This is a genomic window from Neorhizobium turbinariae (genome assembly GCF_023223505.1).
In the GTDB taxonomy this organism is placed as follows: domain Bacteria; phylum Pseudomonadota; class Alphaproteobacteria; order Rhizobiales; family Rhizobiaceae; genus Neorhizobium; species Neorhizobium turbinariae.
In genome coordinates, this window is record NZ_JALPRY010000018.1 from 170,373 (window position 1) to 226,312 (window position 55,940).

The window sequence follows — 55,940 nt, forward strand, 5'->3', positions numbered from 1 at the left end:
GTTGCACCCGTCACCAATGCCTTGCGGCCGGTCAAATCAAACATCGGATCTTTCCTTTCTTCAGCCGAGGATGGCGGCAAGCGCCGCATCGATATCGGCCGGCGTGTTGACGGCAATGCCGGAAATATTCTTGTCGATGCGGCGGGCAAGGCCTGTCAGCACTTTGCCGGAACCGATCTCGTAAAGGGTGGTGATGCCGTTCTGGCCGAACCACTCCACCGTTTCGCGCCAGCGCACCTGTCCCGTCACCTGCGTCACGAGCAGCTGGACGATCTCGTCGGCATCGTAAACCGGAGCGGCGCGCACATTGGCGACCACCGGTACGACCGGGTTCTTCTTGTCGACCTTGCCCAGCGCATGGCGCATGGCGTCAGCCGCCGGCGCCATCAGATCGCTGTGGAAAGGCGCGGACACCGGCAGCATGATGGCACGCTTGGCACCCTTTTCCGTGGCGAGTGCCGCAGCCTTCTCGACCGCAGCCTTGGAACCGGAAATGACGATCTGGCCGCCACCGTTGTCGTTGGCGATCTGGCAGACGCCATCGGCGCGTGCTTCGGTGCAGACAGCATCGACATCGCCATGATCCAGGCCGATGATTGCCGCCATGGCGCCCTGCCCCACCGGCACCGCCGATTGCATGGCATCGCCACGAATGCGCAGCAGGCGCGCCGTATCGGCGAGCGAAAAAGTGCCTGCTGCACAGAGCGCGGAATATTCGCCGAGCGAATGTCCGGCGACATAGGCCACCTTGTCGGCGAGGTTGAGACCACGCGCCTCCAGCACCCGGATCGCCGCCATCGACACCGCCATCAGAGCCGGCTGTGCGTTTGCGGTCAGGGTCAGTGTTTCTTCCGGGCCATTCCACATGATATCGGAAAGCTTCTGGCCCAGCGCCTCGTCGACTTCCTCGAAAACGGCACGCGCTTCAGGAAAAGCCTCGGCGAGATCCTTGCCCATGCCGACGGCCTGGCTGCCCTGTCCGGGAAATGTGAATGCGATGTTTGATGGAGCACCCATGCGGACGGTTCCTTCCCTGATGATTTTGCCCTCCATTCACATTTGAAAGCGCGGAGTCAAGGGCGCAACCGTCCGCCGGGCCTATCACGAGCCGGAGACGAGGCCGACCAGTTCGTTGATGCAGAGCACGATGAAGAGCGCCGCGGAAAGGCCAAGCAGCCCGTTCGACAGCCAGCTGCTGCGCCATTCCTTGGGCACCCGCGCCGAGTTCAGGAGCCAGATCAGCGTGATGGCGAGGAACGGCATGAAGAAGGCGCCGAGCGCACCATAGATGATGACGAGCGTGAACGGCCGCCCGAACCACAGCAGCGTCATCGGCGGGATGGTGAGCCAGAACAGGTAGAACTTGAAGGCCGCGCTCTTTTCCAAGCCCACTCGCGAGCCCGTCCCGCCCTTGATGTGGACGCGGATGAAGTCTGCAAACAGCAACGAGACGCCGTGCCAGACGCCGAGGATGGAGGAGACAGCGGTCGCAAAGAAACCGATCAGGAAAACGATGGAGACGACCGGGCCGAAGCGTTCACGCAGCACCTTGTCGAGGTCGAGCAGGCCACGATCACCCGAGGAGAGTGCGATCTGGGCGGTGTAGAGCATTTCTGCGCCGATGATCAGCATGGCGATCACGAAGATGCCGGTGATGATGTAGGACACGCGGTTGTCGAGCCGCATGACGCCCATCCATTCGGGCGTTCGCCAGCCCTTGGCATTCACCCAGTAGCCGTAGGAGGCCATGGTGATCGTGCCGCCGACGCCGCCGATCAGGCCAAGCGTATAAACGACGGATCCATCCGGAATGGTCGGGATGAGGCCCGCCAGCGCCTGGCCGACATTCGGCACGACGATGAGCGCCACGCCGACCACGACGACGAACATGATGCCGATGCACACCTTCATCGCGTTCTCGAACATCTCGTAGCGGTTCAACGCAACGAAGGTGGCGCAAAGCACGCCGGAGAGGATCGCCCAGATCCACAGCGGCACCGCGGGAAATAGGGCGGCCAGAGGCAGCGCCGTCGCACTCATGGCGGTCGCGCCATACACGAAGCCCCAGATGATGATGTAGATGCCGAAATACCAGCTCGTCCAGCGGCCGAGCGATTTCCAGCCTTCAAGCATGGTCGAGCCGGTCGCGAGGTGATAACGGGCCGAGCCCTCCGCAAGCGCGATCTTGACGATACAGCCAATCACGGCGGCCCAGAGCAGCGCATAACCGAAGCGCGAACCGGCGATCAGGGTTGCGACAAGGTCACCAGCACCGACGCCGGTGGCGGCCGCAACGATGCCTGGACCTATCAGCTTCCAGCGCCCGCTTGTGGGCGGCACCCCGGCATCCGGCGCATTGCCCTCACCAACTTGCGTAGCATCAGTCATAAAAGGAACCTCTAAATTACCAACTTTCGGCCGCTCTTTGGACCCATTGCCTTCAAGATGCAACCAACACGGAAAGTTCCCGCCGCGATCACGGATCTGTGGGAAACCGTTCAGGACGTTGAGGTCTGAATCGCCGCCACCGGCCCTTGCATACGCGGCATTCCCCATTAAAACGTGCGGCGGATTTTAAGGACGGGACCATTTTCCATGAAATACAAGACACTCGGCCGCACGGACATGTCCGTTTCGGAGATCTGCCTCGGCACCATGACCTGGGGCACGCAGAACACGGAAGCGGAAGCCCATGAGCAGATGGACTACGCCTTCGAGAACGGCGTGAACTTCTTTGACACGGCAGAGCTTTACCCGACGACGCCAGCCGGCGCGGAGACCTATGGCCGGACCGAGGAATATATCGGCACCTGGATCGCCAGGAACGCTGCCAAGCGCAAGGACCTGATCCTTGCCTCGAAGGTCGCCGGCAGCGGTCGCGCCTACATTCGCGGCGGCACGGAGATTTCCGCCTCAAGCATCCGCGAAGCAGTGGATGCGAGCCTGAAGCGCCTCCAGACCGACTATCTCGACCTTTACCAGGTGCACTGGCCGAACCGCGGCACCTATCATTTCCGCGGCTCCTGGACCTATGACCCGTCCAAGCAGGATCGCCAGAAGGCAGCCGCCGATATCGCCGAAATCCTCGAGACGCTTGACGAGGTGGTGAAGGCCGGCAAGGTCCGCGCCGTCGGCCTTTCCAACGAAAGCACCTGGGGCACGCTGAAATACCTGCGCCTGTCGGAAGACAAGGGCCTGCCGCGGATCGCCTCGATCCAGAACGAGTACAACCTGCTTTACCGCCAGTTCGACCTCGACCTCGCCGAATTGTCGCATCACGAAGACGTCGGCCTGCTTGCCTATTCACCGCTCGCCGCCGGCATCCTGACCGGCAAGTACCAGGATGGCGCCCGGCCGCAAGGAACCCGCGCCACCATCAACACCGACCTTGGCGGCCGCCTGACGCCGTACCAGGAGCCGGCTGTGAAGGCATATATCGAGGTTGCGGCCAAGCATGGCCTGGATCTCGCACAGATGGCGCTCGCCTTCTGCCTGACGCGGCCCTTCATGACCTCGGTCATCATCGGCGCCACCTCGATGGAGCAGTTGAAAACCGATATCGGCAGCGCCGACCTCACCCTCTCAGACGAGGTCATGAACGATATCGCCGAGGTCTATCGGCGATATCCGATGGTGCTTTGATCTAGCCAGCTGCCGGCGGCGCAGGCGTCGCCGGCGGGGGAACGGCAGCGGCCCCACCGGCAGGCTGGGGGAACGACGACCCATCAACCGGGAGCCCCGAGAGCCGAACGATGGCCGGAAGGCCCCAGCTCACATTCCCAGCCTGCCCCGCATCCCGGTTGATTTGCAGGTTTTGGTCCAAGGCTTGAAGGAGCGGATCGCGATCCGGCGTCCAAGCGGGCTCCATGTTTAAGAACGACAAGGGGTCCCCCTTCAACAGCCCGGCGAACGTGGCGGCAACAAGGATCGAGCCGAGCAACCCGAGTCGCTCGCCATTGCTACCCACAGCTTCAGTCGACTGCGCTTCTCGCAAGATGTAGAACCAAAGGGCTTCATCCTCCTGCTGTTGGATTGGTAGGTGGTCGATTCCGAGCTTCCTCGCTACCGCGCTCGCAGCCGGAAGCTGCATGCGCACACCGCGAACCAGATTTCGTGCAGCAAGGACATTGAGAATCGCAGTGGGACTGCTCGGATTGACCGGATCCTCGGGCATGCGTCGCAGCGCTTCGACCAGCAGCGGATCGAAGGCGCGTGCGACTTGCGGGAAGTCAGGACCAAAAGATGAATCCATCTGAAGGAACCAGTCCCATTGAATCACGCGGTTACTCGTCAGCGGATTTCCACCCCGAAGGTCGCCCTTTGTGTTCGGGTTCGCCACGTCGAATGTCGGAAATCCGTTGTTCGGTCCGACGCCATTTCCAATGTTCGTCTGATACCCGCCGCGCACCAGCGTGTGACCGAAACGGTAAGCGGCCACGGAGAACTCGACCGGCATGAAGGGGTTGACCTTCCAGTCGAAGACGTCGTCGTAGCCAACCTGCCAGACCTTGATCAAGCCGGCCCCAGATTCCAGCCGTAACGCCGCCTTGTGGACATCGTCGCGGCAGATCCGGCGCACATAGTCATTCCAGACCACCCACTGATACAGCCAGCGCAGGGTTTTGCGCGCGGTTTCGAACGGGTTCTTGGCGCCTTGTTTCCGTGCCTCGTCAACCAGGGCGTTGTGGGCCAGCAGGAAGGCAAGATGTACTTGCGCTACGATGATATTCTCATCGTTGCGAGGGTCGCCGATCAATGCCGTTCCACGATGCCGGGGCAGATCGCGGAAGTTCGTGCCCTGGATTTGGTCGATCCTGAACTTTCCTGTTCCCGCCTCGTAGAGAAAAGGCTGATCCTTCGTTCCGGCGCCATAGAGGCTGTCGAGATCAAGCCGCGGCGTACGGAAGTTGTGTAATCGGTTTGGATCTACCTCGGATTCGCTCAGTGGCGTCACGTCATGGGTGATGTCGTGGTCCACCAACTGCCCGAAGTACACGTAGCCTGAGGGTAGGCTGATATCCCTGCCGCCAGCCCCAGTAGCATCGACCATGTTCTGCGCGACAAAATTCATGAAATGATTTTGCAGTGCCTGCGCCGTACCGATCCCGCCAGTTGCCGGTTGAGGAATGTCCGGGACCCAAGGCTCAAGTTCCGGGAAGAGCCGCCCAAACCCGCCCTGGTAGAAGCGCGATCTGGGAGCGACTACGTCCAGTATTATCTCACCATGCTGCATTTTCCCCTCCTCTGGTGTAATTTATTTCACCTTAACCATAGGCTGCTTTCGGCTCGCTTGCAACATTAGGTAGCATTGCCGCACACGCTCTCGCGCATTCGTCCGTCAGGCCTTGCCTTCTGCGGAAAAACCCGTATAAGGCGCGCTGTTCGAAACACCCGGTCTCTCTGGCTGGTGGCTGAACGGAGGGCAGGCTTCCTTCAACAAGATGCCGCATGGGCCACAGGGCCCAAGCCTCCCGTGTCTCCGCTCTCGACCGTCTCGATACAACACTTTTCTTGCCTGGGGCCCACGGGGTTCCCGTTCAGGAGCAGTCGTTGAGGCTTAGCCGCCGAGGTCCGGGTTAGACAACCGCAAGAAAAGGCAAAGCTTACATGGCTCTTTACGAACACGTATTCCTTGCCCGGCAGGATATGTCCGCTCAGCAGGTTGATGCCCTCGTCGAACAGTACAAGGGCGTCATCGAAGCTAACGGCGGCAAGGTCGGGCGCATCGAAAACTGGGGCCTCAAGTCCCTCACCTACCGCATCAAGAAGAACCGCAAGGCCCACTACGCCCTGATGGACATCGATGCACCGGCAGCTGCCGTGCATGAGATGGAACGCCAGATGCGCATCAACGAAGACGTTCTTCGCTACATGACGCTCGCCGTCGAGAAGCACGAAGAAGGCCCGTCGGCAATGATGCAGAAGCGCGACCGCGACGACCGTCCGCGCCGCGATGGCGACGACCGTGGCCCGCGCCGCGAATTCGGCGACCGTCCGCGTCGTGAAGGCGAGTTCCAGCGCGCTCCGCGTCCGGATCGCGCTCCTCGCGAAGACCGCGCGTAACTAGAGCCTCAAGGAGAAAACACAATGGCTGACGTATCCTCGTCTCCGGCACGCCGCCCCTTCCACCGCCGTCGCAAGACCTGCCCCTTCTCGGGCGCAAACGCACCGCGGATCGACTACAAGGACGTTCGTCTCCTGCAGCGCTACATTTCTGAGCGCGGCAAGATCGTTCCGTCCCGCATCACGGCCGTTTCCCAGAAGAAGCAGCGCGAACTCGCCCAGGCGATCAAGCGCGCCCGCTTCCTCGGCCTGCTGCCTTACGTTCTTTCGTAAGTGATACTGGAGCAACTGATCCAAAGTCAGTTGCTCCAACTCCCTTCCGCGTTGGGCGCGGATCGGCAACCGTCAAACCCCATGTTGGGGATGAAGTCGCTGAGACCCCGATTCAGCAACCATCCTCTAACTGCTTGAACAAGCAGGACAGCGAGACCCGTGAAGACCAAGACCCAGACAGTTCTGCCCACCGGCATCCTCGCCGGCATTGCTGCCACCGTGCTGACGCTCGGTGCCTATGCGCAGATGCAGTCTTTTCTTGCCGTCATCCTTTACGCAGCCTCCGCGCTTCCTGTCCTGATCGCCGGCCTCGGCTGGGGCAATCGTGCTGCGGCCATCGCCGTGGTCGCCGCCGCCATCCTGGGCGCCGTGCTTGCCTCCCCTTATTTCGCCGCCGTCATGGCGATCTCGACTCTGGCGCCCGCCGGCTGGCTTTCGCATCTGGCAAATCTCGCCCGCCCTGCGTCGGAACTCGGCGGTCCTGATGACCTGATGGCCTGGTATCCGATCTCGGACATCCTGCTGCATCTGTGCGCGGTCATCACCGCTTCGCTCGTCATCCTCGGTGTCATGATCGGTTACGGCCCGGAACTGATCGACGAGACCTTCAGCCGCATCGCCGAGGCGATGCGCGCCCAGCAACCGGACGCCACGATCGATGCCGCCGCCATGACGCAGCTGAAGACAGCCTTCGTCACACTGGTGCCGATGACCCAGGGCGCCATGTGGGTAATGCTGCTGTTTGCAGTCTTCTACCTCGCAGTCCGCATGGTTTCCCGCTCCGGCCGCGCCGTTCGCCCGCGCGAGGATATGCCGTCTGCGCTGCGCATGAACCGCCATGCCATCTTCGTTTTCCTCGGCGGCATCGTATTGATGTTCATCGACGGCGTTCCGGCCATGATCGGCGCCACCATCTGCGGCACCTTCGGCGCGGGCTTCCTGCTTGCCGGGTTCGCATCCTTGCATTTCCGCAGCCAGGGCAAGGACTGGCGCCTGCCGGTGCTCGTTCTCTGCTACCTGGCGGCGACCCTTGTTCTGCCGGCGATGATCATTCTCGTGCTCGGCCTGGCGGACACCCGGCGGACCATTGCGCTGACGCCGCTGAAATCCTCACCCAATCCCGATGAAACCAAGATTGACTGATCGAAAGGAACCTCGTCATGGAAGTCATTCTGCTTGAACGCGTGCCGAAGCTCGGCCAGATGGGCGAAACCGTAAAGGTTCGCGACGGCTTTGCTCGTAACTTCCTGCTCCCGCAGGGCAAGGCGCTGCGCGCCAACGAAGCCAACAAGAAGCGCTTCGAAAACGAGCGCTCGACGCTCGAAGCTCGTAACCTCGAGCGCAAGGGCGAAGCCCAGAAGGTTGCTGAAGGCCTCGACGGCAAGACCTTCGTCATGGTTCGCGCTGCCGGCGAAACCGGCCAGCTCTACGGCTCTGTTGCTGCCCGCGACATCGTCGAAGCCCTGGCTGCCGAAGGCTTCAACATCGGCCGCAACCAAGTAGACCTGAACCACCCGATCAAGGAAATCGGCCTGCACAAGGTTACCCTGCACCTGCATTCGGAAGTCGAAATCACCGTTGAACTCAACGTTGCCCGTTCGCCGGAAGAAGCAGAGCGCCAGGCCAAGGGCGAAAGCCTCACCTCGGTTGACGCCATCTACGGCGTTGACGAAGACGCTCTTCGTCCGGAAGACTTCTTCGATCCGGACGCTGACCGGGAATTCGAAGACGAAGAATAAGCCATTTCACCTTGGCATAGAGAAGCGTCCGGCCCGAAAGGTCCGGGCGCTTTTTCGTCTCTTTTGCGCTAGAATAAGAAGCGGAACAGCGAGTCGCGCCGCAATGGCGTCAACCGGATTTCCGGTTTCATTGAGCTTTTTCTGGCGCCGGTGCCCAGGCTCTGTGGATAGCTGTGGAGATCGCTTTTGCGGTATCATCCGGCACGCTGAACCCCTAAACCGGACGCTTGACCGAAGGACGGATAGACGACCATGAATGACCCTATGCGGAAGCTTGCCAACATCCAGCCGGCCGAGCCGCATTACCGTGAAGCCCCCAACAACATCGAGGCCGAACAGGCGCTTCTCGGCGCGATCCTGGTCAATAACGACGCCTATTACCGCGTCTCCGACTTCCTGAAGCCAACCCATTTCTACGAGCCCCTGCACCGCAAGATCTTCGAGGTCGCGGGCGACATCATCCGCATGGGCAAGACCGCCCATCCGGTTACGGTCAAGACCTTCATCACCACGCCGGAAAAGGTGGGCGACCTGACGCTTGCGCAATATCTCGCGCGTCTTGCCGCCGAAGCCGTGTCGATCATCAACGCGGAAGATTATGGCCGGGCGATCTATGACCTTGCGCTGCGCCGCGCGCTGATCCAGATCGGCGAGGACGTCGTCAACATCGCCTATGATGCGCCGCTCGACATGCCGCCGCAGACGCAGATCGAAGACACCGAGCGTCGCCTGTTCGAGCTAGCTGAGACCGGCCGTTATGACGGCGGCTTCCAGTCGTTCAACGATGCGGTGGCGCTTGCCATCGACATGGCGGGGGCTGCCTTCGAGCGTGACGGGCATCTGTCCGGCATCTCCACCGGCATCGCCTCGCTTGACGCCAAGATGGGCGGCCTGCAGCGCTCCGACTTGATCGTGCTTGCCGGTCGTCCGGGCATGGGTAAGACCTCGCTTGCCACCAACATCGCCTACAATATCGCCGCGGCCTACGAGCCGGAATACCTGCCGGACGGAACACCGAAGGCGAAGAACGGCGGCGTCGTCGGTTTCTATTCGCTCGAAATGTCGGCGGAACAGCTGGCAACCCGTATCATCTCCGAGCAGACCGAGGTTTCCTCCTCCAAGATCCGTCGCGGCGACATCACCGAGGCCGATTTCGAGAAGCTCGTCGCCTGCTCCCAGATGATGCAGAAGGTGCCGCTCTTCATCGACCAGACCGGTGGTATCTCGATCGCCCAACTTTCCGCACGCGCCCGCCGCCTGAAGCGCCAGCGCGGCCTCGATGTTTTGGTGGTGGACTATATCCAGCTCATGACTGGCTCCGGCAAGGGCGGTGAAAACCGCGTGCAGGAAATCACCCAGATCACCACCGGCCTGAAGGCACTCGGCAAGGAACTGAACGTGCCGATCATCGCGCTGTCGCAGCTGTCGCGCCAGGTCGAAAGCCGCGACGACAAGCGCCCGCAGCTCTCCGACCTTCGTGAATCCGGTTCGATCGAGCAGGACGCCGACGTGGTGCTCTTCGTGTTCCGCGAAGAATATTACGTGAAGAACATGGAGCCGCGCGACATTTCCGATCCGAAATATCCGGAATGGGAAGCGCATATGGACAAGGTGAAGGGCACGGCGGACGTCATCATCGCCAAGCAGCGCCACGGACCGACCGGCACCGTCAAGCTCGCCTTCCAGTCCGAGTTCACCCGCTTTGCGGATCTCGCCGACCCGAGCTTTACCCAATACGAAGAACACTGAATCAAGAAGGCCCGCCATATCACACGGCGGGCCTTCTTTGTATCGAGCTTGAAGCGGCCTCAGTTCGAGCGGCAGCGGCCTGTGCGCGTCGTTTCCTTGTCGCCATCGTCATAGGCGATGCTGATCTTTTCGCCGGCGAGCGAGGTGATCTTGCCGGCATACCAGTCGCCGGCGCCCTTGTAGTTGCACTCGACCTTCATGCCGATCATCCAGTCATAGGGACGAACTGCGTTGATGCCGACGGTTTCGCGATCGCCGTCGTCGTAACGGATGGTAATCTTGCCGCCGCCGATGCTTTCGATCACGCCGGGAAACCAATATCCGGCGCCCTTGTAGTTACCGAGCACCCAGTCTCCCTTCGTCTGCGCTGCTGCAGTAGACACGCCAAGTGCGCAAAGGCCTGCAGCCAGGCCCAGTACCAGAAACGTCTCACTGATTTCCCCCAGAGGTTTCGCTGTCGGAATGACAGACCGAGTCCATCCAAAGATTGGACTTGGCAATGCTTATGCTACACACATGAACCGCGCATTAATACTTTTACTATCCAAGAATAATTTCCCGGCATGCAGTGACTTGGCGCATCTGCACTTCCTGCGTTGCCTCGCCCCAAAAGCCTGTGCACCCGCCTTCAAAATGCACCTCAGGTCTTCCTACACTCGGCGAAATCACTAAGGATGCAGACCTCTTAAAGCTTGCGAGTTTCCCATGCCTGACACTGCCAATCCCGATTCAATCGACCTGGATGAACTGATCGACGAATTCGATACTGCCCCTGCCCGCCTGACAATCGATCTTGGCGCGCTTGCCGACAACTGGCGCGAGATGGCGCGCAGTTCAGGCAGCGCACGTACGGCAGCCGTAGTGAAGGCAGACGCCTATGGCCTGGGGCTAGAGGATTGCGGCACGGTGCTTTACAAGGCCGGCGCGCGCGACTTCTTCGTCGCCGTCGTCCAGGAAGGTGTCACGTTGCGCACCTATGCGCCCGATGCCCGCATCTATGTGCTCTCCGGCGTCTGGCCGGGCCAGGAAGCGCTCTTCTACGAGCACGGCCTCGTGCCGGTTCTGGCTTCGGAAGAACAGCTTGCCTTCTGGATGTCGGTGACGGCCGAGCATGGCGACCATCCTTGCGCGCTGCAGATCGATACCGGCTTCAACCGCCTGGGACTTGGCCTCGATGAAGCGATCGCCTTTGCCGACGACGTTTCGCGCCCGGCAAGCTTCTCGCCGGTTCTGGTGCTCTCGCATCTGCAGAGCGGCGACACCCCGAACTCGCCCGCCAACGAGCAGCAGTTGCAGGCCTTCCGGCGCGTCGCCGAAGCCTTCGAGGGCATCGAGTGCAGCCTGTCGGCATCGGCCGGCATCTTCCTCGGGCCCGACTACCATTTCGACCTGACCCGCCCCGGCATTGCCGTTTATGGCGGCGAAGCAGTCAACGGCGTCCCGAATCCGATGAAACCGGTCGCGACCGCCGAAGCGCGCATCATCCAGATCCGTGACGCGAAACAAGGCGAGACCGTCAGCTATGGCGGGACGCATCGCCTCACCCGCGACAGCCGGCTTGCCATCGTTTCCGCCGGTTATGCGGACGGCTACATGCGCGCCCTTTCCGGTTCGGGTGTGCCGCTGCGCCAGACGCAAGGCGAAGGCGCGTTCGGCTTCATCGCCGGGCATAAGGTGCCGGTCGTTGGCCGCATCACCATGGACCTGACGATTTTCGACGTCACAGACGTTCCGCAGAACGCCATCGCTGCGGGTGACTATATCGAGCTGTTCGGGCACAACATCCCGCTCGATGACGTCGCGCGCGCCGGCGGTACGATCGGCTACGAACTCCTGACCAGCCTCGGACTGCGTTACGAGCGCCGCTACATCTACCCGGACGACTAGGCCGCAGTCTTGCCCTTCAGTCGGTTTCACGATACAAGCGCGTTCTCTATTTGTTCGCACGAGCGCGAACCTTCTGTACGGCGGCGGTAATTCTACATGGCGAAACCCAAGACCCAATTCGTGTGCCAGAACTGCGGCACGGTGCATAGCCGCTGGGCCGGCAAATGCGATGGCTGCGGCGAGTGGAACACGATCGTCGAAGAAGACCCGATGGGTGGCATCGGAGCCGGTCCCGGCAAGGTGCCGAAGAAGGGCCGGGCCGTGGCGCTGACCACCCTCTCCGGCGAAACGGAAGAAGCACCGCGCATCCATACCGGCATCTCCGAACTTGACCGGGCAACCGGCGGCGGTTTCGTGCGCGGTTCCGCCGTTCTCGTCGGCGGTGACCCGGGCATCGGCAAATCGACGCTGCTGATGCAGGCGGCGGCGGCTCTTGCGCGTCGCGGCCACCGGATCATCTATGTCTCGGGTGAAGAGGCCGTCGCGCAGGTGCGGCTTCGTGCCCAGCGGCTGGGTGCTGCCGATTCCGACGTGCTGCTCGCCGCCGAAACCAATGTCGAGGACATCCTCGCCACCATTTCCGACGGCAAGCGGCCGGACCTCGTCATCATCGACTCGATCCAGACGCTGTGGAGCGATACCGCCGATTCGGCGCCCGGCACCGTGACGCAGGTGCGCACCGGCGTGCAGGCGATGATCCGCTTTGCCAAGCAGACGGGTGCCGCCATGGTGCTTGTTGGCCATGTCACGAAGGAAGGCCAGATTGCCGGCCCGCGCGTCGTCGAGCACATGGTCGATGCAGTGCTTTATTTCGAAGGCGACCGCGGCCACCATTACCGCATCCTGCGCACCGTCAAGAACCGTTTCGGACCGACGGACGAGATCGGCGTCTTCGAAATGTCCGACAAAGGACTTCGCGAAGTTTCCAACCCGTCTGAACTCTTCCTTGGCGAGCGCAATGCCAAGTCCCCCGGTGCTGCCGTCTTTGCCGGCATGGAAGGCACGCGCCCGGTTCTCGTCGAAGTGCAGGCGCTCGTGGCGCCCACCTCGCTCGGCACGCCGCGACGCGCCGTGGTTGGATGGGATTCGTCACGCCTCTCGATGATCCTTGCCGTGCTTGAGGCCCATTGCGGCGTGCGGCTCGGCCAGCACGACGTTTATCTCAATGTTGCAGGGGGTTATCGCATCTCGGAGCCGGCTGCCGATCTGGCTGTCGCCTCGGCGCTTGTCTCCTCGCTTGCGGGCCTGGCGCTCCCGGCCGATCGCGTCTATTTCGGCGAAATCAGCCTGTCCGGAGCCGTCCGCCCGGTGTCGCAGACGGCGCAACGACTGAAGGAAGCCGAGAAACTCGGCTTTGCCGGCGCCATGCTGCCGGCTACCTCGAGCGAAATCCCCAAGGGCGGCAACGGACAGTGGATCGCCATCGAGGATCTGCCTGATCTCGTGTCGCGCATCGCCGGCTCGCGTAAGAATTTGGGACAAACCGACCGCGAAGATGATTGATCTTCCGTAAATTCGGCGGCTGATGTATGACGGCTGCCGTAGAGGCGGTCGCGTATCCTGCTTGGCTTTGATCCGACACCGGGTTCGAGCCAGCCGGCATGCGCAGATTCAGGAATCTCGAGTGCTCACCATGCGTCCGTCCGGACGCTCGGCGCTCTGGTGTGGAGTAGTTCGTTTATGCCCATTACTTTATTCGACGGCATCGTTATCGGCGTAACGTTGTTTTCCGCCGTGCTCGCCATGGTACGCGGTTTCTCTCGTGAAGTGCTGTCGATCGCAAGCTGGGTCGGCTCGGTTGCCGCAGCCTACTATCTCTACCCGCTGCTGCTTCCCTACGCCAAGAACTACACCAGCGATGATCGCATCGCGCTTGCCGCTTCCGCCGGCATCATCTTCCTGCTGGCGCTGATCATCATCTCCTTCGTCACCTCGCGCATTGCGGACTTCATCATCGACAGCCGCATCGGCGCGCTGGACCGCACGCTGGGCTTCCTGTTTGGCGCTGCCCGCGGCCTGCTCCTTCTCGTCGTCGCTGTAGCCTTCTGGAACTGGCTTGTGGACGCCCGTTCGCAGCCGGAATGGGTCACGCAGGCAAAATCCAAGCCCTTCCTCGATACGCTGGTCGCGCGCCTTGAAGCCGTGCTGCCGGAAGACATCGAGCCGCAGATCCGCGCCCGCATCCTCGGCCGCGATGCAGCACCTGCCGAAGGTGCCGCTGGCCAGGATCAACCACCGGCTGAAGACGCGCCGCAGACCAACCGGCCGACAAATAATTGACTCTATCTTGCGCTTGATGCAGCGCAAAACGTCACCATCTGTGCTATCAATCGCACTCAGGTGAAAATTCAGGCTGGCTTCCGGGAAATCCCTCCCCGGCCGGCCTTTCCATTTTCCGAAGCGGACACGTTGTCCAGAAGGATCAGGGCCGAGATGATTGAACCGGTTTCAGCGGCATTGGAAGACAATGGCGTCTCAAACAGTCTGAATGAGTGGGATCTTGATACGCTGCGCGAAGAATGTGGCGTCTTCGGCATCCTAGGGCATCCGGACGCATCGACGCTCACGGCGCTTGGCCTTCACGCGCTCCAGCATCGCGGCCAGGAAGCCGCCGGCATCGTTTCCTTCGACGGGTTGCGCTTCCATTCGGAACGCCGCATGGGCCTCGTCGGGGACCACTACACGGATCCGGCAACACTTGCGAAGCTTCCGGGCTCCATCGCCATCGGCCATGTCCGTTATTCCACCACCGGCGAAGTTGCGCTGCGCAACGTCCAGCCGCTGTTTGCCGAACTTGAAGTCGGCGGCATCGCGATTGCACATAACGGCAACTTCACCAACGGCCTGACGCTGCGGCGCCAGTTGATTGCCGGCGGCGCCATCTGTCAGTCGACCTCCGATACGGAAGTTGTCCTGCACCTCATCGCCCGCTCCCGCTACACCTCCACGGCCGACCGCTTCATCGACGCGATCCGGCAGATGGAAGGCGGCTATTCCATGCTGGCCATGACCCGCACCAAGCTGATCGCGGCGCGCGATCCCACCGGCATCCGGCCGCTGGTGATGGGCGAACTCGACGGCAAGCCGATCTTTGCGTCCGAAACCTGCGCACTCGACATCATCGGCGCCAAGTTCATCCGTGACGTCGAAAACGGCGAAGTCATCATCTGCGAGATCCAGCCGGACGGTTCGGTGTCGATCGATGCCCGCAAGGCGGGCAATGGCCAGCCGGAACGCCTCTGCCTCTTCGAGTATGTCTATTTCGCCCGCCCCGACTCGATCGTCGGCGGTCGCAGCGTCTATGTCGCGCGCAAGAACATGGGCATCAACCTCGCCAAGGAAAGCCCGGTCGACGCCGATGTCGTGGTGCCCGTGCCGGATGGTGGCACGCCGGCAGCTCTCGGCTTTGCGCAGGAAAGCGGCATCCCGTTCGAATACGGCATCATCCGCAACCACTATGTGGGCCGAACCTTCATCGAGCCGACGCAGCAGATCCGCGCCTTCGGCGTCAAGCTGAAGCACTCTGCCAATCGTGCGATGATCGAGGGCAAGCGCGTTGTGCTGGTCGATGATTCGATCGTGCGCGGCACAACCTCGCTCAAGATCGTCCAGATGATCCGTGATGCCGGCGCCAAGGAAGTGCATTTCCGCGTGGCAAGCCCGATGATCTACTATCCGGACTTCTACGGCATCGACACGCCGGACCGCGACAAACTGATCGCCAACCAGTACGACAGCCTCGAAGCGATGTGCCGTTACATTGGCGCAGACTCGCTGGAGTTCCTGTCGATCAACGGCCTCTACCGCGCCGTCGGCGGCGAAGAGCGCAATGCGATCCGCCCGCAGTTCACCGACCACTACTTCACCGGTGAATACCCGACCCGCCTCCTCGACAAGGATGGCGAGACCATGGGCCGAAAGGTATCGGTGCTCGCCAGCAACGGCTGATCGCCTCCCCGTTTGCAATCTGGGGCAAACCCTTTAGAAGGCTGCGCAAACGCAGCCTTCTTTTTTGGGTGCGAGATGGGGTTTTGAGCTGATGGACATGAATCTGAACGGCAGGATCGCACTGGTGACGGGCGCCTCGCGCGGCATCGGTTATTTTACGGCACTGGCTCTCGCCAAGGCTGGCGCGCATGTAATCGCCACCGCCCGCACCGTCGGCGGCTTGGAAGAGCTCGATGACGCCATCAAGGCTGCCGGCGGCACTGCCACGCTCGTGCCATTCGACCTCACCGACCTGCCGGCGATCGACCGGCTCGGCGCCTCGATCTTCGAACGCTGGGGCAAGCTCGACATCCTTGTTGCCAATGCCGGCATCCTCGGCGTCATCTCGCCGCTTGCCCATATCGAAGCCAAGGTCTTCGACAAGGTGATGCTCACCAACGTCACGGCGATGTGGCGCCTCATCCGCTCCGTTGAGCCGCTGCTGACGAAGTCCGATGCCGGCCGCGCCCTGCTCCTGTCATCGGGCGTCACCAACAACCCACGCGCCTTCTGGGGTGCCTATGCGATGTCAAAGGCGGCGGTCGAGACCATGGGACGCATCTGGGCATCCGAGACCGAACACACGCCGCTCAAGGTAAACCTCGTCAACCCGGGCGCCACCCGCACCGCCATGCGTGCCCAAGCCGTCCCGGGCGAAGACCCGGATACGCTGCCGCACCCGTCCGCAGTCGCCGAAAAGATGCTGTTCCTCGCATCGCCGGAGATGACCGAAAGCGGCCGCCTGTTTTCCGTGCGCGAAAACCGTTTCATGGACTTCCGCACGCCGGAGTAAATCTTTCCCTCGCCGCCTTTGTGCGCCTTCGTTCCGGCCCTTGCCGCACTTGACCAAAGCTGCGGCGCGCGCCATAAACTTCGGCCATGAAGACGGCGATTTCCATCTGCGGGATCATTATTCGCTAGCGCATCCGCTGGCCCGGCCGTTTTCGTCTCTCGAAAAGCCTTGAAGACAAACGACCCGGCCAAGCCGGACGTATGGCATGCGAGACTTTGGGAGAATTTCGGATGAGCGTTCCGCTCAAGTTCTACAACACGCTGACGCGCCAGAAGACGGTATTCGAGCCGATCGATCCCGATAACGTGCGCATGTATGTCTGCGGCCCGACGGTCTATGACTACGCCCATATCGGCAATGCGCGACCGGCGATCGTCTTCGACGTGCTCTACCGGCTGCTGCGCCATGTCTATGGCGCCGACCACGTCACCTATGCCCGCAACATCACCGACGTCGACGACAAGATCAACGCCCGGGCGCTGCGCGATCATCCCGGCCTGCCGCTCAACGAGGCGATCCGCCAGGTCACCGAGAAGACCGAGACGCAGTACCATCAGGATATTGCCGCGCTCGGCTGCCTGCCGCCGAATGTCGAGCCCCGCGCCACCGACAACATCCCGCAGATGATCGAGATCATCGAAACGCTGATCGCCCGCAACCACGCCTATGTGGCGCAAGGCGAAGTCCTGTTCGATACGAAATCGATGCAGGACTACGGCCAGCTTTCCAAGCGGCCGCTCGACGAGCAGCAGGCCGGCGCCCGCATCGCCGTTGACGCCCACAAGAAGAACCCCGGCGACTTCGTGCTCTGGAAGCTTTCCTCCGAAAACGAGCCGGGCTGGGAGAGCCCCTGGGGCCGCGGCCGCCCCGGCTGGCATATCGAGTGCTCGGCCATGAGCCAGCGTTACCTCGGCGAGGTCTTCGACATCCACGGTGGCGGGCTCGACCTGATCTTCCCGCACCACGAAAACGAGATCGCCCAGTCCCGCTGCGCCCACGGCACGCAAGTCATGGCCAATCTGTGGATGCACAACGGCTTCGTGCAAGTCGAAGGCCGCAAGATGTCGAAGTCCGACGGCAACTTCATCACCATCAACGAACTCCTGGCGACGAAGACCTTCGGCGGGCGGAGCTGGCCGGGCGAAGTGCTGCGGCTTGCGATGCTGATGACGCACTACCGCGAGCCGATCGACTTTTCGGTCAAGCGGCTGGAAGAGGCCGAGCGGCTGCTTGCCAAGTGGCCGGCGGCCGAACCCGGCAAGGCCGAACCCTGCCCGATCGTGATGGAAGCACTCGCCGACGACCTGAACACGGTTGCCGCGGTGCAGCGGTTGCATGCGCTGGCGCAGGAAGCCAACGGCGACAGCTCGATAATACCGATGTTCGCGGCCAGTGCCGCGCTTCTCGGTGTCCTGCCAAAGAAGGCGGAGATCGACGAGGCAGTTGCCTCGGCCGTCGATGCGCTCGTCGCCATGCGGCTTGAGATGCTGAAAGCGAAGAACTTCGCGGAGGCCGACAAGATCCGCAACGAACTCGGCGAAAAGGGCATCCAGCTGAAGGATGGCAAGGACCCGGCCACGGGAGAGCGCGTGACAACCTGGGAGATGAAACGCTAACCTCCGGATCGCGCTCCGGGAATGGGGGAGGAAGAAGGATGATCGATCACTTAGGCATCACGGTTTCGGATTTCGATCGCGCCAAGGCTTTCTACGACGCGGCCTTTGCGCCGCTCGGTGCGTCGCTCCTCTACATGGTGCCGGCCGAATACACGAACGGCGCAAAGGTCGGCGGGTATGGCCGCGACCGCCCCGTCTACTGGCTGCACGAGGGTGCAGTTCCCGCCGGCCACCGCCAGCATGTCGCCTTCACAGCCGGCAATCGCGCCGAGGTCGATGCCTTCTACGCAGCCGCAATTGCTGCCGGCGGAACTGATAACGGTCCTCCCGGGCTTCGCCCGCACTACCATCCGAACTATTATGGCGCCTTCGTGTTTGACCCCGACGGAAACAATATCGAAGCCGTCTGCCATGCGCCGGAAGGACAGGAATGATGAGTGACGCGGTGTTTACCGGGGGCTGCCAATGCGGGGCGATCCGCTTCAAGGTGAGCGGCGAGGTCGGAATCGCTTCGATCTGCCATTGTCGCATGTGCCAGAAGGCCTTCGGCAACTACTTCGCGGCCCTTGTCGACACGCGCGAGGCCGAACTCGTCTGGACCCGCGGCGAGCTGAAGCACTTCCACTCTTCCAACCACGTTCGGCGCGGCTTTTGCGGCTCGTGCGGAACACCGATGACCTACGAAGCCGATGATGGCGTGGCGGTTGCCGCCGGGGCATTCGACGATCCGTCGCAACTGCGGCCCGTCGTCCAGTTCGGCATCGAGGGCAAGCTGCCCTTCGTCGACCGGCTCCATGAACTGCCGGGGCGCCATACGATGGACGACATCGCCGCCGCCCCCTTCCTCAGCGACATCATCTCCTATCAGCATCCAGACCATGACACGAAGGTCTGGCCACCCCAGCGGGGCGAGCCGGAGCCGGATAACAAGGAGGGTAAAGCATGACGACTGCCTTGCGAACAGGCGGCTGCCAGTGCGGCGCCGTGCGTTTCCGCATTCATGGCGAGCTTGGGCGCGCCTCGATCTGCCATTGCCGCATGTGCCAGAAAGCCTTTGGCGGCTTTTTCGGCCCGCTGGTCGCTGCGCCGAACGATGGCGTCGAATGGACCCGCGGCGCACCGCGCTATTTCCAGTCCTCGGTCAATATTTCGCGCGGCTTCTGCGAGAAGTGCGGCACGCCCCTCACCTATCGCTATCCCGGAGGGCTGGAGCTCGCGATCGGCGCGTTCGACAATCGCGACGATCTCGCCCCGAAGATCCAGGTGAACTTTGCTTCGCATATACCGTGGGTGACGGAGATCTTCGACGCGCCGATCCGCGACGCGGAGGAAGATGTTTCCCAGCAGGAGCGGATCATCTCGTTCCAGCATCCCGACCACGATACCGAAAACTGGCCTGAAAAGGGGCTCCACCTGTGACCGAAGTTCTTCGTACGCCTTATCCCGAGATCGAGCCTTACGAGAGCGGGCATCTCGATGTCGGCGATGGGCACTTGATCTATTGGGAACGGGTCGGCACGAAGGGCGCAAAGCCCGCCGTCTTCCTGCATGGCGGTCCGGGCGGCGGCTGCAATCCGTCGCAGCGGCGGATGTTTGATCCGGCGCTTTACGACGTGCTGCTGTTTGACCAACGAGGCTGCGGCCGCTCCACGCCGCATGCGAGCCTCGAGGCCAATACCACTTGGCATCTGGTGGCCGATATCGAGCGCCTGCGCGAGATGATCGGCGTCGAGAAATGGCAGGTCTTCGGCGGCTCCTGGGGCTCGACGCTGGCACTCGCTTATGCCGAAACCCATCCGGAGCGGGTCACCGAACTCCTGGTGCGTGGCGTCTACACGGTGACGCGGCCGGAGCTCGACTGGTACTACCAGTTCGGCGTGTCCGAGATGTTTCCCGACAAGTGGGAAGCCTTTGTCGCGCCGATCCCGGAAAACGAACGCCACGAGATGATGGCCGCCTACCACCGCCGTCTGACGGGGCCGGACAAGGCAGAGCAGATCCGCTGCGCCAAGGCCTGGAGCGTCTGGGAAGGCTCGACCATCACGCTGCTGCCGAGCCCGGCGCTCGCCTCCAGCCACGATGACGACCATTTCGCGCTCGCCTTCTCGCGCATCGAGAACCATTACTTCATGAACGCCGGCTGGCTGGAAGACGGTCAGTTGCTGCGCGATGCGGTGAAGCTCAAGGGCATCCCGGGCGTCATCGTCCATGGCCGCTACGACATGCCGTGCCCGCTCCGCTACGCCTGGCAGCTTTCCAAGGTCTGGACCGATGCCGAGTTCCACATCATCGAGGGTGCAGGCCACGCGCTGTCGGAGCCGGGCATCTCCGATGCGCTGATCCGCGCGACGGACCGGTTCGCGGGGAAAAGTTGAACGGAGCCTCGTGAGGCCCCTCTGCCGGCCTCCGCTCCGGTTTGAAAAAGCATAAACTCGCTCCAGGAGGAGCACGCATGACACGCGAACGCATCTATCTCTTCGACACGACCCTGCGGGACGGTCAGCAGACGCCAGGCGTCGACTTTTCGGTCGAAGACAAGATCGCCATCTCTAACCTCCTGGACGAATTTGGCTTCGACTATGTCGAGGGTGGTTATCCGGGCGCCAACCCGACAGACACCGCCTTCTTCTCCAGGAAGCGCACCGAGCGCGCCTCCTTCGTCGCCTTCGGCATGACCAAGCGTGCCGGCATTTCCGCCTCCAACGATCCGGGCCTTTCCACCCTGCTGCAGGCGCAGAGCGATGCAGTCTGTTTCGTTGCCAAGAGCTGGGACTATCATGTCCGCGTCGCGCTCGGCTGTTCGAACGACGAGAATCTGGAGTCGATCCGCGACAGCGTCCAGGCCGCCCGCGGCGCTTCCAGGGAAGCAATGGTTGATTGCGAGCATTTCTTCGATGGCTACAAGGCCAATCCGGACTACGCGCTGGCCTGTGCCAGGACCGCCTATGACGCCGGCGCCCGCTGGATTGTGCTGTGCGACACCAATGGCGGCACCCAGCCGCATGAAGTGCGCGAGATCGTTGCGGCCGTCATCGCCGCAGGCATCCCCGGCACTGCACTCGGCATCCACGCCCATGACGACACGGGACAAGCCGTTGCCAACTCGCTGGCGGCCATTGAAGCCGGCTGCCGGCAGATCCAGGGCACGCTCAACGGCATCGGCGAGCGCTGCGGCAATGCCAATCTGGTGACGCTGATCGGCACGCTTTGCCTCAAGGACGTTTATGCCTCCCGCTTCGAGACGGCGATCGATCCGGAGCGTCTGTCGCGGCTTTCCAGCCTCAGCCATGCCTTCGACGAGCTTCTGAACCGCTCGCCGAACCACCAGGCGCCTTATGTCGGCGCGTCGGCCTTCGCCACCAAGGCAGGCATCCACGCCTCGGCACTGCTGAAGGACCCGAAGACCTACGAGCATGTGGCGCCGGAAAGCGTCGGCAACTTCCGCAAGGTGATGGTGTCGGACCAGGGCGGAAAGTCGAACTTCATCAACGCGCTGAAGCGCCGCGGCATCGAAGTCGCCAAGGACGATCCGAAGCTCGATACGCTGATCTCGATCGTCAAGGAACGCGAGGCTTCCGGTTATGCCTATGAGGGCGCGGATGCGAGCTTCGAGCTCCTTGCCCGCCGCACGCTCGGTACCATTCCGGAATTCTTCTCGATCGAAGGGTTCCGCGTGATGATCGAGCGCCGCTTCGACAGCCTCGGCCGCATCAAGATCGTGTCCGAAGCGGTGGTGAAGATCGTCGTTGATGGCGAGACGCATATGTCGGTGGCCGAAGGCGATGGTCCGGTGAACGCGCTCGACAAGGCGCTGCGCAAGGATTTCGGCAAGTACCAGCACGAGATCGACGACCTGATGCTCGCCGACTTCAAGGTGCGCATCCTCAATGGCGGTACCGAAGCCATCACCCGCGTCCTGATCGAATCGACCGATTCCAGCGGCGTGCGCTGGTGGACGGTGGGCGTCTCGGAAAACATCATCGACGCGTCCTTCCAGGCGCTGATGGACTCGGTCATCTACAAGCTGATGAAGAACCGCGAACTCGCCGGCAAGATCGCCGCCGAATAGCACTTCCGCAGCCGGCCTGCTTCCAAGCATTCCCGTGCAAGCCCTCGGCGGGGGGTAATCCGCCGTCGCGATGCCGGATCGGCGTGCTCGCGACAGTCATGGATCCTTCACCGAAATGAATTGGTTCACCCCGGATGCATCCGCTACGGGTTAGCGCACCGAGAACACAATCACGGAAACACCCGACATGTCTGCCCAGCCCGACACCCCCGTCGCAAAGAACGAGGACACGCCACGCGGCTTCGTGCTCGGCATGATGGCCTATGGCCTGTGGGGATTCCTGCCGCTCTACCTCAAGTCGATCGCGCACATCCCGGCGCTCGAGGTCCTGGCGCACCGGGCAATCTGGTCGGTTCCGGTGGCGGGCGTCGTGCTTCTCATCCTGCGCCGTTTCGGTGACCTGAAGCGCGCCATCCAGACCCCCCGCATGCTCGGCATGGCCTGCCTTACGGCCTTCATCATCATGGTGAACTGGGGCATCTATGTCTGGGCCGTTGCGACCGATCGGGCTCTGGATGCCGCCCTCGGCTATTTCCTCAACCCGCTGTTCAGCATCTTCCTCGCCGCCGTGCTGCTCAAGGAAAAGCTGTCGCCACGGCAGCTTGCGGCGATCGGGCTTGTCGTGATTGCGGTTGCAATCCTGACGCTCGATGCAGGCGGCCTGCCCTGGATTTCGATTGGCCTTTGCGTCACCTGGGGGTTCTACGCCCTGCTCCGCAAGACGCTGCCGATCGGTCCAAACCAGGGCTTCTTCCTGGAAGTGCTGCTGATCAGCATTCCGGCGCTACCCTATGTGCTGTGGCTTGAATCGACCGGCGAAGGCCACATCCTGAACGGCACCGGGATGGAAACACTGCTGCTCATGATGGCCGGCGTCGTGACCGCCACGCCGCTGATGATCTACGCCAATGCGGCAAAGCTTCTGCGCCTTTCGACGATCGGCATCATGCAATATATCGCGCCGACGATGATCTTCCTGATCGCAGTGCTGGTGTTCCACGAGCCGCTCAGCCAGATCAAGCTGACTGCCTTCGTGCTCATCTGGCTGGCTTTGGCGCTCTACACCTCGGCAATGCTCAGCCAGGCACGCGGCGCCAAGACGGCGTGACGCTGCGGGCGACAAGCCCGCAGCCTTGTCTTCAAGAGAGACTAGAGGCGCGAGATCACCGCATCCTCGCCGGCGGACGGGCGTTGCTCCTCACTCCTTTCCAGGATCGCAGGCACAATGTCGTCGATGTCAGGGATCACCATCGGCTGCACGAGATGCGCCCGGTGGATGAAGCCCTGGTCGCGCATGTGGCGGACAAGATCCAGCATCGGATCCCAGAACCCGCCGACATTGGCAAACACCATCGGCTTTTGGTGGCGGCCAAGCTGGCCCCAGGTCATGATCTCGACGATTTCTTCCAGGGTACCGATGCCGCCCGGCAGCGTCACGAAAGCGTCAGAACGCTCGAACATCTTGTGCTTGCGCTCGTGCATGTCCTGCGTCACGATCAGTTCGTTGAGCTGTCCAAGCGAGTGCCGGGTCGCTTCCATGTCGACCAGAAATTCCGGGATGATGCCGGTCACCTGCCCGCCATTCGCCAGCACGCCGGCCGCGACCGCGCCCATGATGCCCTTGGTGCCGCCGCCATAAACCAGCCGAAGCCCATGGGCCGCAATGGATTTTCCGAGTGCACGGCCAGCTGAGATATAGGCGGGATCGCGTCCCGGCTGCGAGCCGCAGTAAACGCAGATGGATTGAATAGGCACCAGTTTTCTCCGTGTGCATTCCAGACGGGATGCAAGGCGTGCATCCGAACCGCAGAAATGCCGGTAAATGCCCGCAAGAGCAAGGCGTTAAAGGCTGAAAAGCTTGTGAAACGGGGCGGAAACCGCTAATCCGGAGAGGTGGCGGTCGGAACCGCCGGGAGAGGCATTTTTGATGATGAGAAACCGTGCTGGTTGGCTTGCCCTGATTGTACTTGCCGTCGCGTCCTTGCTGATGGTGTTTGTTGTCATGCCTCGGATCAATCAGGATGCCAAGCCTGCCGCCGACGCAATCAATGCGGCCGGTGATGCTGTGAAGAACGCCGTCACGGACCAGAACTCATCCCCCGACTCCACCAAGCCTTCCGAGCAGGCAGCCGCGACACCCGCCGCCCCGGCTACCCAACCGGCATCGCCCGCAACCGAACAGCCCACCGCCGCCCCGGCCCGGAGCGACCAGACGACGGCCAAGGAAGGCCGCGTGGTTTCGCCGTCCTTCGATATCCTGCGTGTCGAGCCGGACGGCTCCACCGTGATCGCCGGCCGCGCCGAACCGAACTCCAAGCTTGAAGTCACCAATGGTGCGGCCATCGTCGCGAAGGTCGATGTCGGTCCTGCCGGTGATTTTGCCGCCGTGCTCGACAACCCGCTGCCGCCCGGCGACCACCAGTTGGTGCTGAAGGCGATTGGCAAGGATGGCAAGGCGCTTCTTTCGGAAGAAACCGCCACCGTTTCCGTGCCCGTCAAGGGCAGCGCCGACAAGCTGCTGGCGATGGTGACGACGCCCGGCAAGGCAAGCCGCATCATCGCGGCTCCGACGGCCGATACCGGCACGCCGGCTGCACAGGACACCGCCTCCGCTTCTCCGGCTCCGGCCAATGGCACAGCGTCGCAGGCTTCCGACGCATCGCAGGCAACCACCACGCTCGAAGCGGCTGGTACACCGGCACAACCGGCCACAGCCGAAGCCCCGGCCGTGCCCGCGTCCTCCTCCGCAAACGACGTCGTCGCTGCGCTGCCGGCCCCGCCCGCAGGCGCGCAAGGCCTTGCCAATTCTGCACCCTCCATCCCCGGTTCAGCGCCCGCAGCCCCGGCTGCTCCGGCTGCTCCGGCAACGCCCGCTGAAGGGGCGTCCGCCGCGCTTCGCGTCACCGCGGTTGAAATTGAAGGCTCGAAGATCTTCATCGCCGGCCAGGCCAAGCCTGGTGCTTCGCTGCGTGGCCTTGCCAACGGTCGCGCCATCGGCACCGCACAGGCCGGCTCGAACGGCAGCTTCGTGATCGAAGGAACCGGCGATCTCGCGGTTGGCGACCATACGATCACGGTCGAAACGCTGGGTGCCGGTGGCGCCGTCGCCCTGCGCGTCGAAGTGCCCTTCAACCGTCCGGCCGGCGAACAGGTTGCCGCAGTCGCCTCCGCAGAACCGGGCACGGATGCGCTCGCGACGGTCGACGCCGGCGCCTATGAAAAGCTCCGCACCGATACCGTGCGCGCCTTCAACCTGCTGCAGGGCCTTTACGACGGTGGCCGCACGCCTGACGTTGAGGAAATGACGGCAGCACGCTCCAGCACCGTGATCGCGCTTCGCTCGCTCAGCGAATACCGCCTGCCCGCCGATGCCGCCGCCTCGACCCGCGTCCTGGCGCAGGCAACGGCCCAGAATGCCGCCGCAGCGCTCGAGGCGCTTGAAGCCCTGCCACGCGACGTCGGCGCCGTGGGCGCAAGCCTCAAGGAGATCAGCGAGCTTGTGGCACGTACGGTCGGCCCGGCACTGGCGCAGAACCTGCAGCGCTCCGAACCGGCGGCACCTGCCGTTGCCCAGAGCAACACCGGCAACAGCAGCACAGCTCCGAACAGTGGCGCCGCGTCAAACGCCGGCACCGCGTCGAGCACCACCGCTGATGCCGGCAATGCGACTACGCCGACCACCATCCAGCAGGCACCGCTGACTCAGAGCCAGCGCGCGTCGGTCATCATCCGCCGTGGCGACACGCTGTGGCAGATTTCGCGCCGCGTTTATGGCCAGGGCGTTCGTTACACGACGATCTACCTCGCCAACGAGGAGCAGATCCGCAACCCGGACATCATCCAGCCGGGCCAGATCTTTGGCGTGCCGGAGGAATACCGTCCTGACGCGGAGGAGATCCACCGCCGCCGCATGCAGCAGCGCCGGGGTTAAACTCTTGGGGCAGCCGGTGGCGCGGCCCTCTCGTGCCACCAAAATCGTGGACAATAATACCGCGATTTATTTTTCATCCACGCCTCTTCAAGGACTTAGCCTCCTCACCCGCCCCGATTTTCCACGCCCCTCGGCGAGCGTGCATAATTGCTCTCGTCATCGGATGGGAAACCGGGTTCGCGAACCGGCAGACTGTTCGGGTCGAAAGGCTCGGTTCCGGTGATGGTTGTTCGAAGCGGTCGATGAGGGCTCGGAAATCCTCTGAAAACCGCCAGAACAGCCGGGGCAGGCAAAACCTGATACCCATACTACCCGAATACCCGCCTGCCCCATTCCCAAAGGCCACACCTTCCGGTGCTCAGACACTCCGGAACAGAGGCCACAAACGCAAAACCGCGCCGGAGTGACGTCCGGCGCGGCCAAAACTGCTGCTTGCGGAGAGGCCATCTCCCGCACCTGACGTTCCCGGATGCCCGCCCGATGTTCCCGTGCTCATTGCAACCGACGCGGCAAGGCCTTATGTGCCGGGTGGCGTTGGCACCGCATCCGCCCGGAGACAATCATGGCATCAAAAAAGAAGACCGTTTCGGCGGACGCGAGCAATCCGCTCGGAACGCTGGTCAACCTATGGCCCTATATGTGGCCGCATGGGCGTGGCGACCTCAAGGCGCGCGTGTTGTGGGCGACCTTCTTCCTGGTGCTCGCCAAGTTCGTGCTGCTTGCGGTTCCCTATTTCTTCAAGTGGGCGACCGATGCGCTGAATGGCAAGCTCGACATGGCGGGCCTCCTGCCGGCCTTCCTTCTCGGCGCCGTGGTGCTGGTCATCGCCTATAATTTCACGCGGGTGCTGCAGCTTGGCCTCAACCAGTTGCGCGATGCCCTCTTCGCGTCCGTCGGGCAATATGCGGTGCGCCAGCTTGCCCACCGCACCTTCGTGCACATGCATCAACTGTCCTTGCGCTTCCACCTGGAGCGCAAGACCGGCGGCCTGTCTCGCATCATCGAACGCGGCACCAAGGGCATTGAAACGATCGTGCGCTTCACGATCCTCAACAGCGTGCCGACGATCCTCGAGTTCCTGCTCACCGCCATCATCTTCTGGGTGGCCTACGGCTTCTGGTACGTGCTCATCACCGCCGTCACCGTCTGGCTCTATATCTGGTTCACCATCAAGGCGAGCGACTGGCGCATCTCCATTCGCCGTTCGATGAACGACAGCGATACCGACGCCAATACGAAGGCGATCGACTCGCTCCTCAACTTCGAGACGGTCAAGTATTTCGGCAACGAGGAGATGGAGGCGAAGCGCTTCGATGCCTCCATGGCGCGCTACGAAAAGGCCGCCACCAGCGTGTGGACCTCGCTCGGCTGGCTGAACTTCGGCCAGGGCGTCATCTTCGGGCTTGGCACCACGGTGATGATGGTGATGTCGGCGTTTGCCGTGCAGCGCGGCGAACAGACGATCGGCGACTTCGTGTTCATCAACGCGCTGTTGATGCAGCTGTCCGTGCCCCTCAACTTCATCGGCTTTGTTTATCGCGAAATCCGCCAGGGCCTCACCGACATCGAGCAGATGTTCGACCTCCTGGAGGTCGATCCGGAAGTGGTCGACAAGCCGGGCGCCAAGGAACTGGCAATTGGCCAGGGCGCCATTGCCTTCAAGGATGTCCATTTCGCGTATGATCCGGCCCGGCCGATCCTGCGGGGCATCTCGTTTGAAGTGCCGGCCGGCAAGACGGTGGCAATCGTCGGCCCTTCGGGTGCCGGCAAGTCCACCATCTCCCGCCTTCTCTACCGCTTCTACGACATCCAGCAGGGCTCGATCACCATCGACGGGCAGGATGTGCGCGACGTGACGCAGAAGAGCCTGCGCGCGGTGATCGGCATGGTGCCGCAGGATACGGTGCTGTTCAACGACACGGTTGCCTACAACATCCGTTACGGGCGCCCATCCGCGACCGATGAGGAATTGTTTGCGGCAGCCGAAATCGCCCAGATCGGCCATTTCATCCAGACCCTGCCGGACGGTTTCCAGACCAAGGTCGGCGAACGTGGCCTGAAGCTCTCTGGCGGTGAAAAGCAGCGTGTTGCGATTGCCCGCACGGTGCTGAAGGCGCCGCCGATCCTCATTCTCGACGAGGCGACGTCGGCGCTCGACACGACGACGGAACACGAGATCCAGTCGGCGCTCGACCAGGTCTCGAAGAACCGCACGACGCTGGTCATTGCCCACCGGCTGTCCACCGTCATCAATGCCGACGAGATCATCGTGCTGCGCGACGGGCATATTGCCGAACGCGGCACGCATGCCTCGCTGCTTGACCAGAACGGGCTCTACGCCTCGATGTGGAACCGCCAGCGCGAGGCAACGCAGGCGGAAGAACAGTTGCGCAAGGTGCGCGAAAGCGACGATCTCGGTATCGTCACCCGCGGCAAGCCGGCTGCCGAATGATGCAGCCCGAGAAGGAAAAGAAAATGCAATTGCGAAAGAACCGGCAACTGCGGACACTCGTCCTGCTCGGCGTCGCCGCGGCCTACCTGCTGATCCTGCTGTTCTGGGGCTCGCCGCTGCTAGCCTTTACGACATGGATGGGCTGGGTGGATCCGCAGGCGGCGCGCTGACGGCGACGCAGCGTTCACACTCCGGCAACTGTGAAACCAGTGCAGGGCGTGCCACTTAAGGTGCAACCTTAAACACAAGAAGTTCGAAAGTTAACACCATGAAAAAGATTGGCTTTCTCTCCTTCGGGCACTGGAACCCATCGCCGCAGTCAGGCGCGCGTTCGGCCTCTGACGTGCTGCTTCAATCGATCGACCTTGCGGTCGCGGCTGAAGAGCTCGGTGCGGATGGCGCTTATTTCCGCGTCCACCATTTTGCCCGCCAGCTCGCCTCGCCCTTCCCGCTGCTTGCCGCCGTCGGCGCGCGCACGACAAAGATCGAGATCGGCACCGCCGTCATCGACATGCGCTACGAGAACCCGCTTTACATGGCCGAAGACGCCGGTGCGGCGGACCTTATCTCCGGCGGGCGGCTGCAGCTTGGTATCAGCCGCGGCTCGCCCGAACAGGTGATCGATGGCTTCCGTTATTTCGGCTACGCGCCGGCGGAAGGCGAAACGGATGCGGACATGGGCCGGCGGCATGCGGAAGTTTTCTTCGACGTGCTGCGCGGCCAGGGTTTTGCCAAGCCCAATCCGCGGCCGATGTTTCCGAACCCGCCCGGCATGCTGCGCCTCGAGCCGCATTCGGAAGGCCTGCGCGACCGCATCTGGTGGGGTTCCGGCTCGAACGCCACCGCGGTCTGGGCCGCCAAGCTCGGTATGAACCTGCAAAGCTCGACGCTCAAGGACAATGAAACGGGCGAGCCGTTCCATGTGCAGCAGGCCAAGCAGATCCGCATCTTCCGCGAGGCGTGGAAGGAAGCCGGCCACCAGCGCACGCCGCGGGTGTCTGTGAGCCGCAGCATCTTTGCGCTGACCAACGACATGGACCGCGCCTATTTCGGCGGCAGCGGCGAAAGCCGCGATTCCATCGGTTTCATCGACGCGCAGACGGAGGCGATCTTCGGACGCTCTTACGCGGCAGAACCGGACAAGCTGATCGAGCAGTTGAAGGCCGATGAAGGTATAGCCGAAGCAGATACCCTGCTTCTGACCGTGCCGAACCAGCTCGGCGTGGACTACAACGCCCATGTCATTGAAAGCATCCTGAAGCACGTCGCGCCCGGCCTCGGCTGGCGCTAAGCAACCTTTAACACAGCCGGCGGGTGCCCTTGCCCGCCGGCTGTTCCTTTTGAGCAAAATATTTGCGCCTGCTCGTTTTCTTTGCGGTTTCCTTCCAATCGTCCGCGCCTATTTTCTGCGAAACAAGCGCCAGCACAGATTGCTGAAAGGACAAGACAATGATCCGTCTGAAAACCATCGCCATCGCGGCCTTGATCCAGGTTGCGGCCACCCTTCCCTCCCTTGCCGGCGAAAACCTGACGGCCATCCAGCAGGCCGGCGTCTTCAAGATCGGCACCGAGGGCACCTATGCGCCCTTCACCTTCCATGACCAGAGCGGCAAGCTCGTCGGCTTCGACGTGGAGATCGGCGAAGCGGTTGCCGAAAAGCTCGGCGTCAAGGCCGAGTTCATCGAGGGCAAGTGGGACGGCCTGATCGCCGGCATCGATTCCAAGCGCTACGACGCCGTCATCAACCAGGTCGGCATCACCGAAGCCCGCAAGCAGAAGTATGACTTCTCCGACCCTTACATCGCTTCGAAAGCCGTGCTGATCGTCCGCGCCAACGACGAGGAGATCAAGAGCTTCGAGGACTTGAAGGGCAAGAAGGCCGCCCAGTCGCTCACCAGCAACTACGGCAAGCTTGCAGAACAGTCGGGCGCCGAACTTGTTGCCACCGACGGCTTCGACCAGTCGATCCAGCTGGTTCTGACGCGCCGCGCCGACGCCACGATCAACGACAGCCTGTCCTTCTACGACTTCAAGAAGCAGAAGCCGGATGCGCCGGTGAAGATCGCTGCCGAACAGGCCGATGCCGAACATTCCGGCATCATCGTGCGCAAAGGTGACCCGGAGCTCGTGGAAGCGATCAACAAGGCTCTTGCCGAGATCCGCGCCGACGGCACCTACGACAAGATCTCGCAGAAATACTTTGGGCAGGACGTCTCGAAGTAAGGTTACATTTGACTGATCCGAGGGGCGGCATGACCTGTCGCCCCTCATCCGCCTGCCGGCACCTTCTCCCCGCTCGCGGGGCTAAGGACGCAAGTTTCACGCGCCCGGTCCCCTCTCCCCGTTCACCGGGACAGGGTTAGGGTGAGGGGCAAATCCGCAAACGAAAGACGAGAAGAGCGCCGTGCCGCATTGGCTTCAACTCATGTCGGACTCGCTGCCGACGCTTTTGTGGGCCGGGATCAAGTTCACCGTTCCGCTTACGCTGCTGTCGTTTTTCTTCGGGCTGATCCTCGGGCTGATCACCGCCGTGACGCGGCTTTTTGCGCCCCGCCCTTTCGCGCTGATCGCCCGCTTCTATGTCTGGGTCATCCGCGGCACGCCCCTCCTCGTGCAGCTCTTCGTGATCTTCTACGGCCTGCCCAGCATCGGCATCCTGCTCGATGCCTTCCCGGCGGCGCTGATCGGCTTCACGCTCAACATCGGCGCCTACAGCTCCGAGATCATCCGTGCCGTCATTTCGTCCGTTCCCAAGGGGCAGTGGGAAGCAGCCTATTCGATCGGCATGAACTGGCGCCAGGCGATGAGCCGCACCATCCTGCCGCAGGCGGCGCGCGTGGCCGTGCCGCCGCTCTCCAACACCTTCATTTCGCTGGTGAAGGACACCTCGCTTGCGGCCGCCATCACCGTGCCGGAACTCTTCCAGGCCGCCCAGCGGATCGTCGCAACCACCTATGAACCGCTGATCCTCTATATCGAGGCGGCGTTGATCTACCTCGTGCTGAGCTCGGTGCTGTCGGCGCTGCAAAGCAAGCTTGAAAAGCGGTTTGCCCGGTACGGCGGCATGATGGAGGCCAACCGATGATCGAGCTTTCGCATATCGAAAAGCGCTTCGGCGATGCCGTGATCCTGAAGGATATCAGCCTGAGCTTCCCCGAAGGCAGCGTGACGGCGCTGGTCGGCCCGTCAGGCGGCGGCAAGAGCACGCTGCTTCGCTGCATTAACCTGCTCGAGATCCCAAGCGCGGGAACGGTGCAGATCGGCGACGCGAAATTTGACTTCTCTGGTGGGAAGAAAGCGAGCTGGCAGGACATTCAGGCGATCCGCCGCCAGACGGGCATGGTGTTCCAGAACTTCCAGCTTTTCCCGCATCGCAGCGCCATCGAGAACGTCATGGAAAGCCTGCTGACGGTGCTGAAGTGGAGGCGTGAGAAGGCGCGCGAGCGGGCAATGGAATTGCTCACCAAGGTCGGCATGGCCCACAAGGCGGATGCCTGGCCCGCGACACTGTCGGGCGGACAGCAGCAGCGCGTGGCAATTGCCCGGGCGCTGGCGCCCTCGCCCCGCGTGCTTCTTTGCGACGAGCCTACCTCGGCGCTTGACCCGGAACTGTCGGCGGAAGTGGTCGAGGTTCTCGGCAAGCTTGCGAGCGAAGGCACGACCATGGTGATGGCGACCCACGACCTTCGCCTGGCGTCGCGGATCGCCAACCACGTGGTGTTCCTCGAGGCCGGCCAGATCGTCGAGACAGGTAACGCGGAAGCGATCTTCACGCGCCCGGCGCATGAGCGAACCCGGCAGTTCGTGTCCTCCATCAATGCGGCGCAGGGGCTGGAGCTTCCGGCATCGTAGAGGCTGAGGGAAGCCACAGAGGTCGTTCAACCTGCGTCATTCAGCGCTACCCGCTTCGCTGGAACCTCATTGCCGCAAAAACACTTTCCTTGTAGTCAGGTCACCCTGACCTTACGGGAGAAAACGTTGAACAACCTCTTCGACACCATCCGCAATACGCTCGTGCCGATCCACAAGGAAGGTTATGTCTTTGTGGCCGCCTTCTTCATCGTCTCGTTGATCCTGGGCTATATCGCCGAGCCGCTGTTCTGGATCGGCATTGTGCTGACCCTGTGGTGCGCCTATTTCTTCCGCGACCCGGAGCGCGCCGTGCCGCAGGATGACGACCTGATCCTGAGCCCCGCCGACGGCCGCATCAGCCATGTCGCCATGGTGGTTCCGCCGGCCGAACTGATGCTCGGCACCGAGCCGATGCTGCGCATCTCGGTTTTCATGAACGTCTTCGACTGCCACATCAACCGATCGCCGGTGCGCGGACAGGTGACGCATATCGAGTATCGCGCCGGGCAGTTCGTAAATGCCGAACTCGACAAGGCCTCCGAAGACAATGAGCGCAATGGCCTCGTGATCGAAAGCATCCACGGCAAGGTGGGCGTCGTGCAGATCGCAGGTCTCGTCGCGCGCCGCATCGTCTGCTGGGTGAAGCCGACCGAACCCTTGAGCGCCGGCGAACGTTTCGGCCTGATCCGCTTTGGCTCGCGCCTGGATGTCTTCGTGCCGGCAGGCGGGCAGCCGCGCGTGACGGTTGGCCAGAAGGCGATCGGCGGCGAGACCGTTCTTGCAGAATTCAACTCGGCCAAGGGGCCGGTGATCAGCCGACGCACCTAAGGAGAGACCGACACTCATGGAGACGCCAGCCTCGCCCTCGCCCGAGCCGCAGCCACATCACAGCGCGCAAAAGTCGAATGACATTGCCCGCGGGCCGCGCTTCCGCGAGATCCCGCTGCGCCTGATGGTGCCGAACCTGATCACCGTCCTGGCCATTTGTGCCGGCCTGACAGGCATCCGGCTCGCCTTCGAAGGGCGCTTCGAGCTGGCAGTCTCGATGGTGCTGCTCGCCGCGTTTCTGGACGGCATCGATGGCCGGGTGGCGCGGCTCCTGAAAGCCACGTCGAACTTCGGCGTGCAGATGGATTCGCTCGCCGACATCATCAACTTCGGTGTTGCGCCGGCTCTCGTCTCTTACGCGTTCCTGCTCGATGGCGCCCACTCGCTTGGCTGGATCGCCTGCCTGCTGTACGCGATCGCAGCGGGTTTGCGGCTCGCCCGCTTCAACGTGATGGCGGAGCGCGACGTCAAGGCACCGTGGCAGTCGGAATTCTTCGTCGGCGTGCCGGCGCCCATGGGTGCGCTTCTCGTCATGCTGCCGGTTTATCTTGGCTTCCTCGGCGTCGAGCTGTCGGGCATCTTCGTTTATGGCAGTGTGCTCTACACGCTGCTGATCGGCTACCTGCTGATCTCGCGCCTGCCGGTCTGGTCCGGCAAATCCGGCAGCCTGCGCCGCGACCTGATGCTGCCGGCCCTGCTTGTCGCCGTGCTCTATGTCGCCCTGTTGATGAGCTATACCTGGGAGGTGCTGTCGGTGACCGTGGTTGCCTATCTTTGCATCCTGCCGTTCAGCGCCCGCGCCTGGCATCGCCGCTACGGCACGATCACCATCGAGGACGAGCACACCACCGTCTGAAGGCGGAGGCTCCCGCCCCATATCCTGCATCTTTCCCGCAACAGTCTGCGACAAGATGACGCTCCTAGAACGGGCAGGTGCCAAACAGCGCCTGCCCGTCACGATTCCGCCGGTTTTGCTGCGGAAAGCGCGAAGCAGACCATGAATCGCGTGCGAGAGGAGAGATCGATGAGCAGCGAGAAGACCAGCAAGACGGCCGAAACGAAGACTGAACTCACCACGCCTTACCGTCCGCTCGGACTGAAGGCCGTCGTTGCGGCAGCGCTGATGCTGAAGCGCACGCCGAAGCTCAACCCCGCCGGCTGAGCTTTTACCCCAGGCGGCCAGTTCGCAACCAGCCGCTCATCAGCGGTTCAATCTGCCCAGCCGCGGCCCGCGGCTTTCAGAACAGTGACATCTGGCGCGAATCCGCTTTCGCCTTTGCGGCAGAGGGCTCCACCGGCTCTGCCACCGGTACCGGCTTCTGCAACTCCGGCCCCATGTTGGAGACCTTGTTGACGAGGTCCGACACCGGCACCGCCTCGAAGAAATCTTCCTCCACCGGCTGCATCAGATGCGCCACCTCGCGCGGCTCCTGCGTCTTGCACTCCAGCCAGCGCTCGAAATCCTCCGGCTGGATGACCACCGGCATGCGCTCATGGATCTGCCGCATCGTCTTGTTGGCCTTGGTGGTCATGATGGCGGCTGTATCCACTTCCGAGCCATCGGCCGACGACCAGGTTTCCATCAGCCCGGCAAAGGCAATGATGCCGCCACGCTTCGGCCGGACCCAGTAGGCCTGCGGCTTGGCATCGCTTTCCTTTGGCGGGCGGCGCCATTCGTAAAAGCCGCTCGCCGGCACCAGCACGCGGCGGTGCCGCATGGCGGCCCGGAACGATGCCTTGCCGATGGCCGTTTCCGCCCGCGCGTTGAACAGCAGCGGGAAATCCTTGGGATCCTTCACCCAGCCCGGCAGGAAACCCCAACGGGCAAGCACCGCCTGACGCTCCGGCAGGTTACTGCCCGGCTGTCGACGCTCCGACGATACGACGATCAGGATCGGCTGGGTCGGCGCGATGTTGTAGCGCGCCGGGAAAGCACCCTCACCCAGCGCGTTCATGAACTCGTAGACTTCGTCGGAATCAGCCGTCAGCGCATAACGTCCACACATGGCCCAGAGATGGCATTGCGCCCGATGGGGGTCAAGCGAGGAGGGTCAGGCGCTCCGCGGCCCAAACAGGATAATCGCGCCGCCGACGAGGCACACTGCTGCGCCCAGGATATCCCAGCGATCCGGCACCCGCGCCTCGACCGCCCAGAGCCATAGAACCGAAGCGAAGATATAAATCGCGCCATAAGCGGCGAAGGTTCGCCCCGCAGCCTCGCTCGGCACCAACGCCAGCATCCAGGCGAAGACGACCAGCGACAGCACTCCCGGCGCCAGCCACCAGACGGAGCGGCCAAGCCTGAACCACGCCCAGAAGGCGTAACAGCCGGCGATTTCGGCAAGTGCGGCAATGGCGTAAAGCGCGTAGGTTTTCATGTGGCGGCACTTGAGGATTTGTAGCTTACACGCTACGTTGGTGCATGATCGACATCCTGCAGACCGATGTCTACTCGTCCTGGTTCGATAGGCTTAGAGATGAGCGGGCGAAGGCTCGGATCAACGCCCGCATCTTTCGCTTGTCGCGTGGAAATGCGGGAGATGTAAAGCCCATCGGGTCAGGCATCAGCGAAATGCGGATCGATTACGGTCCCGGCTACAGGATCTATTTCATCCGTCGCGGCCAGACGGTGATCCTGCTCCTGTGCGGCGGTGACAAGTCCACGCAATCCACCGACATCCGGTCGGCCAAGGCCTTGGCCGACGAACTGCGAGGTTAAACAATGACAGTGACGACGAAAAAGTGGGATGTCGCCGAGCACCTGGATAGTGATGAGCGGGTTGCCCTCTTCCTGGAAGCCGTGTTCGAGGAGGGTGATCCGGCGGACATTGCCGCGGCCATTGGGGAAGTTGCGCGCGCCCGCGGCATGACCCAGATCGCCAAGGATGCCGGGCTTTCACGGGAAAACCTGTACCGGTCGCTACGTGAGGATGGAAACCCGGAATTTGCCACGATCCTGAAGGTGATCCGGGCGATCGGTTATGACCTCACAGTCGTTCCTCAGAACGCGGCGGCCAAGTAATGGCCCCACCCATGCCCGCGCCACAAGCTGCGTCGTCCGCCATCCTGGAACGGGATGGGCGGTTCCTGCTGGTCCGGCGCATCAACCCGCCGTCGGCCGATCTGTTTGCCTTTCCGGGAGGGCGCGCGGAGCCTGGCGAAACGGCGGCGGAAACGGCGCTACGGGAACTCTACGAGGAAACTGGGATCCAGGCGCACAGCCCCACCCTGTTTGCGACCTATGACCTGAAGAGCGAGAAGGCTGGCGGGCAGCACTTCTTCCTGTCGGTCTTCCGGGTAGAGGCGGATATTAACATGGAGGCGATTGCCGCCGACGATGCCGCAGAGGCCGGCTGGTACACGGTGGACGAGATCCGCTCGCTTCCGGTTCCACCCAGTGTGCTTGAATGCGCCGAGAGACTGGCGGCAGACGCCAAACCCCGCTAAACACAAGAGAATCGTCACCTGGACATCTGCATGAAGAAGATTGCCCACATCACCTGCATTGCGCTGCTGACCCTGTCAGCGGCGCCGCCTGCAGGCGCGCAGTCTTCCAAGCAGAAGGCGGCAACACCCCCGCCACCGCCGCCGGCTGCGCCGGCCGAAGAAAAGCCCGCGCCTTACGACGCGCAACTGATCCGGCTTTCCGAAGTGCTCGGCTCGATCACCTATCTGCGCCGGTTGTGTGGCGCACCCGCAGCTCCCGATTGGCGTCAGTCGATGCAGCAGCTTCTTGATTCTGATACCGCCAACGAACCGAAGCGGCGCGAGCGGCTGACCGCCGCCTTCAACCGCGGTTACCGCACCTTTGCATCCGTCCATACCTCATGCACGGACGCGGCGCGCACGGCCGAAGAGCGCTACCGTAACGAAGGCGCAACACTTGCCACAGAAATTGCCGGGCGCTTTGGAAATTAGAGGATTATTTACCTCTTTTGGCAGCAGCCCGTGTCGTTTTGATAAAAGGCTGCTAAAGTTTTTAACGGGCTAGTAATCAAACGACGCCGAGGACGATAGAATGCAAACAGGCCGCAACGACATCGACGACATGATTGTGCATGAGAAGATGCAGGTTGCATTGGAGTATCAGAGTGAAGCCTGGGCAGACGGTCGCGCCGATGGCATCGAGCCGGAAATCATTGCCGATGCCGCGCTCGTTCTCGCCATGCGCGAGACGATTCGCATCCATGGTGAAACTGGTGCCGAAGCCCTGTTGGATTCCCTGAGAGACCGGATGCTGGCCGGCGAATTCTCTCCGGAGCGGAAGCTGCAATAACAAGCGAGGTTTCCATGCACGGCGCAGCGGAAACGAAACAGTCCACGACATTGGCGAAGACGATAGCCGCAACGGCGATGGCCTGCATGCTTTCGCTTGCGGCAGGCAATGCGTTTGCGCTTTCGCAGATCGCGCCCGCCTTCGAAGACCAGTCGGCAGAACACCAGGAGCCAGCCGAAGAATTCGTCCTCGAGGCTTTCGAGGGCACCACGTTGCCATCGCCGGGACCGGCGATCGATCGCTCCGGCCCGCAAGCTGAATCGGATACGGAAGCAGCCCCTGAGACTGAGACTGGCACTGGCACTGGCACTGGCACTGGCACGGGTGATGCGCAGGCACCTGCCCAGCCGGCGCAACAACCGGCCGCCAAGGCCGATGACGCCCCCGTCGAGATCATCCATGACCTGTCGACGCTTCCTGCGCCTGTGAAGGCGATGCGCGAGCAGATCGTCGAAGCCGCCGCCTCCGGCGATATCGAGCGGTTGCGGCCGCTGTTCGGCTCCGGCGACACCCAGACCACTGTCATGAACAACGAGTTCGATGACCCGATCGACGCGCTCAAGAACTTCTCGGGCGATGCGGAAGGCCAGGAACTGCTCGCCATCATGCTCGATATCCTGTCGACGGGTACCGCACGTTTCGACGCCGGCACACCGGACGAGGCATATGTCTGGCCGTATTTTGCCGGCAAGCCGCTGAAGACGCTGACGCCGCCGGAACGCGTCGACCTGCTTCGCATCGTCACCGCCGGTGACCTCGCCGGCATGGAAGAGAACGGCAACTACAATTTCTTCCGGCTCGGCATTGCGCCGGACGGCAAGTGGAAGTTCTTCTCCGGCGGCGACTGACCCGGTTGTCACCTTCCGCCGCCTCTCCCCGCCAAGCATCTTGTCCCGACCAGCCGGACGTCTTAACTCTCGGCTATCGAGAAACCGGATTTTCTTCCCATGCCTTCCGCCTATCTTCCGTCCCGAAGCTTCGTGCGCGTCTCCGGACCGGAGGCGCAGGATTTCCTGCAGGGCCTGATCACCACCGACGTGGAATCGATGCCGCCAAACCAGGCACGGCCGGGCGCATTGCTGACGCCGCAAGGCAAGATCCTCTTTGACTTCCTGATCTGGCGCGAGGGAGACGGCTTCCTGGTCGAGACGGATAACGAGCAGGTCGAAGCGCTGGTGCGGCGTCTGACCATGTACAAGCTGCGCGCCGCTGTCACGATCACCACCGCGGACGAAAAGGGTGTCAGCCTGTTCTGGGGCGACGATGCAGGTAATGCAGAGGTGAAGGACGCAGCCTTCGGAAAGGCTGGCATGGAGTTGTCACGCAAGCCCGGAAAACACACGGACGGGCCGGAAGACGCATACCTCACGCTCAGGGTCGAGAGCGGCATTCCCTCCGCGGGCCCCGATTACGCGTTGCAGGACGCCTTTCCCCACGACGTGCTTCTCGACAAGACGGACGGCCTGTCCTTCCGCAAGGGATGTTATGTCGGCCAGGAAGTCGTGTCGCGCATGCAGCACCGTGGCACAGCCCGCCGTCGCGTGGCGCTCGTCTCCGGCCAAGGCGCCCTTCCCGCGTCTGGCACGGAGATCATTGCCGGCGGCAAGCCGGTCGGCACGCTCGGCTCGGTGGCGGGCAACAAGGCACTTGCCATCGTGCGCATTGATCGCGTCGGTGACGCGATCACGGCAAGCACGCCGATCACCGCCGGGGATGTGCCTGTGACGCTCTCCCTGCCGGAATGGACGGAGCTTTCGTTTCCGACGGATGCGCAAGAGGCCGAACAGTGACCCCAGTGGCGGGCACAGCAAAAGTGGTCGCGGCGCGCGCCTGGCAGCGGATGCTGTCCGGTCGGCGGCTCGACCTGCTCGACCCCTCGCCGCTCGACGTGGAAATTTCCGACATCGCCCATGGGCTGGCGCGCGTGGCGCGCTGGAACGGCCAGACGCGCGGCGACCATGCCTTTTCGGTCGCCCAGCACTGCCTGGTGGTGGAGGAGATCTTCAAGCGGACGAACCCGGCCTTCGGGCCTGACGCCTTGCAGATGACGCTGCTGCATGATGCACCGGAATATGTGATCGGCGACATGATCTCGCCGTTCAAGTCGGTGGTTGGCGGCGGGTACAAGGCGGTGGAGCAGCGGCTGGAGGCAGCGATCCACCTCCGGTTCGGCCTGCCGCCACATCCGTCGCGCGAGTTGAAGGCGCTGATCAAGAAGGCGGATACGGTCGCCGCGTATTTCGAGGCGACGGAACTCGCAGGTTTCTCGATCACCGAAGCGCGCAAATATTTTGGCCAGCCACGCGGTATCTCGGCGGACATGCTGCCGATCGAGCCCATGCCGGCGCTCGAAGCGCAGGAAAAGATGCTGGCGCGTTTCCACGAGATCGAGGCGATGCGTGGTGCAGGCACACCCGCATGAGCAAGATCATCGTCTGCCCGCTTGCCAGCATTGCCGAGACTGCCGTCCGTCACGGCGCCACGCACCTCGTGAGCCTGATCGCCGAAAAGCAGGATTTCCACCGGCCCGGCCTCATCAGCCCTGAGCGGCACCTGAAGCTCGCGATGAACGACATCGCCTTTGCCGGCACTGGAGACCTGGTGGCGCCAAGTGCGGCGCATGTGGAGCGGCTGATCGAATTCGTGCGCGAGTGGGACGGGCAGACGCCAATGGTCGTGCATTGCTGGATGGGTGTGTCGCGCTCTCCGGCCGCTGCACTCATCTCGGTGCTTGCCATTCATCCCGAAGAGGATGATGCGGCCCTTGCCAAACGCTTGCGCAAGGCGGCGCCGCATGCGACGCCAAACCCACGGCTCATTGAACTCGGCGACAAGATTCTCGGCCGCAATGGCCGGCTGATCGCTGCCGTGAAGGCCATTGGCCGCGGTGCGGAGACTGATGGACGCGCCTCCTTCGTGTTGCCGCTGCGGGCGACGGTTGATTCGTAATAGCTAGCGATTCCAGCAGCTTACAGAAAACCAAAAAACATCACCCGATTGCCTTGACCTCCGGTGGGGTTGCGCCAATTACGAGACCTTCAGGAACAGTCCAAAGGCCGGCCGAATGGAGCAAGCGTCAGGTTTCGTCGTTGCGACGCGCGCAGCACTTGCGCAGCTGAGCGCATTGGCGGTCCAATACTCTTTCTCCGTCATCGGTGCGATCATCCTGCTGATCTTGGGCTGGCTGATCTCACGTGTCGTCAGCCGCTGGGCGCATAATGGCCTGTCGCGCATCCACGGCATCGATGCGACGCTTTCGCAGTTCTTCGCCAACATCATCCGGTACGCCATCATGGTGCTGGTCATCGTCATGGTGCTCGGCCAGTTCGGCGTGCAGACGGCCTCGATTCTCGCGGCGCTCGGCGCGATCGGCCTGGCCGTGGGCCTTGCCTTGCAGGGAACGCTGCAGAACATCGCGGCCGGCATCATGCTTCTCGTGCTTCGTCCATTTCGCGTCGGGGAATCGATCGAGACCGGCAACATCCAGGGCATCGTGGTGGATGTCGGGCTGTTTGCCACCGAGTTGAAAACCTCAGACGGCGTCTACCGGCTGGCACCGAACTCGACGCTGTGGAACGTGCCGATCACCAATTACAGCCGCCGCCCGACGCGCCGCAACGAGATCAGCGTGCGGATCGAGGCGACCGACGATCTTGCCCGCGCGCAAGCCAAGCTGATGGCGCTTGCCGGGCGCGACAAGCGCGTGCTGCGGGACCCGCCGCCGGTGGTTTATGTGGCGGATTTTGACGCTGGTGGCGCCACGATTACGCTTCGTTACTGGACAAGCAGCAGCGACTGGTGGATTTCCAGCCGTGAGCTGACGAAGGCGGCGAAACTTGCCTTCGGCAAGCAGCCCGAAGGAATTCCAGACCCTCAGGTATCTTCCCACGATGCTCCCGGTGAGAGCGGACCTCCGGCGCCCCTGGGCGCGGACGAACCGGGCAGCGTGCGGACCTGAAGGAAAGGATGCATCGGGTCCGGCCTGAACGAGGAGGCCGGACCCGATGCGCAACCTTGAGCTTATGAATCCGGCGGCTCAGACGCCCTGCACGGTGAAATCTTCCGAACCCGTCCAGACGAAATCCCAAGAGCCCCCCGGTCGCACGTTGCGGATCGCCGTCGGCTCAAAGGCCACGAGGCACCGGCCACCCTCGTGCCGCACCGACGGGTAGATGAGGCCCGGAAACTCCTCGCGCCGTAGCCGTTCGGCCAGAGCCTGACCTTGCGGGTAGCCGACAGCCGGATCCGCGTTCAGCGAGGGATGCCCCGGCTCGTCGGTGATGTCGGCGAACTCGCCGATGAAATCTGCCAGAAGTTCAACGTAGCGGGCGGTGTCATGGAAGATGCCGACATACCGAAGCTCGCGGGTGCGGTGAAACGCGACTTCGGCGACGGAGGTCATCGTCTCCCAGCTGCAATACCAGGCGCCACGGCTTTCGTCGTTGAAGCGATTGCCGCCGGCGCGCGTGTAGGTGAAGGCCGCGTTGATGTGGCTGTTGCCATAGACCTGCAGGTCATGCTTGCGCCGCTTCCAGGCAAGTTCGCGACGGTCGAGATGCAGGTTGAGGCCGCGTTCCGCGGTCAGCCGGGCGCTGGTCATGCCTTCAATCTCGGTCAGGATGTCCAGCTCGGTATCGCTGTCGACAAGACCGCGCAGGCTGGGCGGCTTGTGGTAGGTCGCCGGGATGAGCCGCACGAGGCCCCGCTCGCGCAGCGTGGTGACGATCACTGTCCACCCCGCAGGGCATCGAGGTAGTTGCGGACGCGCAGGAACTGCGGCAGCCCCTCCTCGATGAGTGTATCGACCGGGCGGGCGCCGTTAAACAGTGGCCCGCTGTTTGGAAGCGTCATCCATTGCGCTGCGATCGGCTCACTGAAATAAAGCTTCAGCGCCTTGTAGATGCCGATGATGGCGCTGAGCCGCAGCATCTGGTCCTTGCCGAGGCCGCCGGTGTAACCGGGCTTGCGTGCCCGCTTCCAGGTGCTCTCGGACATATCGGCAAGTGCCGCCGCCTCATGCAGGGCAAGGCGCCATTCGCTCGCCACGTTGCCGAAGGCCTTCAGAGCAACCGCCGCCATGTCCTCGGCATCATGTCGTTTGGCAGCTACTTCCACGTGGCTCTCCTTTCGTACTTAAGCTGAACATAGTCCAGATGGTCCGGATGTAAAGGTCTTTTGGCCTGCGTTGCTGCGGAAGGGATGCTGAGCTACGATCCCGCCGCTCAACGGGAGGAGTGGGTGCATGGCCAAGCTGGTCTTTGCGCTGAACCAGTCGCTCGACGGTTACATCGATCACATGAGGATGGGACCGCCAGATGCCGCGCTGTTCCGGCACTATATCGATGATGTCAGAAGCCTTTCCGGCCTGATCTACGGCCGGCGCATGTATGAGACGATGCGCTATTGGGACGACGAGCATGCCGAGTGGGATGGACCACGGCGGGAATATGCACAGGCGTGGCGCGCCCAGCCAAAATGGGTCGTGTCACGTACACTCCAGGCCGTGGGTCCGAATGCGATGCTCATTTCTGATGACCTCGAGGCGGCGGTGCGAAGTCTGAAGGCGGATCGTGACGGGGAGATGGAGGTGGCCGGGCCGGAACTGGCGCAGGCGCTGGGCGAGCTTGGGCTGGTGGATGAATATGGTATCTACATCCATCCGGAGGTGCTGGGCAGCGGCCAGCCGTTGTTTGCCGGCCCGAGGCCGCGGCTGCGCCTCGTGGACAGCCAGAGGATCGGCGGGGACGTGGTGCGGTTGACCTACACCCCCGCATGACAGTTCAAACGGACTGGCCTAGAAGTCCTGCCAGTCGTGTGCAGCAACCGCTGCATTGCCTTCAAAACGTGGTGCTGCCTGTGCGCGACGGGTGCGAGAGGTTTCCGGTGCTGCCATGGCAGACGCCGTGTGGCGCAGCGCGCTCACCGCACCGCTTGCCATGCCATCGAGCTGGAAACGCGCCACGAGGTCACGAAGCTTCTCGGCCTCGGCCGCCAGCGTTGCCGCAGCCGCGGTCGATTCTTCGACCATTGCGGCGTTCTGCTGGGTGGTCTGGTCCATGGCGTTGACGGCGGAATTGACTTCCGCCAAGCCGGTCGACTGTTCGCGTGCCGAAAGGCTGATCGCGTCCATGTGCTTATTGATCTCGGAGATGAAGCCGCCGATCGTGCCGAGCGCGATACCGGTCTTGCGCACCAGGGTGACGCCGTTTTCAACCTCGCCGGCAGAGTTCTGGATCAACTCCTTGATTTCCTTCGCAGCCTTGGCAGACCGCTGGGCCAATTCGCGCACTTCCTGTGCGACAACGGCAAAGCCCTTGCCTGCATCACCGGCGCGGGCCGCCTCGACACCGGCATTCAGCGCCAGCAGGTTCGTCTGGAAGGCAATCTCGTCGATCACGCCGATGATGCTGGAGATCTGCTGCGAGGAATCCTCGATGCGGCGCATCGCATCTTCGGCGTGATGCACGACTTCGGTGGAGCTTGCGGCGCTTTCGTTTGCCTTCACCGCGATGGTGCGGGCTTCTTCCGTGCGCTTGGCCGAGCTTGTCACGTTGGCGGTGATCTCGTCGAGCGCCGCTGCAGTTTCTTCCAGCGCCGCTGCCTGCTGTTCGGTGCGCTTCGAAAGCGCAGTGATACCCGTGGAGATCTCGCGGGTGCCGTTGTCCATGCCGTGGATGCTGTGCGAGATCGTCGTCAGCGTATCCGCGAGCTGGCGGACGGACTGGTTGAAGTCGTGGCGCAAGCCTTCGAAGTCCGGCGCAAAGGCTTCCTCGAGCTGGAAGGCAAGATCACCTTCGGCAAGGCGACGCAGCCCGACCGCAAGGCCGGAGGTCGCCGCGCGCAGGCGTTCGGCCGCATCGGCTTCGGCACGCTGCTGCGCGGTGATACGGTCGGCTTCAGCCTGCCGGCGGGCCGCTTCCGCTTCCTCTTCCAGGCGCTTGTTGGCAATCGCTGCCTGGCGGAACACTTCAACGGCACCGGCCATCGAGCCGACCTCATCGGTCCGGCCGGTGAACGGGATTTCGGACTGGGTATCGCCTTGCGCAAGGCGGCGCATGGCGCCATCGATGCGCAGGATCGGGTTTGCGATGCCGCGCACCGCAAAGACCATGGCGAGCACACCGACGAGTGCGGTGAAGATGCTGAGACCGTAGAAGATCGTCAGGCCGCTCTGCTTCAGTTCTTCGCTTTCCCGCGCGAACTTGGCGACATTCGCGTCATTCAGCGCGACAAGCGCCAGCGCCGCTTCAGCGATCTGGTTGCCAAAGGGTTCGACATCGCGGTTGAAGGCGAGCTTTGCCTGACGTTCGCTGCCATTGCGCGACAGGGTGACGACTTCGTCGCCTGCCTTGACGAGGTTGGTGAAGTTTTCGCCGATCACCTTCAGCAGCTCGGCTTGGCGGGTATCGCCCGGGCCAAGCACGCGCTCGGAGTCCGCGACCGCCTTTTCAATGCGGCTGCGCTCAGCGGCGATCTTGGCTTCGGCCTCCAGCGCCAGGGTATTGTCCGGAGAGATGATGTGCTGGACATAAGCCAGACGAAGGCTCGCAACCGCGGCATCGATGTCCTTCGACTGCGCCAGACGCGGAAGCAGATCCGTCGCAATCGTGTCCGTTTTGGAGTCGAGCTCAAACATTTCGTAGATCCCGGTACCTGAAAGAGCTGCACCGGAAAGAGAAAGGCATGCAAAGGCACTAATTAAGGATAGTCTTACTGAAGGACGTTTCACCTAATACTCCAGCCAAAAGGACCCGTTGAAGGTGCCAGATTTGCTGGAAAACTCTTAAGGAAGTACGGACAATTCTAACTGCACATGCCTTGCTGAAGCTTCAGCCAACGTTTTTCATCCGACGACAAGTTCGCCGGATGTAAATGCGACAACATATGCTTCAGTGCGACATGGACGAGCGGTGCGCCCAGCCGGTCATGCGCATCTCGACCCAGGCCATCAACGCATACATGGCGATGCCTTCGATCGCGAGCATCAGGAGACCCGCGAACACCAGCGGCACGTTGAACATGCTCTGGGCCGAGCTCATCATGTTGCCGAGGCCGTAGTTCGAGGCGACGGTTTCGGAGACGACGGAGCCGACGAAGGCAAGCGTGATTGCCACCTTCAATGATCCGAAGAAATACGGCATCGAACGCGGGATGCCGACCTTCAGCATGATGTCCATCTTCCGTGCTCCGAGCGCCCGCAGCACGTCCTCGGTTTCCGGCTCGATGGTGGCAAGGCCGGTCGCGACATTGACGACGATCGGGAAGAAGGAAATCAGGAAGGCGGTTAGGATGGCCGGCACGGCACCGATGCCGAACCAGATGACGAGGATCGGCACCAGCGCGACCTTGGGGATGGCGTTAAAGCCGATCATCAGCGGATAAAGCCCGGCATAGATGGTCTTCGACCAGCCGATGAAGAGACCAAGTCCCAAGCCGGCGACCACCGCAATCGCGAAGCCGACAGTGGTGGTGTAAAGCGTCTGCAGCGAGTTCTTCCAGATCGGCGACCAGTATTGCACGATTGCCGCAAAGACGCGCGACGGCGCCGGCAGGATGGTCGGCGGCATGTCGAGGAAGATAACCAGCAGTTCCCAAACTGCAAACAGGCCGATCGTGTAGAGCCAGGGCGCCAGCTTCACCAGCGCGATGCCGGACGACATGGATGCGACGGGTGCTGCGGGCTTGTTTTCTTCTGCAATCGCGCTCATGCCGCCACCCTCGCCTTGGCGATTTCGCCATGCAGTTCATGCACCATGTCGTTGAACCCCTTTTCGTACATCACTTCGAGGTCGCGCGGCCGCTCGAATGGCACGACATGTTCCTTGAGGACGCGGCCCGGGCGGGCGCTCATCACGAAGATCCGGTCGGCGAGGAAGGTGGCCTCGCGCAGGTCATGCGTCACCAGTACGATGGTCACGCCCTGGGCGGCGTGCAGGTCGCGGATTACGCACCAGAGTTCCTCGCGGGTGAAGGCATCGAGCGCACCGAAAGGCTCGTCGAGCATCAGCAGTTCCGGCTCGTGGATCAGCGCCCGGCAGAGATTGGCGCGCTGTTGCATGCCGCCGGAAAGCTGCCAGGGAAACTTTGAGCCGAAACCTTTCAGGCCGACGATCTCGAGCAGGTGCTCGGCCTTTTCGACATATTCCTTCTTATGTGCCCGTAGCCGGTGGCGATGTTTCTCGACGATCTCGAGCGGCAGGAGAATGTTGTCGAGCGTCGTGCGCCAGGGCAGCATGGTCGGGTTCTGGAAGGCCATGCCGACGATCGAGACCGGTTCGGTCACCAGCTTGCCCGCCACGAGCACCGCGCCGCGCTGCGGCAGATGCAACCCGGTGACCAGCTTCATGAGGGTGGACTTGCCGCAGCCCGACGGACCGACAACGGCCGCAAACTCGCCCTTGCCCACCTTCATGTTGAGGCCCGAGACGGCGAGTGTTCCCGCCGCACCGCCATAACGCATGTCGACATCTTCAATGGAAACGAGGTGGTGCATGCAGTTCATCTTTCCTGTCGATCGCCTGTTGATCGCCCCTCATCCGCGTCGGGGTCCCTTCTCCTGTCAGACCCCTCTCCCCGCCTGCGGGGAGAGGGTTAGGCTGAGGGGCAAGCGGAGCCTTACGGCAGCATGCGCTCTTCCTTGGCGGGCAGGTAGCTGGCGTCGAAGATCTGCTCCGGCTTTACATTGCCCTTGAGGCCCATCGAAAGCTTCAGCGTCTCGATGGACGCTGCAAGGCGCTCGGCATCGATGCCACCGAAGCCGTTCTCGACGACGTAAGGCGTCTTGATGTTCATGGCGTTCGCCATGTTCAAGCGCTCCAGCTCGATGTCCTTGCTCAGCGTCTCGTTGCGCTTCAGGACGGCTGCCACGCCTTCTTCCGGATTGGCGACGGCATCGGCAAAGCCCTTGGCAAGCGCACGCATGAAGCCCTTGACGGCATCCGGGTTCTTTTCAGCGAAGTCGGCGTTGACGGTGACGCCGTTGCCGTAGAGGTTGAGGCCGTTTTCCGCCATCAGGATGGTGGCGATGTCCTCGTCCTTCACGCCCTGGGCCTTCAGGTTGAGGATGACCGAGAAGGCAAAGCCGAACACGGCATCAACCTGGCCCTGCGCCAGCATCGGCTCGCGCACCGGGAAGCCGATCGACTCCAGCGTGATCTTGGAGTCGTCGATATTGGCGACCTGCTTGAAGGCCTTCCATTGGGCAAATGCGCCATCCGGCGGCGGTGCGCCGAGTTTCTTGCCTTCGAGCGACTTCGGATCGGTGGTGACGCCGAGCGACTTGCGGCCGACAACCGCAAAGGTCGGGCGCTCGTATACCATCATGATCATCTTGATCTTCTGGCTCGGGTCCTCGTCGAGGAACTTGATCAGCGAGTTGATATCACCGAAGCCGAACTGGTAGGCGCCGGTTGCGACACGCGGGATCGCCTCGACCGAGCCGTTGCCGGTGTCGATCGTGACATCCAGACCCTCGGCCTTGAAGTAACCCTTGTCCTGCGCCAGCAGGAAGCCGGCGGCCGGACCTTCGAACTTCCAGTCCAGCGTCAGCTTGACGGCGGTTTCAGCCAGCGCCGGCGCGGCGGGAAGAGAGAAGCCGGCACCGAGCGCCAGAACGGCGACGGCGGACAGCTTGGAAAGCATTCTGCGCGAGATCATGAAAATTGCCCCCTGAAGGTTTTGTTATCGGGGGTATTTCAACCGTGTCTATTGCTCGTGCGCAAGTCGAAAATGCATACAAAGTGATCATGTTTTTTGTGTGATTATTTCCTGTGCATTGCCTGCATTCTCTGGCAGCAAAAAGCCTCACGTTTGGTCACGCGAGGCTTGAGGATGGTTGGCTGGCGGTCTTTTCCACAGCGTCGGCAATCAGGCTGCCACGAGATCCTCTTCCGGGATGCGAATCCGGCAGCGGAGGCCTTCGGGCGGATATTCGAGATCCGCCCCACCGTTTGAAGTATATTGCAGGCTGCGGGTGATGACCGTCTGGCCAAAGCCGCGCTTGCTCGGCGGGTGCACGACCGGGCCGCCACTCTCGACCCATTCGATGCCGAGCCAGGCTTCGCCTTCGTTGCGGGTGACCTTCACCTGCACGCGGCCGGTCTCATTGGAAAGCGCGCCGTATTTGACGGCATTGGTCGCCAGTTCGTGGATGACAAGGCCGAGCGCAATGGCCGCGCGCGGCAGCACCTTGGCCTCGATGCCCTCCACCTTCAGGCGGGCCTGAGCACTCGACACAAAGGGATCAAGCTCGGCGCTGACGATCTCCGCAATCGAGATCGACGACCAGCTGCGGTCGGCGAGCAGGTTGTGGGTGGCGGCAAGCGCCTGGATGCGGCCGGTAAAGGCGGCCTGGAAGCCCTGCACGGTTTCTTCCGTCGAGGCGGTGCGCTTGCAGATCGACATCACCAGCGCCAGCGTGTTCTTCACGCGGTGGTCGAGCTCGCCCATCAAGAGAAGCTGCTGCTTTTCAGCTGCCTTGCGCTGCGACAGGTCGACCATGGTGATGACGCAGCCGCTCACCTTGTCGCTGCCGACCCGAAGCGGTGCTGCCGACAACAACACGTCCTTGACGCGGGGCGCCTGCGAGGCGACGGCTTCGATGCCCTGGACGGAGGTGCCGGAAACGGCAAGCGACACGATGTCTTCCGTCTGCAAGAGACCGGTGGAGTCGGTCAGCTTCAGCGGGATGATATCGGAGAAGACTTCGCCAACCGGGTTGCCGTTGTAGATTGCGGACACCGCTGCGTTGGCATGGGTGATGACGCCGTTGGTATCGCAGACCACGACCGCCTCGTTGGCCGAGGCGATGATGGAATGGGCCGCGCGCTCGGAAGCCTCGGCGGAAGCGGCGCGCACCTTTGCGGTGATATCGGTGAAGGTAACGGCAAGGCCGCGGGTGACGCCGAGCTGCAGGGGAGCGGCCGAAACCAGCAGCTGCATCTCCCGCGAATCCACGACAACCGCAATCTCGGCCGTCTGCTTCGTTTGTTTCGCCGCCTCGATGAGCCCGCGAACCGTTACAAGCGTTTCCTCGTCAAGCACGGCGGCGATATGGCTGGCGTCGATCGTATCGTCCGGCAGGTGCAGCAACTCGCGCAGCGCCTTGTTGGCATAGAGCAGGCGATTGCTGTCATCAAAAGCTGCGGCGCCGAGGTCCATGGCCTCCATGAAGCTGTGGTAGGAGGTGCCCCCTTCGAGCGTGAAGACCTCGTCTTCGCGGCGCGGGTTGCGCACCACCAGCGCGTCGACCTCACCCTCGCGGATAGCCCGCAGCGTGTCTTCCGCTTCTTCCAGACGGCGGCGAAGCTCGTCCATACTCAAGTTATCGTAGGCCGATACCGCAATCGCCATGCCCATCACTCCAGATCCTTATTCGTCGCCCACTTTCAGGTGCACCAGAACCTTTTCGCGGTCGGACAGGTCACCGATAATCTTGCGGATCGGAGTCGGGAGCTGGCGTACCAGCGTCGGAATGGCCACGATGTTATGCTCGCGGGCAAGCTGTGGCGCCTTCTTCAGGTCGATCACCTCAACGGCATATTTGCCCGGTTCGTTTTCGTCGCAGATGCGCTGCAGGTTGGCGATCGCGGCAAGCGACTTCGGCGTCTGGCCGGCGACGTAAAGAACAAGCTTCAAGGGCTCGTTCGGGCTGGCGAATTCTGTAGCGTCCTGCATTGTCAAATCCTTCCGTCAAACACGACGGCTTTGTTCCATGAGAGCGCGGTCGGCTTCCAGCTGCGCCCGGTAATTCTCTTCTTCCAACCGCAAGCGGTTGAGTTCCGCCTCGTCGGCCTGCATCTCGTCCTGCAAGGCTTCGATCTGCGCCTGCGCCTGCCTCCTGCGCTTCTCGACAGATTCCGACAGCCGCTCCACTTCCGCGCGCCGCGCAAGCTCCGCGCGGCGAAGCTTTGCTTCCTCTGCACGCCGGGCCGAGCCGGTGAGCGCACGCCCCTCGCCGAGGTAAGGCGGGATGAGCGTGATGCCCGTGTCGCTCATCACGAACTCGCGCACCTGGTTGGAGTGCGACATGCCGCGCGCCTTCAGCAGATAGAGCTCGCGATTGAACTCGCCGTTTGCCTCGCGGTTCAGGAGCAAGATCCATGCATCCATCAACGAAGACATGCCCACATCGGTTTCAGTCGCGCCGTCCTGAGAATGCATGAGGTGCGAGAAAACGCCGGTAATGCCGTTCGACTTGAGGAAGTCGACCATCCGCAACAGCATGGCCTGAACTTCCAGCTGGTCGGCATTGCCGATAAAGGCGGAAATCGGATCGAGGACCACCAGCGACGGCCCGAAACGCTGAACCTCGCGCAACATCACGGCCAGGTGCATTTCCAGACTGTAAAAGGTCGGACGGGCAGCAATGTGTCGCAGCATGTCCGTGTCCATGTATGGCTGCAGGTCGACGCCGATCGAGCGCATGTTACGCACAGACTGTGCCGCCGACTCTTCGAACGAGAAGTAGAGCGCCTTTTCGCCACGCGCGCAGGCGGCACTTGCAAAACAGGCCGAGACGGAGCTTTTGCCGGATCCCGCCACGCCACTCAGCAGGATGCTGCTGCCGCGATGGAAACCGCCGCCGCTCAGCATCGCATCGAGATCCGCGATGCCGCTCGAGATCGGCTCGTCATAGACCTTGTGGTTGAGGCCGAGCGCGCTGACCGGCAGGACGGAGAAGCCATCTTCGTCGATGAGGAACGGATATTCGTTGGTGCCGTGCGCCGTGCCACGATACTTGACTATCCGCAGGCGGCGGGTCGAGACCTGGTTGTGGACACGGTGGTCGAGCAGCAGAACGCAATCCGAAACGTATTCTTCCAGCCCCTGGCGCGTCAGCGTACCATCACCACGTTCTGCGGTGATGACGGTGGTCATGCCACGGTCCTTCAGCCAGTCGAACAGGCGCCGGATCTCGGCACGCAGGATGGCCGGATTGGTGAAGGCGGAAAACAGGCTTTCGATCGTATCGAGAACGATGCGCTTGGCGCCGACCTGCTCGATGGCAAGTTCCAGCCGCAGGAACAGCGCCTCGAGATCGTAATCGCCAATTTCCGCGACTTCGGACGGATCGACCGCGATATGCTCGATCCAGATCTTGCCCTCGTCGATGAGCTTGTCCATCTCGAAGCCGAGGGACGCGACATTGTTGATGATATCGACAGGGCGCTCTTCGAAGGTGACGAAAACGCCCGGCTCATCGAACTGTCGCGCGCCGTTCAGAAGAAAGGTCGAGGCAAACAGCGTCTTGCCGCAACCGGCCGAGCCGCAGACGAGCGCCGGCCTGCCGGTGGGCACCCCCCCGAGCGTCAGCTCGTCGAAACCATCGATACCCGTGGGTGACTTGGTGATCCCCTTGGATTCCGTCATCTATGTCCGTCCCCGTCCAGCCCCACCAACCTGGACCGGATATTCGTTGAAGTCCAAGCGCTTGCCCATGAAATAGAGAAGTGACGGAAAATAACAACACTTTCCACCGGCCGCTGATGAATTTGCACGCAATGGTTGGCGCTTCCCTTCTTTCCCAAGCCGACTGTATAACCCTTGGAACAAAACTGTCAGGTGAGCGTGCCGATGATTGAAATCCTCCTCCTTGTTCTGGTGCTCACGATGGTCGGCATGCATCGCCGCACGTCGGCCCGCGTTTCCGAGCTGGAGAAGGAGGTACAGGCGGTCAAGGTGGAGCTTTCACGCCGCCAGGTGGCGCCTGCAGAGGCTTCCGATCAAGCGCTTCTGGAAGCGGTGATCGGCACCGATGCCGCCGCAGAACCGGAGGCTGCCACGGCCGCGCCGGACGCGATGGCCGAAATGCCGGCAATCGTCGAGACGGTCGAGGAGCCGACACTTGCAGAAGCCGACGCTGGCCGCCGCAAGGAGAGCCTTGAGAGCTACCTCGGCGCCCGCTGGCCGGTGTGGGTTGGTGGCGTGGCGCTCGCCTTCGGCGGCATCTTCCTCGTACGCTACTCGATCGAGGCTGGCCTGCTCGGCCCCGCCGCCCGCCTGACGCTCGCCTGCCTCTTCGGCCTGGTGCTGATCACCGGTGGCGAGATCCTGCGCCGGCGCGCCATGCCGCAGATGTCGGAACGCTTCAACAATGCCATGGTGCCAGGCGCGCTCACCGCTGCCGGCGCCGTGACGCTGCTTGGCGCGACATTTGCGGCGCATGCGATCTACGACTTCATCGGGCCGGCCACCGCCTTCCTGCTCCTCGGACTGATCTCCTTCGGCACGATCGCGCTTTCGCTGCTGCATGGGCAGGCGCTGGCGGGGCTCGGCCTGCTGGCCTCGCTGCTGACGCCCGCGCTGGTGTCCACCGAGGAACCCAATGCCAATGCCCTCTTCGGTTTCCTGGCGCTGACCTGGCTTGCCGTCAGCGCCGCCTCGCGCATCCGGGAATGGACCGTGGCGCCGATGCTCGCCAATATCGGCATGGGGCTGTGGGTGACGCTTTATGTCATTGGTGTGGAACCCTTCGACCCGCTGCCGCCGGCGCTCGCAATGATCGTCACCATTGCCGGGACCGGCTTCTTCTGGCCCGGCAACGCGTATGCACTGGCAGACGACGGTCGGCCCGGCTGGTGGGGCCTGCTGCGGCGCCCGCCGCTCAAGGTCATCCTTTCGCTCTCGCTGATGACGGTGTTGCCGGCGCTCGCCATGCTGGCCGTGCCGGCTGCGCCGACGGCGGACATGCTTTTTGCCTCAGGCGCGGTGATCGCCGCGCTGGCGGCAGTGGGCGCGAGCCATGTCTATGCGCCATGGGCAGCGATCAATGCGGCCGCCGGGGCAGTGCTCGCGGTTGCCGGCACCGCCCTCACCTGGCTCGACTTCTATGCGCCGACGCCGATCGCCGGCCAGGAAACACCGATCAAGACCTTCACGCCGGAGATAGCTGTCAGCCTGCTGCTGGGCGGCGTCTTTACCCTGCTTGGGTTTGCATTCCTGCGGCGCTTCCGTCGCGAGCGCGAGTTCTCGATGCTCTGGGCTTTCCTGATGCCAGCGGTGCCGGTGACGCTGGCGACGATCAGCTTCCTCAACTTCGGCAATCTCGGCCGCGACTGGACGCATGGCCTCTATGGACTGGCGCTCGGGCTGGTGCTGCTCGCCGGCACCGAATGGCTGTCGCGCCGGACCGACGATGCGCCTGACGCCATGGACTGGCCGGCCAACCTGCTCGTCGCTGGCTCCTTTGCCGGCTTCGCGCTGGCGCTGCACACGCTGACGAACGGCATCACCACAACGATCGGGGTGGCACTGCTCGGCTTTGCCTATGTGCTGGCGATGCGCGTGAAGACCTGGCCCGCGCTGCCCTGGATGATGGCGGCCGCGATCCTGATCGTCTTCGGCCGCATTGCCTGGGAGCCGACGCTGATCGGCCCGAGCAGCCTTGGCACCACGCCGTTCTTCAACGCGCTGCTGCCGGGCTACGGCATCCCGACGCTGCTTGCGATCGTTACCGCCTGGATGCTGAAGGACTCGCCGGATGTGCGCATCCGCAACGTGATGCAGGCCCTTGCCTCGCTTGCTGCGCTGATCACGGTCGCGGTGCTGGTGCGCCACGCGATGAATGGCGGCGTGCTCGACAGCCGCACGCCAACGCTCGGCGAGCAGTCGATCTATACGCTGGTCACCGTCGGCTTCTCCGGCGTGCTGATGATGCTCGACTTCAAGTCGCCGAGCCCGGTCTTCCGCTGGGGCTCGATGCTGGCCGGCGTGGTGGCGACGCTCAACGTACTGTCGCTGCATGTCTTTGCGCTGAACCCCTTCTTCAGCGGCGAAAACACCGGCCCCTGGCCGTTCTTCAACCTGCTGTTCCTGGGCTACCTCCTGCCGGCGCTGGCCTATGGGATCGTCGCCTACCAGGCGCGCGACCGCCGCCCGCAGCCTTACGTGGCGATGCTGGCGGTGGCCGGGGCGATCCTCGGCTTCCTGTGGGCGACGCTTTCGGTGCGCCGCTTCTGGCAGGGTGAGAACATTGCCGACTGGAAGGGCTTCCTCGCCGGCGAGACCTATACCTATTCGGTGGTCTGGCTGCTGATCGGCGTGCTGCTGCTCGTGCTCGGCTCACGGCTTGATGCAAAGAGCCTGCGGCTGGCATCTGCGGCGCTGGTGCTGACGGCTGTGGCGAAGGTCTTCCTCATCGACATGTCGAACCTCGAAGGCATCCTGCGGGCGCTGTCCTTCATCGGGCTTGGCGCAGTCCTGATCGGCATCGGGCTGTTCTACCAGCGGATCCTGGTGAAGAAGACCGATCATCCGGCCGACAACGGGGAAAAGACGGCGTGACAGCTTCCATCAGTTCTGCCTTTGCACCGCATGAGGAGCTTGCGGCGCGCCTGATCCCGTTTGCCGCCGAAGGCGACGACGGCTCGCACGACATTGCCCATATCCTGCGCGTCTTCAAGAACGCCATGCGCATCCAGACGGAGGAAGGCGGGAACGCGACGATCCTCGCGGCGGCGGTGCTGCTGCATGACTGCGTGTCGGTGGAAAAGAACTCGCCGCTCAGGTCGCAGGCGTCCAGGCTTGCGGCGGAGAAGACCTCGCAGATCCTGACCGACCTCGGCTGGAGCACGGCGGATGTGGAGGCGGTGGCGCATGCCGTTCTCACCCACAGCTTTTCCGCCAATATCGCGCCGGAAACGCTGGAAGCAAAGATCCTGCAGGATGCCGACCGGCTCGATGCCATCGGCATGGTGGGTGCGGCGCGTTGTTTCTACATCGCCGGCCGGATGGCGTCAGGCCTCTACGACCCGATCGATCCGCTTGCAAAGCAGCGACCGCTGGACGACAAATCCTATGCCATCGACCATTTCGAGGTGAAGCTGTTCAAGCTGGCGGACGGGTTCCAGACCGCCACTGGGCGTACACTCGCGGCTGAGCGGCACCAGCGGCTGATGGCGATCCGCGACATGTTCATGGACGAAATCTAGGAGACCCGGCATGCGCGTCGCGCAATTGAACTTTTACCCCCTGAAGAGCGGACGCGGGATCTCCCTCACCCAGGCGCAGATTGCGCCGGAAGGCATTCCCGGCGACCGGCGGATGATGCTGGCCGAACCGAACGGCATGTTCGTCAACCAGCGCGACATGCCGGTGCTGGCGCAGCTTGAGGTGTATCCGCAAGACGATGGCTTCCGTTTTGCCATGAGCGGCAAGGGTGAGTTCCGCGTCGCAGGACCGACGCCCGACAGGCGCGCCGATGTCGAGGTTTGGAAGACCATCGTCAATGCGGCGGTGGCGGATGCGCAGACCAACGCCACCCTTTCGTCATGGCTAGGGCGCGAGGTGCAGCTTGTGTTCTTCGACGAGCAGGCCAAGCGGACGGCGAGCGCGGAATGGGCGGGACCGGACACCCCTGTGACCTTTGCCGATGGTTACCAGGTGCTCGTCACCACGACCGGCTCGCTGGCAGGTCTTAATGCCGA

At 62.6% G+C, this 55,940-nt stretch carries 59 protein-coding genes (2 of these 59 cut by a window edge); 42 read left to right on the forward strand and 17 right to left on the reverse strand.

Features of this window, described 5'->3' with window-relative positions:
* The 3 genes from fabG to M0654_RS16770 all read right to left on the reverse strand — a co-directional run.
* Positions 1 to 44, reverse strand: the start of a protein-coding gene (gene fabG / locus M0654_RS16760) for a 3-oxoacyl-[acyl-carrier-protein] reductase (protein WP_248684078.1). The gene continues 694 nt to the left of window position 1, outside the view; 44 of the gene's 738 nt are visible here — the first part of the coding sequence; the start codon lies at positions 42 to 44; the stop codon falls past the left edge of the window.
* A 16-nt stretch (positions 45 to 60) separates the two neighbouring features.
* Positions 61 to 1,017, reverse strand: coding sequence for an ACP S-malonyltransferase (gene fabD / locus M0654_RS16765; RefSeq protein ID WP_248684079.1), 957 nt, complete (start codon positions 1,015 to 1,017; stop codon positions 61 to 63).
* An 84-nt stretch (positions 1,018 to 1,101) separates the two neighbouring features.
* On the reverse strand, positions 1,102 to 2,388 hold the full coding sequence (locus M0654_RS16770; RefSeq protein WP_248684080.1) for an Nramp family divalent metal transporter: 1,287 nt from the start codon (positions 2,386 to 2,388) through the stop codon (positions 1,102 to 1,104).
* Between the two features lie 207 nt (positions 2,389 to 2,595).
* Between M0654_RS16770 and M0654_RS16775 the strand changes: the two genes are divergently transcribed.
* Entirely contained in the window at positions 2,596 to 3,642 is a 1,047-nt protein-coding gene (locus tag M0654_RS16775; protein WP_248684081.1) for an aldo/keto reductase, read from the forward strand.
* A 1-nt stretch (position 3,643) separates the two neighbouring features.
* On the opposite strand, the gene M0654_RS16780 is transcribed toward M0654_RS16775, so the two are convergent.
* Positions 3,644 to 5,233, reverse strand: coding sequence for a peroxidase family protein (locus M0654_RS16780; protein WP_248684082.1), 1,590 nt, complete (start codon positions 5,231 to 5,233; stop codon positions 3,644 to 3,646).
* A gap of 374 nt (positions 5,234 to 5,607) precedes the next feature.
* Between M0654_RS16780 and rpsF the strand changes: the two genes are divergently transcribed.
* From rpsF to M0654_RS16805, 5 genes are all read left to right on the forward strand, one after another.
* Positions 5,608 to 6,063, forward strand: a complete 456-nt coding sequence (rpsF, locus tag M0654_RS16785) for a 30S ribosomal protein S6 (RefSeq protein ID WP_118849140.1) — start codon at positions 5,608 to 5,610, stop codon at positions 6,061 to 6,063.
* A gap of 24 nt (positions 6,064 to 6,087) precedes the next feature.
* Entirely contained in the window at positions 6,088 to 6,336 is a 249-nt protein-coding gene (rpsR, locus tag M0654_RS16790; protein ID WP_118849139.1) for a 30S ribosomal protein S18, read from the forward strand.
* Positions 6,337 to 6,495: 159 nt separating this feature from the next.
* A complete protein-coding gene (locus M0654_RS16795) occupies positions 6,496 to 7,479 on the forward strand; it encodes a DUF2232 domain-containing protein (protein ID WP_248684083.1) in 984 nt (327 codons plus the stop codon).
* 17 nt (positions 7,480 to 7,496) lie between these two features.
* A complete protein-coding gene (gene rplI, locus M0654_RS16800; protein ID WP_248684084.1) occupies positions 7,497 to 8,075 on the forward strand; it encodes a 50S ribosomal protein L9 in 579 nt (192 codons plus the stop codon).
* A gap of 252 nt (positions 8,076 to 8,327) precedes the next feature.
* Positions 8,328 to 9,824, forward strand: a complete 1,497-nt coding sequence (locus M0654_RS16805; RefSeq protein WP_118849137.1) for a replicative DNA helicase — start codon at positions 8,328 to 8,330, stop codon at positions 9,822 to 9,824.
* A 59-nt stretch (positions 9,825 to 9,883) separates the two neighbouring features.
* Here M0654_RS16805 and M0654_RS16810 read toward each other — a convergent pair whose 3' ends face one another.
* Positions 9,884 to 10,207, reverse strand: a complete 324-nt coding sequence (locus M0654_RS16810) for a tudor domain-containing protein (protein WP_248684085.1) — start codon at positions 10,205 to 10,207, stop codon at positions 9,884 to 9,886.
* Between the two features lie 322 nt (positions 10,208 to 10,529).
* Between M0654_RS16810 and alr the strand changes: the two genes are divergently transcribed.
* The 12 genes from alr to rarD all read left to right on the forward strand — a co-directional run bounded on the left by alr (position 10,530) and on the right by rarD (position 23,284).
* Positions 10,530 to 11,711, forward strand: coding sequence for an alanine racemase (alr, locus tag M0654_RS16815; RefSeq protein WP_248684086.1), 1,182 nt, complete (start codon positions 10,530 to 10,532; stop codon positions 11,709 to 11,711).
* Positions 11,712 to 11,807: 96 nt separating this feature from the next.
* Entirely contained in the window at positions 11,808 to 13,214 is a 1,407-nt protein-coding gene (gene radA, locus M0654_RS16820) for a DNA repair protein RadA (RefSeq protein WP_118849134.1), read from the forward strand.
* 177 nt (positions 13,215 to 13,391) lie between these two features.
* A complete protein-coding gene (locus M0654_RS16825) occupies positions 13,392 to 13,991 on the forward strand; it encodes a CvpA family protein (protein WP_248684087.1) in 600 nt (199 codons plus the stop codon).
* 153 nt (positions 13,992 to 14,144) lie between these two features.
* The gene (purF, locus tag M0654_RS16830) at positions 14,145 to 15,659 is read left to right on the forward strand and encodes an amidophosphoribosyltransferase (protein WP_118849132.1); all 1,515 of its coding nucleotides are present in this window, start codon (positions 14,145 to 14,147) and stop codon (positions 15,657 to 15,659) included.
* 91 nt (positions 15,660 to 15,750) lie between these two features.
* Complete coding sequence (locus M0654_RS16835) at positions 15,751 to 16,491, forward strand: SDR family NAD(P)-dependent oxidoreductase (protein WP_248684088.1); 741 nt, start codon at positions 15,751 to 15,753, stop codon at positions 16,489 to 16,491.
* A 230-nt stretch (positions 16,492 to 16,721) separates the two neighbouring features.
* Positions 16,722 to 18,107 (forward strand): cysteine--tRNA ligase, encoded by a 1,386-nt coding sequence (gene cysS, locus M0654_RS16840; RefSeq protein ID WP_248684089.1) that lies wholly within the window; start codon positions 16,722 to 16,724, stop codon positions 18,105 to 18,107.
* Positions 18,108 to 18,145: 38 nt separating this feature from the next.
* On the forward strand, positions 18,146 to 18,541 hold the full coding sequence (locus M0654_RS16845) for a VOC family protein (RefSeq protein ID WP_248684090.1): 396 nt from the start codon (positions 18,146 to 18,148) through the stop codon (positions 18,539 to 18,541).
* The gene (locus tag M0654_RS16850; protein ID WP_248684091.1) at positions 18,541 to 19,053 is read left to right on the forward strand and encodes a GFA family protein; all 513 of its coding nucleotides are present in this window, start codon (positions 18,541 to 18,543) and stop codon (positions 19,051 to 19,053) included. Before M0654_RS16845 ends, M0654_RS16850 begins: the two co-directional genes overlap by 1 nt.
* The gene (locus tag M0654_RS16855) at positions 19,050 to 19,526 is read left to right on the forward strand and encodes a GFA family protein (protein ID WP_248684092.1); all 477 of its coding nucleotides are present in this window, start codon (positions 19,050 to 19,052) and stop codon (positions 19,524 to 19,526) included. The genes M0654_RS16850 and M0654_RS16855 overlap by 4 nt, the downstream gene beginning before the upstream one ends.
* Positions 19,523 to 20,482 (forward strand): prolyl aminopeptidase, encoded by a 960-nt coding sequence (gene pip, locus M0654_RS16860; protein ID WP_248684093.1) that lies wholly within the window; start codon positions 19,523 to 19,525, stop codon positions 20,480 to 20,482. The genes M0654_RS16855 and pip overlap by 4 nt, the downstream gene beginning before the upstream one ends.
* Positions 20,483 to 20,559: 77 nt before the next feature.
* Positions 20,560 to 22,176 (forward strand): citramalate synthase, encoded by a 1,617-nt coding sequence (gene cimA, locus M0654_RS16865; RefSeq protein ID WP_248684094.1) that lies wholly within the window; start codon positions 20,560 to 20,562, stop codon positions 22,174 to 22,176.
* Between the two features lie 187 nt (positions 22,177 to 22,363).
* Positions 22,364 to 23,284 carry an EamA family transporter RarD gene (gene rarD, locus M0654_RS16870; RefSeq protein WP_248684095.1) on the forward strand — a complete coding sequence of 307 codons (921 nt, stop codon included), beginning with the start codon at positions 22,364 to 22,366 and terminating at the stop codon, positions 23,282 to 23,284.
* Between the two features lie 41 nt (positions 23,285 to 23,325).
* Here rarD and M0654_RS16875 read toward each other — a convergent pair whose 3' ends face one another.
* The gene (locus M0654_RS16875) at positions 23,326 to 23,931 is read right to left on the reverse strand and encodes an LOG family protein (RefSeq protein WP_248684096.1); all 606 of its coding nucleotides are present in this window, start codon (positions 23,929 to 23,931) and stop codon (positions 23,326 to 23,328) included.
* A 172-nt stretch (positions 23,932 to 24,103) separates the two neighbouring features.
* Between M0654_RS16875 and M0654_RS16880 the strand changes: the two genes are divergently transcribed.
* From M0654_RS16880 to M0654_RS16925, 10 genes are all read left to right on the forward strand, one after another.
* A complete protein-coding gene (locus tag M0654_RS16880; RefSeq protein ID WP_248684097.1) occupies positions 24,104 to 26,107 on the forward strand; it encodes a LysM peptidoglycan-binding domain-containing protein in 2,004 nt (667 codons plus the stop codon).
* Positions 26,108 to 26,669: 562 nt separating this feature from the next.
* The gene (locus M0654_RS16885) at positions 26,670 to 28,559 is read left to right on the forward strand and encodes an ABCB family ABC transporter ATP-binding protein/permease (RefSeq protein WP_248684098.1); all 1,890 of its coding nucleotides are present in this window, start codon (positions 26,670 to 26,672) and stop codon (positions 28,557 to 28,559) included.
* A 23-nt stretch (positions 28,560 to 28,582) separates the two neighbouring features.
* Positions 28,583 to 28,729 (forward strand): hypothetical protein, encoded by a 147-nt coding sequence (locus M0654_RS16890; RefSeq protein WP_199925204.1) that lies wholly within the window; start codon positions 28,583 to 28,585, stop codon positions 28,727 to 28,729.
* Between the two features lie 98 nt (positions 28,730 to 28,827).
* Positions 28,828 to 29,850 carry an LLM class flavin-dependent oxidoreductase gene (locus tag M0654_RS16895; RefSeq protein WP_248684099.1) on the forward strand — a complete coding sequence of 341 codons (1,023 nt, stop codon included), beginning with the start codon at positions 28,828 to 28,830 and terminating at the stop codon, positions 29,848 to 29,850.
* A gap of 158 nt (positions 29,851 to 30,008) precedes the next feature.
* Positions 30,009 to 30,782, forward strand: coding sequence for an amino acid ABC transporter substrate-binding protein (locus M0654_RS16900; RefSeq protein WP_118849120.1), 774 nt, complete (start codon positions 30,009 to 30,011; stop codon positions 30,780 to 30,782).
* A 181-nt stretch (positions 30,783 to 30,963) separates the two neighbouring features.
* Positions 30,964 to 31,644 carry an amino acid ABC transporter permease gene (locus tag M0654_RS16905; RefSeq protein ID WP_248684100.1) on the forward strand — a complete coding sequence of 227 codons (681 nt, stop codon included), beginning with the start codon at positions 30,964 to 30,966 and terminating at the stop codon, positions 31,642 to 31,644.
* Positions 31,641 to 32,411, forward strand: coding sequence for an amino acid ABC transporter ATP-binding protein (locus tag M0654_RS16910; RefSeq protein WP_248684101.1), 771 nt, complete (start codon positions 31,641 to 31,643; stop codon positions 32,409 to 32,411). The genes M0654_RS16905 and M0654_RS16910 overlap by 4 nt, the downstream gene beginning before the upstream one ends.
* A gap of 126 nt (positions 32,412 to 32,537) precedes the next feature.
* Complete coding sequence (locus M0654_RS16915; protein ID WP_248684102.1) at positions 32,538 to 33,239, forward strand: phosphatidylserine decarboxylase; 702 nt, start codon at positions 32,538 to 32,540, stop codon at positions 33,237 to 33,239.
* A 16-nt stretch (positions 33,240 to 33,255) separates the two neighbouring features.
* A complete protein-coding gene (locus M0654_RS16920; protein WP_248684103.1) occupies positions 33,256 to 34,095 on the forward strand; it encodes a CDP-alcohol phosphatidyltransferase family protein in 840 nt (279 codons plus the stop codon).
* A 168-nt stretch (positions 34,096 to 34,263) separates the two neighbouring features.
* On the forward strand, positions 34,264 to 34,401 hold the full coding sequence (locus M0654_RS16925; protein ID WP_199925203.1) for a hypothetical protein: 138 nt from the start codon (positions 34,264 to 34,266) through the stop codon (positions 34,399 to 34,401).
* Between the two features lie 76 nt (positions 34,402 to 34,477).
* Here the strand turns inward: M0654_RS16925 and M0654_RS16930 are convergent, their stop codons facing one another.
* Positions 34,478 to 35,245 (reverse strand): SOS response-associated peptidase, encoded by a 768-nt coding sequence (locus tag M0654_RS16930; protein WP_248684104.1) that lies wholly within the window; start codon positions 35,243 to 35,245, stop codon positions 34,478 to 34,480.
* 45 nt (positions 35,246 to 35,290) lie between these two features.
* Entirely contained in the window at positions 35,291 to 35,617 is a 327-nt protein-coding gene (locus tag M0654_RS16935) for a YnfA family protein (protein ID WP_248684105.1), read from the reverse strand.
* A gap of 44 nt (positions 35,618 to 35,661) precedes the next feature.
* On the opposite strand from M0654_RS16935, the gene M0654_RS16940 reads away from it, so the two are divergent.
* From M0654_RS16940 to M0654_RS16985, 10 genes are all read left to right on the forward strand, one after another.
* Complete coding sequence (locus M0654_RS16940; protein WP_248684106.1) at positions 35,662 to 35,958, forward strand: type II toxin-antitoxin system RelE/ParE family toxin; 297 nt, start codon at positions 35,662 to 35,664, stop codon at positions 35,956 to 35,958.
* 3 nt (positions 35,959 to 35,961) lie between these two features.
* On the forward strand, positions 35,962 to 36,261 hold the full coding sequence (locus M0654_RS16945; protein ID WP_248684107.1) for an addiction module antidote protein: 300 nt from the start codon (positions 35,962 to 35,964) through the stop codon (positions 36,259 to 36,261).
* Positions 36,262 to 36,272: 11 nt separating this feature from the next.
* Positions 36,273 to 36,686, forward strand: coding sequence for an NUDIX hydrolase (locus M0654_RS16950; protein WP_248684108.1), 414 nt, complete (start codon positions 36,273 to 36,275; stop codon positions 36,684 to 36,686).
* A 30-nt stretch (positions 36,687 to 36,716) separates the two neighbouring features.
* Positions 36,717 to 37,157, forward strand: coding sequence for a TIGR02301 family protein (locus M0654_RS16955; protein ID WP_248684109.1), 441 nt, complete (start codon positions 36,717 to 36,719; stop codon positions 37,155 to 37,157).
* Between the two features lie 100 nt (positions 37,158 to 37,257).
* Positions 37,258 to 37,515, forward strand: coding sequence for a hypothetical protein (locus tag M0654_RS16960; protein ID WP_118849112.1), 258 nt, complete (start codon positions 37,258 to 37,260; stop codon positions 37,513 to 37,515).
* 14 nt (positions 37,516 to 37,529) lie between these two features.
* A complete protein-coding gene (locus M0654_RS16965) occupies positions 37,530 to 38,363 on the forward strand; it encodes a hypothetical protein (protein ID WP_248684110.1) in 834 nt (277 codons plus the stop codon).
* Between the two features lie 99 nt (positions 38,364 to 38,462).
* Positions 38,463 to 39,305, forward strand: coding sequence for a CAF17-like 4Fe-4S cluster assembly/insertion protein YgfZ (gene ygfZ, locus M0654_RS16970; protein WP_248684111.1), 843 nt, complete (start codon positions 38,463 to 38,465; stop codon positions 39,303 to 39,305).
* A 50-nt stretch (positions 39,306 to 39,355) separates the two neighbouring features.
* The gene (locus M0654_RS16975; protein ID WP_248684139.1) at positions 39,356 to 39,937 is read left to right on the forward strand and encodes a YfbR-like 5'-deoxynucleotidase; all 582 of its coding nucleotides are present in this window, start codon (positions 39,356 to 39,358) and stop codon (positions 39,935 to 39,937) included.
* Positions 39,934 to 40,464, forward strand: a complete 531-nt coding sequence (locus M0654_RS16980; RefSeq protein WP_248684112.1) for a tyrosine phosphatase family protein — start codon at positions 39,934 to 39,936, stop codon at positions 40,462 to 40,464. Before M0654_RS16975 ends, M0654_RS16980 begins: the two co-directional genes overlap by 4 nt.
* 115 nt (positions 40,465 to 40,579) lie before the next feature.
* Positions 40,580 to 41,473: a mechanosensitive ion channel family protein gene (locus tag M0654_RS16985; RefSeq protein ID WP_248684113.1), complete on the forward strand. Its 894-nt coding sequence runs from the start codon at positions 40,580 to 40,582 to the stop codon at positions 41,471 to 41,473.
* Between the two features lie 78 nt (positions 41,474 to 41,551).
* Here M0654_RS16985 and M0654_RS16990 read toward each other — a convergent pair whose 3' ends face one another.
* Positions 41,552 to 42,244 (reverse strand): RES family NAD+ phosphorylase, encoded by a 693-nt coding sequence (locus tag M0654_RS16990; protein WP_248684114.1) that lies wholly within the window; start codon positions 42,242 to 42,244, stop codon positions 41,552 to 41,554.
* Positions 42,241 to 42,630, reverse strand: coding sequence for an MbcA/ParS/Xre antitoxin family protein (locus M0654_RS16995; RefSeq protein ID WP_248684115.1), 390 nt, complete (start codon positions 42,628 to 42,630; stop codon positions 42,241 to 42,243). The genes M0654_RS16990 and M0654_RS16995 overlap by 4 nt, the downstream gene beginning before the upstream one ends.
* A 127-nt stretch (positions 42,631 to 42,757) precedes the next feature.
* On the opposite strand from M0654_RS16995, the gene M0654_RS17000 reads away from it, so the two are divergent.
* A complete protein-coding gene (locus M0654_RS17000; protein WP_248684116.1) occupies positions 42,758 to 43,291 on the forward strand; it encodes a dihydrofolate reductase family protein in 534 nt (177 codons plus the stop codon).
* 18 nt (positions 43,292 to 43,309) lie between these two features.
* Here the strand turns inward: M0654_RS17000 and M0654_RS17005 are convergent, their stop codons facing one another.
* The 7 genes from M0654_RS17005 to kaiC all read right to left on the reverse strand — a co-directional run bounded on the left by M0654_RS17005 (position 43,310) and on the right by kaiC (position 51,885).
* Positions 43,310 to 45,244: a methyl-accepting chemotaxis protein gene (locus M0654_RS17005; RefSeq protein ID WP_248684117.1), complete on the reverse strand. Its 1,935-nt coding sequence runs from the start codon at positions 45,242 to 45,244 to the stop codon at positions 43,310 to 43,312.
* Between the two features lie 160 nt (positions 45,245 to 45,404).
* Entirely contained in the window at positions 45,405 to 46,223 is an 819-nt protein-coding gene (locus M0654_RS17010) for an ABC transporter permease (RefSeq protein ID WP_118849102.1), read from the reverse strand.
* Positions 46,220 to 47,008: an ABC transporter ATP-binding protein gene (locus M0654_RS17015; protein ID WP_199925201.1), complete on the reverse strand. Its 789-nt coding sequence runs from the start codon at positions 47,006 to 47,008 to the stop codon at positions 46,220 to 46,222. Before M0654_RS17015 ends, M0654_RS17010 begins: the two co-directional genes overlap by 4 nt.
* 122 nt (positions 47,009 to 47,130) lie before the next feature.
* Positions 47,131 to 48,171 carry an ABC transporter substrate-binding protein gene (locus M0654_RS17020; RefSeq protein ID WP_118849101.1) on the reverse strand — a complete coding sequence of 347 codons (1,041 nt, stop codon included), beginning with the start codon at positions 48,169 to 48,171 and terminating at the stop codon, positions 47,131 to 47,133.
* A 210-nt stretch (positions 48,172 to 48,381) separates the two neighbouring features.
* Entirely contained in the window at positions 48,382 to 49,866 is a 1,485-nt protein-coding gene (locus tag M0654_RS17025) for a sensor histidine kinase (protein WP_118849100.1), read from the reverse strand.
* Positions 49,867 to 49,884: 18 nt separating this feature from the next.
* The gene (locus M0654_RS17030) at positions 49,885 to 50,190 is read right to left on the reverse strand and encodes a circadian clock KaiB family protein (RefSeq protein WP_248684118.1); all 306 of its coding nucleotides are present in this window, start codon (positions 50,188 to 50,190) and stop codon (positions 49,885 to 49,887) included.
* Positions 50,191 to 50,205: 15 nt separating this feature from the next.
* Positions 50,206 to 51,885 carry a circadian clock protein KaiC gene (gene kaiC / locus M0654_RS17035; RefSeq protein WP_248684119.1) on the reverse strand — a complete coding sequence of 560 codons (1,680 nt, stop codon included), beginning with the start codon at positions 51,883 to 51,885 and terminating at the stop codon, positions 50,206 to 50,208.
* Between the two features lie 204 nt (positions 51,886 to 52,089).
* Here kaiC and M0654_RS17040 point away from each other — a divergent pair, with 204 nt between their 5' ends.
* The 3 genes in view from M0654_RS17040 to M0654_RS17050 are tightly spaced (at most 10 nt apart) and all read left to right on the forward strand, a layout consistent with a single transcriptional unit that may run on beyond the window.
* The gene (locus M0654_RS17040; protein WP_248684120.1) at positions 52,090 to 54,798 is read left to right on the forward strand and encodes a DUF2339 domain-containing protein; all 2,709 of its coding nucleotides are present in this window, start codon (positions 52,090 to 52,092) and stop codon (positions 54,796 to 54,798) included.
* Complete coding sequence (locus tag M0654_RS17045) at positions 54,795 to 55,445, forward strand: HD domain-containing protein (protein WP_248684121.1); 651 nt, start codon at positions 54,795 to 54,797, stop codon at positions 55,443 to 55,445. The genes M0654_RS17040 and M0654_RS17045 overlap by 4 nt, the downstream gene beginning before the upstream one ends.
* Before the next feature lie 10 nt (positions 55,446 to 55,455).
* Positions 55,456 to 55,940: the 5' portion of an MOSC domain-containing protein gene (locus M0654_RS17050; protein WP_248684122.1), read on the forward strand. The gene runs 364 nt beyond the window's last position; 485 of the gene's 849 nt are visible here — the first part of the coding sequence; it begins with the start codon at positions 55,456 to 55,458; its stop codon lies beyond the right edge, outside the window.

What these genes read in the sequence shown, in the direction of transcription:
- fabD (WP_248684079.1), bottom strand. Translation starts at nt 1,017, where the DNA reads ATGGGTGCTCCATCAAACATCGCATTCACATTTCCCGGACAGGGCAGC.
- M0654_RS16770 (WP_248684080.1), bottom strand. Translation starts at nt 2,388, where the DNA reads ATGACTGATGCTACGCAAGTTGGTGAGGGCAATGCGCCGGATGCCGGG.
- M0654_RS16775 (WP_248684081.1), top strand. Translation starts at nt 2,596, where the DNA reads ATGAAATACAAGACACTCGGCCGCACGGACATGTCCGTTTCGGAGATC.
- M0654_RS16780 (WP_248684082.1), bottom strand. Translation starts at nt 5,233, where the DNA reads ATGCAGCATGGTGAGATAATACTGGACGTAGTCGCTCCCAGATCGCGC.
- rpsF (WP_118849140.1), top strand. Translation starts at nt 5,608, where the DNA reads ATGGCTCTTTACGAACACGTATTCCTTGCCCGGCAGGATATGTCCGCT.
- rpsR (WP_118849139.1), top strand. Translation starts at nt 6,088, where the DNA reads ATGGCTGACGTATCCTCGTCTCCGGCACGCCGCCCCTTCCACCGCCGT.
- rplI (WP_248684084.1), top strand. Translation starts at nt 7,497, where the DNA reads ATGGAAGTCATTCTGCTTGAACGCGTGCCGAAGCTCGGCCAGATGGGC.
- M0654_RS16805 (WP_118849137.1), top strand. Translation starts at nt 8,328, where the DNA reads ATGAATGACCCTATGCGGAAGCTTGCCAACATCCAGCCGGCCGAGCCG.
- alr (WP_248684086.1), top strand. Translation starts at nt 10,530, where the DNA reads ATGCCTGACACTGCCAATCCCGATTCAATCGACCTGGATGAACTGATC.
- radA (WP_118849134.1), top strand. Translation starts at nt 11,808, where the DNA reads ATGGCGAAACCCAAGACCCAATTCGTGTGCCAGAACTGCGGCACGGTG.
- M0654_RS16825 (WP_248684087.1), top strand. Translation starts at nt 13,392, where the DNA reads ATGCCCATTACTTTATTCGACGGCATCGTTATCGGCGTAACGTTGTTT.
- purF (WP_118849132.1), top strand. Translation starts at nt 14,145, where the DNA reads ATGATTGAACCGGTTTCAGCGGCATTGGAAGACAATGGCGTCTCAAAC.
- M0654_RS16835 (WP_248684088.1), top strand. Translation starts at nt 15,751, where the DNA reads ATGGACATGAATCTGAACGGCAGGATCGCACTGGTGACGGGCGCCTCG.
- cysS (WP_248684089.1), top strand. Translation starts at nt 16,722, where the DNA reads ATGAGCGTTCCGCTCAAGTTCTACAACACGCTGACGCGCCAGAAGACG.
- M0654_RS16845 (WP_248684090.1), top strand. Translation starts at nt 18,146, where the DNA reads ATGATCGATCACTTAGGCATCACGGTTTCGGATTTCGATCGCGCCAAG.
- M0654_RS16850 (WP_248684091.1), top strand. Translation starts at nt 18,541, where the DNA reads ATGAGTGACGCGGTGTTTACCGGGGGCTGCCAATGCGGGGCGATCCGC.
- M0654_RS16855 (WP_248684092.1), top strand. Translation starts at nt 19,050, where the DNA reads ATGACGACTGCCTTGCGAACAGGCGGCTGCCAGTGCGGCGCCGTGCGT.
- cimA (WP_248684094.1), top strand. Translation starts at nt 20,560, where the DNA reads ATGACACGCGAACGCATCTATCTCTTCGACACGACCCTGCGGGACGGT.
- rarD (WP_248684095.1), top strand. Translation starts at nt 22,364, where the DNA reads ATGTCTGCCCAGCCCGACACCCCCGTCGCAAAGAACGAGGACACGCCA.
- M0654_RS16880 (WP_248684097.1), top strand. Translation starts at nt 24,104, where the DNA reads ATGATGAGAAACCGTGCTGGTTGGCTTGCCCTGATTGTACTTGCCGTC.
- M0654_RS16885 (WP_248684098.1), top strand. Translation starts at nt 26,670, where the DNA reads ATGGCATCAAAAAAGAAGACCGTTTCGGCGGACGCGAGCAATCCGCTC.
- M0654_RS16890 (WP_199925204.1), top strand. Translation starts at nt 28,583, where the DNA reads ATGCAATTGCGAAAGAACCGGCAACTGCGGACACTCGTCCTGCTCGGC.
- M0654_RS16895 (WP_248684099.1), top strand. Translation starts at nt 28,828, where the DNA reads ATGAAAAAGATTGGCTTTCTCTCCTTCGGGCACTGGAACCCATCGCCG.
- M0654_RS16900 (WP_118849120.1), top strand. Translation starts at nt 30,009, where the DNA reads ATGATCCGTCTGAAAACCATCGCCATCGCGGCCTTGATCCAGGTTGCG.
- M0654_RS16910 (WP_248684101.1), top strand. Translation starts at nt 31,641, where the DNA reads ATGATCGAGCTTTCGCATATCGAAAAGCGCTTCGGCGATGCCGTGATC.
- M0654_RS16920 (WP_248684103.1), top strand. Translation starts at nt 33,256, where the DNA reads ATGGAGACGCCAGCCTCGCCCTCGCCCGAGCCGCAGCCACATCACAGC.
- M0654_RS16925 (WP_199925203.1), top strand. Translation starts at nt 34,264, where the DNA reads ATGAGCAGCGAGAAGACCAGCAAGACGGCCGAAACGAAGACTGAACTC.
- M0654_RS16930 (WP_248684104.1), bottom strand. Translation starts at nt 35,245, where the DNA reads ATGTGTGGACGTTATGCGCTGACGGCTGATTCCGACGAAGTCTACGAG.
- M0654_RS16935 (WP_248684105.1), bottom strand. Translation starts at nt 35,617, where the DNA reads ATGAAAACCTACGCGCTTTACGCCATTGCCGCACTTGCCGAAATCGCC.
- M0654_RS16940 (WP_248684106.1), top strand. Translation starts at nt 35,662, where the DNA reads ATGATCGACATCCTGCAGACCGATGTCTACTCGTCCTGGTTCGATAGG.
- M0654_RS16945 (WP_248684107.1), top strand. Translation starts at nt 35,962, where the DNA reads ATGACAGTGACGACGAAAAAGTGGGATGTCGCCGAGCACCTGGATAGT.
- M0654_RS16950 (WP_248684108.1), top strand. Translation starts at nt 36,273, where the DNA reads ATGCCCGCGCCACAAGCTGCGTCGTCCGCCATCCTGGAACGGGATGGG.
- M0654_RS16955 (WP_248684109.1), top strand. Translation starts at nt 36,717, where the DNA reads ATGAAGAAGATTGCCCACATCACCTGCATTGCGCTGCTGACCCTGTCA.
- M0654_RS16960 (WP_118849112.1), top strand. Translation starts at nt 37,258, where the DNA reads ATGCAAACAGGCCGCAACGACATCGACGACATGATTGTGCATGAGAAG.
- M0654_RS16965 (WP_248684110.1), top strand. Translation starts at nt 37,530, where the DNA reads ATGCACGGCGCAGCGGAAACGAAACAGTCCACGACATTGGCGAAGACG.
- ygfZ (WP_248684111.1), top strand. Translation starts at nt 38,463, where the DNA reads ATGCCTTCCGCCTATCTTCCGTCCCGAAGCTTCGTGCGCGTCTCCGGA.
- M0654_RS16975 (WP_248684139.1), top strand. Translation starts at nt 39,356, where the DNA reads ATGCTGTCCGGTCGGCGGCTCGACCTGCTCGACCCCTCGCCGCTCGAC.
- M0654_RS16980 (WP_248684112.1), top strand. Translation starts at nt 39,934, where the DNA reads ATGAGCAAGATCATCGTCTGCCCGCTTGCCAGCATTGCCGAGACTGCC.
- M0654_RS16985 (WP_248684113.1), top strand. Translation starts at nt 40,580, where the DNA reads ATGGAGCAAGCGTCAGGTTTCGTCGTTGCGACGCGCGCAGCACTTGCG.
- M0654_RS17000 (WP_248684116.1), top strand. Translation starts at nt 42,758, where the DNA reads ATGGCCAAGCTGGTCTTTGCGCTGAACCAGTCGCTCGACGGTTACATC.
- M0654_RS17010 (WP_118849102.1), bottom strand. Translation starts at nt 46,223, where the DNA reads ATGAGCGCGATTGCAGAAGAAAACAAGCCCGCAGCACCCGTCGCATCC.
- M0654_RS17015 (WP_199925201.1), bottom strand. Translation starts at nt 47,008, where the DNA reads ATGCACCACCTCGTTTCCATTGAAGATGTCGACATGCGTTATGGCGGT.
- M0654_RS17020 (WP_118849101.1), bottom strand. Translation starts at nt 48,171, where the DNA reads ATGATCTCGCGCAGAATGCTTTCCAAGCTGTCCGCCGTCGCCGTTCTG.
- M0654_RS17025 (WP_118849100.1), bottom strand. Translation starts at nt 49,866, where the DNA reads ATGGCGATTGCGGTATCGGCCTACGATAACTTGAGTATGGACGAGCTT.
- M0654_RS17030 (WP_248684118.1), bottom strand. Translation starts at nt 50,190, where the DNA reads ATGCAGGACGCTACAGAATTCGCCAGCCCGAACGAGCCCTTGAAGCTT.
- kaiC (WP_248684119.1), bottom strand. Translation starts at nt 51,885, where the DNA reads ATGACGGAATCCAAGGGGATCACCAAGTCACCCACGGGTATCGATGGT.
- M0654_RS17040 (WP_248684120.1), top strand. Translation starts at nt 52,090, where the DNA reads ATGATTGAAATCCTCCTCCTTGTTCTGGTGCTCACGATGGTCGGCATG.